The sequence below is a fragment of the Anaerohalosphaeraceae bacterium genome (assembly GCA_035378985.1).
In the GTDB taxonomy this organism is placed as follows: domain Bacteria; phylum Planctomycetota; class Phycisphaerae; order Sedimentisphaerales; family Anaerohalosphaeraceae; genus JAHDQI01.
On sequence record DAOSUR010000019.1, the window covers coordinates 1 to 46,965 of the forward strand.

39 protein-coding genes, 2 rRNA genes and 1 pseudogene are annotated in these 46,965 nt (G+C 55.2%); 16 read left to right on the forward strand and 26 right to left on the reverse strand.

Going from position 1 to position 46,965, the window contains the following annotated elements; all coding sequences use genetic code 11:
- Nucleotides 1–1,014, forward strand: a 23S ribosomal RNA gene (locus tag PKY88_11490); the annotation flags it as partial.
- 126 nt (nt 1,015–1,140) lie between these two features.
- Nucleotides 1,141–1,248, forward strand: a 5S ribosomal RNA gene (gene rrf / locus PKY88_11495).
- Between the two features lie 55 nt (nt 1,249–1,303).
- Here the strand turns inward: rrf and PKY88_11500 are convergent.
- Nucleotides 1,304–2,269 carry an arabinan endo-1,5-alpha-L-arabinosidase gene (locus PKY88_11500; protein ID HOQ05826.1) on the reverse strand — a complete coding sequence of 322 codons (966 nt, stop codon included), beginning with the start codon at nt 2,267–2,269 and terminating at the stop codon, nt 1,304–1,306.
- A 191-nt stretch (nt 2,270–2,460) separates the two neighbouring features.
- On the opposite strand from PKY88_11500, the gene PKY88_11505 reads away from it, so the two are divergent.
- A complete protein-coding gene (locus PKY88_11505; GenBank protein HOQ05827.1) occupies nt 2,461–3,294 on the forward strand; it encodes a glycoside hydrolase family 16 protein in 834 nt (277 codons plus the stop codon).
- A 180-nt stretch (nt 3,295–3,474) separates the two neighbouring features.
- Here the strand turns inward: PKY88_11505 and PKY88_11510 are convergent, their stop codons facing one another.
- Both PKY88_11510 and PKY88_11515 read right to left on the reverse strand, forming a co-directional pair.
- Entirely contained in the window at nt 3,475–4,350 is an 876-nt protein-coding gene (locus tag PKY88_11510; protein ID HOQ05828.1) for an SMP-30/gluconolactonase/LRE family protein, read from the reverse strand.
- Between the two features lie 205 nt (nt 4,351–4,555).
- Entirely contained in the window at nt 4,556–5,299 is a 744-nt protein-coding gene (locus PKY88_11515; protein HOQ05829.1) for a hypothetical protein, read from the reverse strand.
- A gap of 316 nt (nt 5,300–5,615) precedes the next feature.
- On the opposite strand from PKY88_11515, the gene folD reads away from it, so the two are divergent.
- Nucleotides 5,616–6,503 carry a bifunctional methylenetetrahydrofolate dehydrogenase/methenyltetrahydrofolate cyclohydrolase FolD gene (folD, locus tag PKY88_11520; GenBank protein ID HOQ05830.1) on the forward strand — a complete coding sequence of 296 codons (888 nt, stop codon included), beginning with the start codon at nt 5,616–5,618 and terminating at the stop codon, nt 6,501–6,503.
- Nucleotides 6,504–6,514: 11 nt separating this feature from the next.
- Here folD and PKY88_11525 read toward each other — a convergent pair whose 3' ends face one another.
- The 17 genes from PKY88_11525 to PKY88_11605 form a co-directional block, all read right to left on the reverse strand.
- Nucleotides 6,515–7,159, reverse strand: a complete 645-nt coding sequence (locus PKY88_11525; protein HOQ05831.1) for a CvpA family protein — start codon at nt 7,157–7,159, stop codon at nt 6,515–6,517.
- Nucleotide 7,160: 1 nt separating this feature from the next.
- A complete protein-coding gene (locus PKY88_11530; GenBank protein HOQ05832.1) occupies nt 7,161–8,750 on the reverse strand; it encodes a GspE/PulE family protein in 1,590 nt (529 codons plus the stop codon).
- A 136-nt stretch (nt 8,751–8,886) separates the two neighbouring features.
- A complete protein-coding gene (locus PKY88_11535) occupies nt 8,887–12,039 on the reverse strand; it encodes a secretin N-terminal domain-containing protein (protein ID HOQ05833.1) in 3,153 nt (1,050 codons plus the stop codon).
- Between the two features lie 69 nt (nt 12,040–12,108).
- Complete coding sequence (locus PKY88_11540; protein ID HOQ05834.1) at nt 12,109–12,831, reverse strand: hypothetical protein; 723 nt, start codon at nt 12,829–12,831, stop codon at nt 12,109–12,111.
- 12 nt (nt 12,832–12,843) lie between these two features.
- Nucleotides 12,844–13,395 (reverse strand): hypothetical protein, encoded by a 552-nt coding sequence (locus tag PKY88_11545; protein ID HOQ05835.1) that lies wholly within the window; start codon nt 13,393–13,395, stop codon nt 12,844–12,846.
- Between the two features lie 3 nt (nt 13,396–13,398).
- Nucleotides 13,399–14,805 carry a PilN domain-containing protein gene (locus tag PKY88_11550; GenBank protein HOQ05836.1) on the reverse strand — a complete coding sequence of 469 codons (1,407 nt, stop codon included), beginning with the start codon at nt 14,803–14,805 and terminating at the stop codon, nt 13,399–13,401.
- Nucleotides 14,806–14,825: 20 nt separating this feature from the next.
- Nucleotides 14,826–16,421, reverse strand: a complete 1,596-nt coding sequence (locus tag PKY88_11555) for a type II secretion system protein GspK (GenBank protein HOQ05837.1) — start codon at nt 16,419–16,421, stop codon at nt 14,826–14,828.
- Nucleotides 16,411–17,142 carry a prepilin-type N-terminal cleavage/methylation domain-containing protein gene (locus PKY88_11560; protein HOQ05838.1) on the reverse strand — a complete coding sequence of 244 codons (732 nt, stop codon included), beginning with the start codon at nt 17,140–17,142 and terminating at the stop codon, nt 16,411–16,413. Before PKY88_11560 ends, PKY88_11555 begins: the two co-directional genes overlap by 11 nt.
- A complete protein-coding gene (locus PKY88_11565; GenBank protein HOQ05839.1) occupies nt 17,139–17,585 on the reverse strand; it encodes a hypothetical protein in 447 nt (148 codons plus the stop codon). The genes PKY88_11560 and PKY88_11565 overlap by 4 nt, the downstream gene beginning before the upstream one ends.
- On the reverse strand, nt 17,582–18,124 hold the full coding sequence (locus PKY88_11570; GenBank protein HOQ05840.1) for a GspH/FimT family pseudopilin: 543 nt from the start codon (nt 18,122–18,124) through the stop codon (nt 17,582–17,584). The genes PKY88_11565 and PKY88_11570 overlap by 4 nt, the downstream gene beginning before the upstream one ends.
- A 3-nt stretch (nt 18,125–18,127) precedes the next feature.
- The gene (gene gspG / locus PKY88_11575) at nt 18,128–18,547 is read right to left on the reverse strand and encodes a type II secretion system major pseudopilin GspG (protein HOQ05841.1); all 420 of its coding nucleotides are present in this window, start codon (nt 18,545–18,547) and stop codon (nt 18,128–18,130) included.
- 29 nt (nt 18,548–18,576) lie between these two features.
- Nucleotides 18,577–19,815, reverse strand: coding sequence for a type II secretion system F family protein (locus tag PKY88_11580; GenBank protein HOQ05842.1), 1,239 nt, complete (start codon nt 19,813–19,815; stop codon nt 18,577–18,579).
- Nucleotides 19,816–19,833: 18 nt separating this feature from the next.
- Nucleotides 19,834–21,576: an ATPase, T2SS/T4P/T4SS family gene (locus tag PKY88_11585; GenBank protein ID HOQ05843.1), complete on the reverse strand. Its 1,743-nt coding sequence runs from the start codon at nt 21,574–21,576 to the stop codon at nt 19,834–19,836.
- Between the two features lie 345 nt (nt 21,577–21,921).
- Entirely contained in the window at nt 21,922–22,560 is a 639-nt protein-coding gene (locus tag PKY88_11590) for a hypothetical protein (protein ID HOQ05844.1), read from the reverse strand.
- Between the two features lie 54 nt (nt 22,561–22,614).
- Nucleotides 22,615–23,331 carry a PEP-CTERM sorting domain-containing protein gene (locus PKY88_11595; GenBank protein HOQ05845.1) on the reverse strand — a complete coding sequence of 239 codons (717 nt, stop codon included), beginning with the start codon at nt 23,329–23,331 and terminating at the stop codon, nt 22,615–22,617.
- Entirely contained in the window at nt 23,328–23,960 is a 633-nt protein-coding gene (locus PKY88_11600; protein ID HOQ05846.1) for a PEP-CTERM sorting domain-containing protein, read from the reverse strand. Before PKY88_11600 ends, PKY88_11595 begins: the two co-directional genes overlap by 4 nt.
- Before the next feature lie 541 nt (nt 23,961–24,501).
- Nucleotides 24,502–25,734 (reverse strand): aminotransferase class I/II-fold pyridoxal phosphate-dependent enzyme, encoded by a 1,233-nt coding sequence (locus tag PKY88_11605; GenBank protein ID HOQ05847.1) that lies wholly within the window; start codon nt 25,732–25,734, stop codon nt 24,502–24,504.
- Nucleotides 25,735–26,008: 274 nt separating this feature from the next.
- Here PKY88_11605 and gcvT point away from each other — a divergent pair.
- The 4 genes and pseudogenes from gcvT (at nt 26,009) to gcvPB (ending at nt 30,439) form a co-directional block, all read left to right on the forward strand.
- Nucleotides 26,009–27,144, forward strand: a pseudogene (gcvT, locus tag PKY88_11610) (glycine cleavage system aminomethyltransferase GcvT).
- A gap of 41 nt (nt 27,145–27,185) precedes the next feature.
- Nucleotides 27,186–27,575 carry a glycine cleavage system protein GcvH gene (gcvH, locus tag PKY88_11615; GenBank protein HOQ05848.1) on the forward strand — a complete coding sequence of 130 codons (390 nt, stop codon included), beginning with the start codon at nt 27,186–27,188 and terminating at the stop codon, nt 27,573–27,575.
- 48 nt (nt 27,576–27,623) lie between these two features.
- Complete coding sequence (gcvPA, locus tag PKY88_11620; protein HOQ05849.1) at nt 27,624–28,955, forward strand: aminomethyl-transferring glycine dehydrogenase subunit GcvPA; 1,332 nt, start codon at nt 27,624–27,626, stop codon at nt 28,953–28,955.
- Between the two features lie 5 nt (nt 28,956–28,960).
- On the forward strand, nt 28,961–30,439 hold the full coding sequence (gene gcvPB, locus PKY88_11625; GenBank protein ID HOQ05850.1) for an aminomethyl-transferring glycine dehydrogenase subunit GcvPB: 1,479 nt from the start codon (nt 28,961–28,963) through the stop codon (nt 30,437–30,439).
- Between the two features lie 35 nt (nt 30,440–30,474).
- On the opposite strand, the gene PKY88_11630 is transcribed toward gcvPB, so the two are convergent.
- Nucleotides 30,475–31,626 carry an AI-2E family transporter gene (locus tag PKY88_11630; GenBank protein HOQ05851.1) on the reverse strand — a complete coding sequence of 384 codons (1,152 nt, stop codon included), beginning with the start codon at nt 31,624–31,626 and terminating at the stop codon, nt 30,475–30,477.
- A 163-nt stretch (nt 31,627–31,789) separates the two neighbouring features.
- Between PKY88_11630 and PKY88_11635 the strand changes: the two genes are divergently transcribed.
- Both PKY88_11635 and hisS read left to right on the forward strand, forming a co-directional pair.
- Nucleotides 31,790–32,251, forward strand: coding sequence for a YkgJ family cysteine cluster protein (locus PKY88_11635; GenBank protein HOQ05852.1), 462 nt, complete (start codon nt 31,790–31,792; stop codon nt 32,249–32,251).
- Nucleotides 32,248–33,534: a histidine--tRNA ligase gene (gene hisS, locus PKY88_11640; protein ID HOQ05853.1), complete on the forward strand. Its 1,287-nt coding sequence runs from the start codon at nt 32,248–32,250 to the stop codon at nt 33,532–33,534. Before PKY88_11635 ends, hisS begins: the two co-directional genes overlap by 4 nt.
- A 12-nt stretch (nt 33,535–33,546) precedes the next feature.
- Here hisS and PKY88_11645 read toward each other — a convergent pair whose 3' ends face one another.
- The gene (locus PKY88_11645) at nt 33,547–33,876 is read right to left on the reverse strand and encodes a DMT family protein (GenBank protein HOQ05854.1); all 330 of its coding nucleotides are present in this window, start codon (nt 33,874–33,876) and stop codon (nt 33,547–33,549) included.
- A 112-nt stretch (nt 33,877–33,988) separates the two neighbouring features.
- Between PKY88_11645 and PKY88_11650 the strand changes: the two genes are divergently transcribed.
- Together PKY88_11650 and bioB are read left to right on the forward strand one after the other, a co-directional pair.
- Nucleotides 33,989–34,555 (forward strand): HYExAFE family protein, encoded by a 567-nt coding sequence (locus PKY88_11650; protein HOQ05855.1) that lies wholly within the window; start codon nt 33,989–33,991, stop codon nt 34,553–34,555.
- Nucleotides 34,548–35,534 (forward strand): biotin synthase BioB, encoded by a 987-nt coding sequence (gene bioB / locus PKY88_11655; GenBank protein ID HOQ05856.1) that lies wholly within the window; start codon nt 34,548–34,550, stop codon nt 35,532–35,534. Before PKY88_11650 ends, bioB begins: the two co-directional genes overlap by 8 nt.
- Before the next feature lie 12 nt (nt 35,535–35,546).
- On the opposite strand, the gene PKY88_11660 is transcribed toward bioB, so the two are convergent.
- A complete protein-coding gene (locus tag PKY88_11660; protein ID HOQ05857.1) occupies nt 35,547–36,122 on the reverse strand; it encodes a helix-turn-helix domain-containing protein in 576 nt (191 codons plus the stop codon).
- Between the two features lie 819 nt (nt 36,123–36,941).
- Here PKY88_11660 and rny point away from each other — a divergent pair.
- Both rny and PKY88_11670 read left to right on the forward strand, forming a co-directional pair.
- On the forward strand, nt 36,942–38,522 hold the full coding sequence (gene rny / locus PKY88_11665) for a ribonuclease Y (GenBank protein ID HOQ05858.1): 1,581 nt from the start codon (nt 36,942–36,944) through the stop codon (nt 38,520–38,522).
- A 29-nt stretch (nt 38,523–38,551) separates the two neighbouring features.
- Nucleotides 38,552–39,433 (forward strand): TIGR00282 family metallophosphoesterase, encoded by an 882-nt coding sequence (locus PKY88_11670; GenBank protein ID HOQ05859.1) that lies wholly within the window; start codon nt 38,552–38,554, stop codon nt 39,431–39,433.
- A 47-nt stretch (nt 39,434–39,480) separates the two neighbouring features.
- Here the strand turns inward: PKY88_11670 and PKY88_11675 are convergent, their stop codons facing one another.
- On the reverse strand, nt 39,481–42,972 hold the full coding sequence (locus PKY88_11675) for an acyl-[ACP]--phospholipid O-acyltransferase (protein ID HOQ05860.1): 3,492 nt from the start codon (nt 42,970–42,972) through the stop codon (nt 39,481–39,483).
- A gap of 6 nt (nt 42,973–42,978) precedes the next feature.
- Nucleotides 42,979–43,986: an alpha/beta hydrolase gene (locus PKY88_11680; GenBank protein ID HOQ05861.1), complete on the reverse strand. Its 1,008-nt coding sequence runs from the start codon at nt 43,984–43,986 to the stop codon at nt 42,979–42,981.
- A 167-nt stretch (nt 43,987–44,153) separates the two neighbouring features.
- On the opposite strand from PKY88_11680, the gene PKY88_11685 reads away from it, so the two are divergent.
- On the forward strand, nt 44,154–44,369 hold the full coding sequence (locus PKY88_11685; GenBank protein ID HOQ05862.1) for a hypothetical protein: 216 nt from the start codon (nt 44,154–44,156) through the stop codon (nt 44,367–44,369).
- Between the two features lie 50 nt (nt 44,370–44,419).
- On the opposite strand, the gene PKY88_11690 is transcribed toward PKY88_11685, so the two are convergent.
- Nucleotides 44,420–45,802 (reverse strand): radical SAM protein, encoded by a 1,383-nt coding sequence (locus tag PKY88_11690; protein ID HOQ05863.1) that lies wholly within the window; start codon nt 45,800–45,802, stop codon nt 44,420–44,422.
- A 252-nt stretch (nt 45,803–46,054) separates the two neighbouring features.
- Between PKY88_11690 and PKY88_11695 the strand changes: the two genes are divergently transcribed.
- The coding region (locus PKY88_11695; GenBank protein ID HOQ05864.1) for a sigma 54-interacting transcriptional regulator at nt 46,055–46,965 on the forward strand (911 nt) is incomplete at its 3' end.

A 46,965-nucleotide genomic window follows, 5' to 3' on the forward strand; every position in this document is an offset into this window, starting at 1 on the left:
GAAGCCCCGGTAAACGGCGGCCGTAACTATGACGGTCCTAAGGTAGCGAAGTTCCTTGTCGGGTAAGTTCCGACGTGCATGAACGGCGTAACGACTGGAGCAGTGTCTCAAGGACAGACTCGGTGAAATTGTACTTGTAGTGAAGATACTACAGACCCGCGGCAAGACGGAAAGACCCCGTGAACCTTTACTGTAGCCTGGTATTGACGCCTGGCATATCATGCGTAGGATAGGTGGGAGGCTGTGAAGCGGTGCTTCCGGGCATCGCAGAGCCGACGTTGAAATACCACCCTTGCTATGTTAGTCGCCTAACCGTGACCCGTGAACCCGGGCATGGAACAGTGCTAGGTGGGCAGTTTGACTGGGGCGGTCTCCTCCTAAAAGGTAACGGAGGAGTTCAAAGGTACCCTCAGCGTGGTTGGCAATCACGCGTTGAGCGCAAAGGTAGAAGGGTGCTTAACTGTGAGACTGATAGGTCGAGCAGATGCGAAAGCAGGACTTAGTGATCCGGTGGTTCTGAGTGGAAAGGCCATCGCTCAACGGATAAAAGGTACTCCGGGGATAACAGGCTGATCGCCTCCGAGCGTTCATAGCGGCGAGGCGGTTTGGCACCTCGATGTCGGCCCATCACATCCTGGGGCTGAAGGCGGTCCCAAGGGTTCGGCTGTTCGCCGATTAAAGTGGTACGCGAGCTGGGTTCAGACCGGCGTGAGCCAGGTCGGTCTCTATCTGCCGTGGGCGCAGGAATCTTGAGGGGATGTTTCTTTAGTACGAGAGGACTTGGAAGCACTGACCTCTGGTGTACCGGCTGTAGCGCTAGCTGCACCGCCGGGTAGCTAAGTCGGGAACGGATAACCGCTGAAAGCATCTAAGCGGGAAGCCAACCCCAAGATAAGGATTCCATGGACCTTCGGGTCCGAGAGACCCCTGGAAGACTACCAGGTTGATAGGCCGGGTGTGTAAGCGGAGAAATCCGCTCAGCTAACCGGTACTAACGGTCAATCACTTGACCATATCAATCGGTCGGTTGTATGGGATTTCGCCAAGGTTGGAAACGGCGCTGGATTGAACCAATCTGCTTTTTTTACAAGGTACGAGAATTTCGGCAGGTCCCGAACGGGATAGGCCGATTCACGAACTCCTGGTGACCATGCGGACGGGGAAACGCCTGATCCCATTCCGAACTCAGAAGCTAAGCCCGTCCGGCCGATGATAGTCCTTCGGGGCGAAAGTAGGTGATTGCCAGGTTTATGAGGCCCGTCGGAGAAATCCGGCGGGCCTTTCCTTTTGTGCGAAAGTGTGTTTACGGCAGGGGGGCGACGACAGGCCAGCCGTCTTTCCATTCCATCGTAGAGATTTTCAGATAGGGTCTTCCGGTCTGTCCGTGATAGGCGTGAAAGACGAGGTAATCCTGATCGCCTTCCCGGAACACGGCGCAGTGGCCGGGTCCTTTCCAGTTGTCTGTGGTGGCTTTGATGACCTGTGTGCCGCCGCCTTCGAGCATCGGCACGCCTGTGCGGTCGAAATACGGGCCGGTGACTTTTTCGGAACGGCCGACCACGATGTTGTAGGTGCTGTCAGCCCCGCGGCAGCATAAATCAAAGGAGACAAACAGATACCAGAAGCCGTCCCGCCGGATAACAAAGGGAGCTTCGATTGCTCCTTCGACGGGCGGAGTCTTGTGTTCCGCTTTTCGCGGTCGGCTCGCAAGGGTATAGTGAGCGGTATGTTCGGCGGACAGTTTGCCTGTGACAGGGTCGATTTTGCGCATCTGGATGCCGCTCCAGAAACTGCCCCAGCAAATCCAGATATTTTTGTCGTCTTCGATGACGATGTTGGCGTCAATCGCGTTCCAGTCGTCCTTGCCTTCGGTGGAGCGAAGGACCATTCCGTGATCCTCCCATTTGTACTCCAGGCTGTTTGGGTCGAGGGTTTTATTTGTGGCCAGACCGATAGCGGAATTGTTCTTGCCGAAGGTGGAGATGGAGTAATAGAGATGGTACTTGCCGTTAAAATAGGAGATATCGGGTGCCCAGACACCGCGGGTTCCAGGAATTTCGATAGGGGCCCATTCGGGCAGGGTTTCAAAGACATAGCCGCGCAGCTGCCAGTGCAGAAGGTCTTTGGAGCAGCGGATAGGGACATAGCCTGTTCGGCGGTTTCCGCCGGTACAAAACAGATAGTATGTGTCCTTTTCCTTGAGAAGGACCGGGTCGTGAACGTTTAGGTCTCCTTCCAATTCGAGCATGACGGGCTCTGGTTCCGGCATACTTGCGAAAGAAAAGCCGGTCCATAAGAACACCAGCAAAATGAAAGAAGCGGCTGAAGAAGTTTTGGGACAAGCAGGAATGTTCGGTTGTTTCATTTTTTGCACTCCGAAAAGGTTTTGCCGGGACTTATTGTAGTCGGTAAACTGGGTTTTACAAAAGTGTTTTCAGTAGAGAAAAAATGGAGGATGCAATGAAACATTTGCTGATTTGTATGGCGGGGTTGATGCTGGCGGCATCGATTGCAGCCGGAGCCGACACATCGGACGGCTATGTGCTGGTCTGGGCGGATGAGTTTGAAAAAGACGGCAGGCCGGACCCGAATAACTGGACCTATGAGATTGGGTTTGTGCGGAATGAGGAGCTGCAGTGGTATCAGCCGGAAAATGCCTTCTGTGAAGGGGGAATGCTGATTATTGAGGGCAGGCGGGAGCGAGTCAGGAACCCCAATTACAGTCCGGACAGCCGGTCGTGGCGGCGGAATCGGGAGTATGCGGAATATACCTCCGCCTGCGTAAAGACCTCGGGGAAGCATTCGTGGAAATTCGGGCGGTTTGTGATGCGGGGGCGGATTGACACACGTGCGGGGCTGTGGCCGGCATTCTGGACGCTCGGGTTTGCCCGCGGCTGGCCGGGCTGCGGCGAAATTGACATTATGGAATATTATCGGGGAATGCTGCTGGCGAATGCCTGCTGGGACGGCGGGGGCGGTCGGCCGGCGTGGGATGACCTGAAAAAACCGCTGGAAGAGTTCGAGGACCCGGACTGGTCGAAGAAATTTCACATTTGGCGGATGGATTGGGATGAACAGTTTATCCGGCTGTATGTGGATGATATGCAGCTGAATGAGATTGACCTGTCCAAAACCATCAATCAGGACGGGCAGGGGGCCAATCCGTTTCATGAGCCGCATTCTATTTTGCTCAATTTAGCCATCGGCGGCACGCAGGGGGGCGACCCTTCGGAGACGGGATTTCCGGCCCGCTTTGAGATTGATTATGTGCGGGTGTACCAGAAAAAATCTTAGGGCTTTAAGATGAGGCCGGAAAGACTGGATTACCGCCTTGCTCCTTCGCTGAAGCTACAGAGGATAAGGTGCGAAGACTATACGGCTGGATTCCCGCCTTCGCGGGAATGACAGGAATTTTCGGGAACGACAGGCGTTTGCGGGAATGGCGACGGTTTGTTTCGTACACTTCCGTGACTTTTAGTTGGTTCCGACGGCCTTTGTGATCAAATCCACGGTGTACACAGCGGACGGGGTGTTGATATAAAGGGTTTGCCGCTCGGGGCCGCCGATGCAGACATTGGTGGGGCTCTCGGGCAGGTCGATTGTATCGAGGAGCTGTCCGTCGGGGGCGTAGATTTTGACCTGCCGCCGCCAGGTCAGATAGACATTTCCGCAGCTGTCGAGAGTCATCCCATCGGAGCCGTCGGAGCAGAACAGCCGCTTATTCGTGAGTGTGCCGTCTTTTTGGATGTTGTAGAGCCAGGTTTTGCCGGCGGCATGATCGGCCACATAGAGGAGGGTCCCGTCGGGGTTACCGATGAGTCCATTTGGACGTATCATGTCTTCAATCACGCGGATGACCCGGCGGTCCGGGGTGATGTAATAGACATGCTCGCCGTCCTGCTGCATGTCATCACGACTGCCGTACCGGGGGTCGGTCATATAAACGCCGCCTTTGGGGTCGAGCCAGCAGTCGTTGGGGCTGTTGAATTTTTTCCCGTTGCAGCCGTCGGCCAATGTGATGATGTTTTTTTGGCGGTCAATTCGAAGGAGGCGCCGGGGGCCGGCGGATTCGCAGACAATCAGTGAGCCGTCCGGGGCGACCTGAAGGCCGTTGGAACGGTTGGTTTCGATGTATTTGGAGAGGGTGCCGTCGGGGGAGATTCGGTAAATCAGGCCCGCTGGGATGTCGGAGAAGTAAAGCGTGCCGTTGGGGTCGGCGGTGATGCCCTCGGTGAATTGAAAGCCGCCGGCGATTTTTTGGGGCACAGCAGAAGGACGGACGGGGGAGATTGCAGACTCCGGCTGAGCGGTGATGAAGATGCCCGATAAGAAGAAAAGAATTATTTGCATTCTATAGCTCCTTTCTTTTTGAGAACATTCTATTGCTGAAAAGATGAAACAAAAAGGGAAAAATTAGGTCAGGATAAATAGAAAAAACAATGTGGCTGGCTGCTTTGCATGGTGTCTTTTCCCGATTGAAATGTTTCTCTGCGAAAAAAACAAGCCGAATCGTTTATTGGAACGACTCGGCTTGCTGTGTGCAGTTAAGAGCAGATCAGCAGGTTGTTTCAAAAGGATTGTTTTGAAGCATTTTGAGAAGCTGGTCTTTTTCCTCTGAAGACAGCCCGAAAACATCCTGGAGGATTTTGCTGAGCAGGTCGTAGCCCGTTTGCTCCTTCTTTGTGGATTCATTCTCTTCTTCAGTTTCCCCTTTGTCACTGCTTTGGGCGGGCGGCGGAGGCGGCGGGGGAAGCGGAGACTGGGCAACAAGGGATTCTAATTCTTCACGGCTGACAACGCCGTCACCATCGGAATCGGCCTCGGCGATTTTTTGACCGAAGAGACCGGCTGCATTCAATTCTTCTATGCTCAATACCCCGTCGCCATTTGTATCCAAGTCACCGAGAATTTTGGTGCTGACTTCGGACGGAGCGGGTGGTTGGTTTTGCTGAGCCATCTCGGCATCTGCCCGCGTCAAAAGTTCTTTCAGAGCATTCAGATCCGGTTTCTCTTTGAAATTCGAGCTGGGTGTGATTCCCATTTCTTCCATTTTGGCTGTAATTTTGGCGAGAATTTCCTCCGCGGTAATGGTGCCGTCTTCATCTGTGTCGGCTTGGGCGATTTTTTGGCCGAGTTGTCCGGCATTCGTGAGTTCTTCAGAACTAATACTCCCGTCGCCGTCTGTGTCCAAGGCGTTGAGAATCTTGGAGCTCAGTTCGTTCGGTTCCGGCGGTTTCATTTTCCCCAAGTGCATCATTGAAAGCATCTGACCCGTTCGTTCCACCCCATTGATTTCCATACATTGTTTCCTTTCAAATGATTAACTGTTTCTTCTGGGTTGAAGCACAAGGATGTTGTGCAAAATTTGTTCCAAGGAATTGCAGAGCAATTTTTTTGATAAAAAAATAAGTTTTCAGACGATGCGGCGGATGGGTTTTATCATTTTTCTGTTTTGAACCGGGGAATTTTTTTCCGATGTCCTGGCAATTTTTTCTGAAATACGAACTGTCCGATTGTTTCCGGAAGAGGAAATATAAAGTTGATTGTTGACAAAGGGGTTTGTTTTTTTAGTTTGGTGGAAAAAGAATCAGGACGTTTGGAGAGGACCATTCAACGTGGCGGCAAAGATACTTGACGGCAGGCAGATAGCATCTCAGATGCGGGAAGAACTGAAAGGGCGGATTGCGAAACTTGCTCAGCAAGGGATCCGTCCTGGACTGGCGGTCATTTTGGTGGGAGATGACCCGGCGTCCAAGTCGTATGTGACGGCCAAAGAAAAGGCGTGCGAAGAAATCGGGATTTTTTCGAGCGATAATCGGCTGGCTGCCGCAACGACGGAGACAGACTTGCTGGGGCTGATTGAGCGGTTCAATCGGGACCCAAAGATACACGGGATTTTGGTTCAGCTGCCCCTGCCGAAGCATATCAATGAGGAGCGAATTCTGAATGCGATTTGTCCGGAAAAGGATGTGGATGGTTTTCATCCGGTGAATGTGGGGCGGATGGTGATTGGACAGCGGTGTTTCCTGCCGTGCACGCCGCATGGGGTTGTGCAGATGCTCGTGCGAAGCGGGGTTGTGCTGGAGGGAGCGGAAGTCGTGATTGTGGGGCGAAGCAATATTGTGGGCAAGCCGCTGGCCAATCTGCTGATTCAGAAGGGACGGATGGGAAATGCAACGATGACGATTTGTCATACAAAGACGCGGAATCTGGCCGAGCATGTCCGTCGGGCGGATATTGTAATTGCGGCGGCAGGACGTCCGAGAACGATTACGGCCGATATGGTTAAGGAAGGAGCGGTCGTGATAGACGTAGGGGTTAATCGAGTCGAGGATGCGTCGGCCAAGAACGGGTATCGGCTTGTAGGCGATGTGGATTTTGAGGCGGTCCGACAGAAGGCGTCGATGATTACGCCGGTACCGGGCGGGGTAGGGCCGATGACTATTACGATGCTTTTGTATAATACCGTGGAGTCGGCGGAGCGGGCGGCGGAAAACCGTTGAAGGGCCGATTATTAGAGATGGCTTTCATCCGGCCGGTTGGGTGAAGGAGAGGGGGGTGTGGAAGTTTGGTTCAGCGGGGCGGAAGGGGGCTGTGCCGACGGGGAAGCAGGAAGGGGTTTGGGGTCTCCGAGAGAAATCAGGTACTCGATGGTTTTTCGGGGTTTATCTGCCAGATACTGAAGGGACCATCCGGCCATAAAATGACATATCTTTACGGTTGTAGAGGAGGAAAAGGTCTTCATTTTGTCGAGGGAGATGAACCGCACAAAGAGTTCATGTCTTGAAAAGGGCATGATGCAGACAGCCAAAAAAAGAAAGGAGGCCAGGGTATAGCCGATCAGAAAGCCGAGCAGCCCGCCGGCAGCTTTTTCAAAAGCAACTGGAAAGACGCAGTCGGCCCCGCGGAGAAAGAGGCAATAGCAGATTCCCTGCAGGAGGATAAAACAGGCGGCGGTCAGGAAAAGCATGGCAAACGCGGCATAATAGGGGGATTCCTGAAGGGCCGGGTTGTTTTTCAGCAGGGCCGGAGCGGAGAGAACGGCGATGTAAACCGAAAGAAGAAAGTTGAAGGCGGCGGCGGCCATGATGTAAACGCCTTTTTTGAAGCCGAGCCAGGCGAAAAAGATTCCGAGCAGCAAGGCGGCGAACCAAACCATGTTATCCTCCTAAGTGGGAAGTGACTCGTTTGATTTCCTCGAGGGTGGTAATGCCTGCCAGAACCTTGGCAAGCCCGTCTCTCCGCAGGGTGGCAAAGAAGTCCCGATCACCTTTCTGTTTCATATCGGCCGGTGAGAGGGTGCCGCTGACGAGGGTATGGCGAAGTTTATCGTCCATGTAGGTAACGTCCATGATGGCGATACGCCCGTAGTAGCCGGTACCGCCGCAGCGGCCGCAGCCGCGTGCCTGGAGAATTTTGGTCTGGTCGAGGTTGTTCTGGAGGCAGTAGTTGATTTGGCTTTGGGTCAGTTCGGCGGGCCCTTTGCAGGCATCGCAGAGCCGGCGAACCAGCCGCTGGGAGATAATGACGCTCAGGGCGGAAGCCAGCAGGAGGGGACGCACGCCCAGGTCCATCATCCGAACGAGGGCGGCCATATTGCTGGAGGCGTGAAGCGTGGCCAGCACGAGATGGCCGGTCTGGGCGGCCTGGACGGCCATCGCAGCGGTTTCGGCATCGCGGATTTCACCCACACAGATGACATCGGGGTCCTGCCGCAGGATGCTTCGCAGGGAGGAGGCGAAGGTCACGCCCGCTTTGACATTGACTTCAATCTGGCTGGCATGGGGCAGAACGTGTTCAATGGGGTCTTCGATGGTGACAATATTACGCTCCTGAACATTCATGTTGGAGAGCATGGCATAGAGCGTCGTCGTTTTTCCGCTGCCGGTCGGACCGCAGACCAGAACCATTCCGGAGGGCTGACGGATGATGTTGCGAATGGCCTTTTGGGTTCTGTCGTCCATTCCGATTTCCTCCAGAGACATCAGGCCGCGGGTCTGGTCGAGGACGCGGATGGCCAGCTTCTCCCCGCCGAGGACACCGGAGGATGCAACGCGGAAGTAGATTTCGCCGTTGGGCGTACGGGCCATAAAAGCGCCGTCCTGCGGACGGCGTTTTTCGGCGATGTCCATTCCGGAGATGGCTTTGATGCTGTTGATGACGGCGTTGCAGACTTTGCTGTCGATTTCTTCGTGAACACGGAGCATGCCGTCGATGCGGTACCGGACGGTATAGACGGCGTCGGATTTGGGGTCAATAAGGATATCCGTGGCTCGTTCCTGAAGGCCCTCGAGAATGAGCCGTTCGGTCAGGTCGAGGATTTCGCGATTGGTGCGTCTGCCGGAGGACTGCTGGGCATAGACGTCGGCAAAATGCCGTCCGGCTGTGTCCATTAATTCAATCGAGGGACCGATGGAGGTGATAGGACGGGCCTTGCTGATTGGGTTGGTCCGGAAAACGGCGGCGAGGGTGTATTTAGGCAGCTCGGCCCAGAGGAGTTTGCCGGCCTGAATCTTCTGGACGACATCTACGACAAAGAGGACAAAGAGAACGGCCGGCCCGACAAAGAGGGCGGCCGTATTGGCCAAAGCCCGATATTGGTTGAGAATCAGAGGGCTTTCGTCGGAGCGGCGGACGGAATACAGGCACAAAAAGAACCAGCCGATCAGAAAAAGGACTTTGTAAGGACTGAAAGGAAGAGTCCCGTCCATCTGCCCCCAATCCGCCACAAGCCCGTTCAGATCGGCCATACGACCTTATACACTCCTCATGCCTTTTGTCGCACAATAACCTTCAGTATAAGGTTTATTTTATCCGGCTTGGGAGGCAATATCAATCCATTTATCTTTATCCGATTATTTTGGTCCTCAAAAAGGGTTTGCCGAATCAGGGTGTTTCATCCAGCATAAATCGCTGGCGGATATTCTCCTGCATTTGCTCGATTTGTGTTTTGACTTTCGAGTGCGGCTGATAAATCTGACTGTTTCGCTCTTCTTCTGATTCCGTCGGCATTTGAGCCAGCCCCCGCTCATCGATGACGTAAGGCGTAACAAAGACGAGCAGTTCGTCGTTCTGAAGGACGATGTTGTTGTGTTTAAACAAGCCGCCGACCAGCGGAAGGTCTCCGAGGAGAGGCACCTTCTGGACGATGCTGACATCGTTCTGGAAGAGCAGACCGCCGAGGATGACGGACTGGCCGTCGTTGACAATCATGTGGGTCATTGTATCCAGGTTCTTCCGGGTCGGCTGGGTGTTGACGATTTCTTCCTGCAGCTGCGAGATATTCAGATGAATAGCCATATCAACGGCCTTTTCCGGGGTGATGTTGGGCCGGATTCGCAGGGTGACGCCGACATCCTCAAAGTCAAAGGTGCGCTGAACGGAATTGGTGTTGGTGCGGTCGTAGGAGTCGCCGGTGATGAAAGCCACCTTCTGGGCCTTGACAAACCGGGCTTCTTCGTTGTCTTTGGTCCACAGCGTGGGCTGATTGAGAATCTTGGCGTTGGCGTTTTTGACCAGGAAATCGATCAGCAAATCCGCATTGCTTTCGGCGGAAAGGGCAAAAGACTGCCGGGAATAGGTGGCGGTCAGGTTGTTGAGGATATCGACGGCGTTGACGCCGATGGTGCCGAAGGCACTGGGGTCGGAGGAGAGGCGAACCCCCAGCGAAGTGACGTCGCTGTGGTCGATTTCCATGATGACGACCTTGATCATCACCTGCATGCCGGGCTGATCAAGCTGTTCAATCATCTTGAGGATGTCATCCATAAACTTCGGCGGGGCCAGAACCAGCAGCGCTTTGCTGCGGGCAACCGGGATAAAGCGGACCCGTCCGATGAGGTTGCTGGGCGGCATCTGGTCTTCGCTTTGACGCTGGGTGGTCCACCACGGCCGGATGGTTCCGGCGGATTCCTGCATTTGGGCCTCTGTGGTGGTTGTGGACGTAGATTCGGTGCTGTAGGCGCTGAGCCCCTGTACGCTTCGCTGGATGGTGGCGGTGGTGCCGGCTTCGTTGAGGATGGCGTTCAGCTGCTCGCTGAGCTGCTCGGCATCGGCGTATTTGAGCGTGATGACGCGGGGCACTTCGGCGCCTTCCTGGCCGTCCAAATCCTGCACAAGCCGTTCAATCACATCATAGGCCTCGGGGATTTTGCTGATGACGAGGATTTTTTTGGTGTCGGGAACGGCTTCAAAGGTGAGCATCCCATAGAGGGAGCCGACGATTTTGCTCTTGGTCTGTTCCTGTTCTCCGAACAGAATCCGCAGCAGCGACCGGGAGCCGGAGGATTCGGATTCCTCGCTGAACAGGCGGGTGAGCAGGTCGGCCATTTTGACGGCGTCGGAGTTTTGAAGGGTAATAATGCGGTACTGGTCTTTGCGCAAGTCCAGGGGGATGTCCCATTCCTCTTCAATTTGTTTGGCGATGCGCTGCATGTTCTTTTCGGAGGCAATGACGGTCACCTGCCGCAGCGTCGGATAGGAGATGACTTTGACGGTTTCCTCCGGATTGATGGTTCGAGAGCGGGAGGTGGTTCGGCTGGAGCCCCAGCTGTAGGAGCTGAGGGTTCCGGTCTCGGTCTCATAAAGTCCTTCGATATTCTGCTTAATCTGGTCGGGGTCGGCGTGTTTGAGTTTGAAGGTGCGCTCGATGTAAATGTCTTCTTTGGGCAGGTCAATCTGGGCGATGAGTTTTTCGACGATTTTTCGATTTTCATCGCTGCCGAAGACGACAATCTGATTGGTGCCCTGCAGGGGCTGGACGATGAGGTTGGCCGTCAGGTCTGTGCCGGGCATTTCGCGAAGGGCCTGCGTGACCATCGTGGCGACTTCGCGGACATCGGCGTAGCGAATCTGGAAGACCTGCTGTTTGGGTTCCGTGCTTTCGCCGATGTCGAGTTTCTGGATCCAGGATTCCACAGTCTGCATATCCTCTCGGCTGCACCGAGCCAGAATCCAGTGCTGTTTGGGCATAGCAATCAGCCGGATGGGGATTTCGCTGGTCGGAATGACGACTGCCGGGGCTGCGGAAGTTGCTGTTTGGGTGCCTTCCCGTCCTCGCCCGGGACCGCGGAACCCGCCTTGGGAAGAGGAGGTTCGCTGCGCTTGTGTGGTTTGGCCGAGGATGAGGTTAAGGACCTGGACGACCTCGATGGGGTCGGCGTATTTCAGTTCAAAGATGCGTTCAACCGTTTGGGAGGACTCCGGCACATCCAGCTGGAGGATGACCTGTTCGATGCGGCGTAGATTTTCGACGGTGTCGATGACGGAGATGCGTCCGGTGGATTCATCGGCGGTGACGTGGCCGTATTCTGCGGTCAGGGAACTGACAATCTGAGCCATTTGAGAGGCCTTGTAATTGGACAGCTGGTACCACTTTTCGACAACCTGGGCGGGGTCGGAGATGCGGGCCAGCGGTTCATCTACGCCGAGAGTCGGGACGGCCCCGAGCCGGGCACTGGCTAAGGGCTTTAGGAAGATGGTGCTGCCGGTTTGGTCCACGAGAACTCCGCGAGAATGGAGGGCGGACACGAGCAGGGCCAGGGCCTCCTCGCGGGTGACTCGTTTGGGAGAATAGACAGTAATGCGGGTCTGCATGATTTCATCGTTGACGGGGATGACGGGTTTGTTGGTCCAGTCGGCTAAAATTCGAAGGATGTTTTTCATCTCCATATCACTGAGCTGAACCGATTCCAGTCCGTCGCCTGACTGGTTCGGGTCGGAGCGGCCCATTTCGCCCGGTCGGGCTCCGCGGTCGCCGAAGCCGGGAAATCCGCTGAAGCCCTCGCCGCGTCTGCCGAACCGGGAACGGCGGGACTCCTCCGGCTGGGAGGGCTGATTTTCTGCGGCCGGCTGCGTTGGAGATTGCTCTGCAGCCGGCTGATTGGATTGGGCGGCTGCCTGGGTGGTTTGGGATTCGCCTTGTGCGGGTTCCGTTTTGGCTGATTCCTGTTCAGTCGGTTTGGAGCGTGCCGTCATCCAATATCCGATTAGGAAAAGACCGCAAATCAGAGCAATTACAATCCATCCTGTCTTTTTCATATTCGTAATCCTGTTTTTTAAGATTTTTCTTCTTTATTAAAATCTTTCTCTGCGTGAATGTTGAACAAGTTATTGTCCGCCGGGGTTCTGACCGCCGCCGCGTCGGCCTCGGCCGAAGCCGCCTTCCTCAAAACGGCGGCGCATTTCATTGCGGAGCGCCTCGCGCTCTTCCGGTGTCATTTGTTCAAATCGCTGCCGCATTTGTTCTCTTTCCTCGGGAGACATCATCCATGGAGGCCGTCCGGAGAAACCGCCGAAGCCCTCCGGCGCCAAGCGTGCGGAGGGGCGAGAGCCGCTTTCAGGACCCTGTCGGCTCTGACGCGAGCCGTTGGGACCGCGGGGGGGCTGCCCCTGCTGGCCTTCAGGTCTGTATTCGAACGGATATTGTTTGATTTCCTTGCCTTCCCACAGGAGGGTGACGGAGGTGCTGTCAATCGCGATGACTTTGGCGCCGTTAATTTCTTCTCCGACACGGACCCATCGGTCGCCGAAAAAGGCGGCGTTGCCTAAAAGCTGGGTGGCCTGCGGGGGCTGCGGGATGATTTTGGGTGCGAAGAGGTTTCGTTCCTGCAGGGGTTTGAGCCGTGCGGATGCGGCGGACGCTGCGGCGCGGGCTTCTTTCTGAAGGGTTTCAAACCGTTCGGCGGCGGTTTCCATTCGATGAGGGTTCAAAAGGATTTCACCGGCGGCTTTGACCCAGGTGCCGAGGAGAATCAGGCCGGCGCAAGCCCAGCCGGCTCGGCGGAGCATTTTCATTGAGGTGAGCAGTTTGGGTTCTTTCTGCTGTTTCATAAGAGTATCTCCTTAGCGGCTTGCATAAGTAAAGACGGTGATTTCCCATTCGAGTTTCTGCCGGTCTTTTTGGTCGGGCTTGATGGAGCATTTCTGGACACCGACACAGTAGGGGTTCTGGGGCAGGTCGGCCAGAAGATTGAGAAGCTGCTCATATCGGCCGGTGCCCTGAGCCGTCAGATTGAGCACGATGTATCCGGCGGGGTCGTTGCGGATGGAACGGCCGCGGACCAGCTGCATCCGTCGAGAGACCAGGCCGACTTTGCGGAGCTGGTTGGTAAAGGTCTCCTGAAGGAGCGGGCCCTGCTGGTCGGAGGGTTTAGGCAGTTCGAGGACGGGGACCAACTCCATCAGCCGCTTCTGCTGCTGGGTTTGAGGGCTTTTCGGGTCCAGTTTGAGCAGGGCGGCTTTTTGACGGGCGGACTGAAGCTGCGTTCGCACTTGGCCCCAGGTTCGGGTGAGCGGTTCGACGGCCAGAAAATAGATCAGAATCAGGCCGCAAACTGTCAGGCTGAACAGCACAATTCGTTTTTCTCTCGGTTGAAGTTTTTCGAGCATAGGCATCGGTTATCCGCTGAAGTTTCGATACAGAAAACGGATACGGAAGTTAACTTTTTTGGTTTTTTCGTCGAGTGTGGGCTCGATAAGCTGAACCTGCCGAAACTCATTTCGCTGCTGGAGATTTTTCTGAAATTGATACGCCTGTTCATAGCTGGCGGCCACTCCCCGCAGTTCGACGGGTTTGCCGCGTTCGAAAAGAAACTGATCGAGCAGAAGGCCTTCGGGCTGGGTCTGGCGGAGCAAATCCAGCAGTTCAAGCAGATCCGGCCGGGCGGCGGCGACCTGCTTACGGAACTCCATCATTTGGAGCATCTGCTGAGCAGTTTGGCCTTTTTCCGCCGTGCTGAGCTGTCGCTGAAGGATGCGCAGCTCCGTTTTGTCTTTCCAATAAAGACCGAGGACTACAACGAGGACGGCCAGCAGGATAGAGAGGGCGGTTCGGCGGACGGGGGCCGAGAAGAGCTGCTGTCGAAGCGAAGGAGCCGGTTCGGTCTTTTCGATGGTAAAGTCGAAATCGATAGTCTGTCCGTCCAGAGCCAAAAGAGCCAGGCCGAGGGCTTCCGGACAGTCGACGGCGGTTTCCGGTGTCAGACGGGCCAGACGTTTTATTTTTTCAGGAGAAGGACGGCAGGGCTGAACCTGAAAGTTCTCCTGCCGAAGGTCATCGATGAGCGACGGGAAAGGCTCGACCTGCGTATCGAGAACGAAAATCGGTCTGGAGCGGATTTGGGGTGTGAGAGACTCGAGCATCTGAATGAGATCGGTTTTGAGCAGTTCGAGGGGGGCCTGCGGGTCAATGTCGATGCGGGCTGCGCCGAGAAGACGGCCTTCTTCGGCAAGAACGGCGGAGACCTGATGGGGTGTGAGCTTGAGCAGGACGGCTTCCTGCGGTCCGGGGGCGGGATGGAAAAAGGTCCGCCAGGCGGTCAGCAGTCCGACCAGGTCTGGAGCGATGGACACGGAAGCGTCGGCAGGGAGCGGTTTGGAAACGTGTTCATACAGGTCATTTTTGACGGCTGCCAGGATACAGCGGTTTTCGGAGAGGTTTTTGTCAATCCGCCAGGCCAGCCGCATGGCTGAAACCGGAAGGGGCAGATACCCTTCCGCCTGCGTACGGACGACGGCGACCAGCTGCGGGGCCGGAAGAGACGGCACCTCCAGACGGTAGAATCCGACACAGGACGAGTCGATTCCGACCGCCAGAGCGAGGGCACCGTCGCCGGGATTTGCCGGAATCGCATGGCGGAGGGACTCGGAGACGGAAGAGTTGAGGGGAACAGTTCGGAAATCGTGAACCTCGATTCCCTGCGGGCTGCGGCGGAGCCGTACGACCTGAATCAGGTTATCAGCTGCGGACCATCGCAGGCCGATGGAGGTGTTCGGCATATCGATTTTTTCTTTTTCGGCTGTCAATCCTGAATCTCCTGCTTTTCCTATTGTTCTCTCCAATAAAGGACACGTCCGTTTTGTTCATCCCGATTGAGGATGACCTCGATGGTATATTTTTGTCCGGTGGCATCGGAAACAGCGGTGCTTTGAATGGAAAAGACGCTGGAGCGGACATCGACGAAGTCGATGATTTGCCGGAGGACGGATTCGGTCATTCCCTCGACCTGTGCCAGGTCCTGAAGGGTTTCAAAGCCCGCGGCCCGTCCTTCGCGATAGGTGATGATATTTTCAGCCAGGTCCCGCTGCCCCTCCAGCAGGGCGGTCAGCACAATCAGTCCGGCGGTATTGACGTTGACTTTGCCGGCGGTAACGGTCTGGCTGCTGAAGCCGATGCGGTCGGCATTGGCCAGAACGCTTTGCCAGGAGGGCGTTGTGGCGGAGGTTTGCTGGCCGGTGCGGGTTGACGTCGCGGAAGCGGCGGTTGTGCTGCTTTGGCCGGTGCGTGAAGAGGTTCCGGATGTGCCGGTGCCGGACTGTCGGGAGGATTGCTGGTTTTGGGAACCGGAGGAGCTGGTTCCTGGAGTTGAACCGGTTCCGCCGGAGCCGGACGTGGAGGAACCGGAACCGGTGCGTCCGGAGGAACCCTGGGTCTGGCCGGAGCCGGCGGAGCTGTTTTGCCGGGAAGAGCCGGATTGACCTGACTGACCTGATTGGCCGGACTGGCCGGATTGTCTGCCGGTTTGTCCCGAAGAAGAGCCGGCGGATGAGCCGCCCGCAGATGAACCGGACGAGGTACCGGAAGAGCCTCCTGTTCCGGCAGTCGTGGAAGCCGAAGACGCCGCGGCGGTGGAGGTGGAGGTGCTTTGCGTTAGAGAGACAAGGTTCTGGAAGGGGCGGTTGTTCAGAATCCACTGGGCCTCGTTGCGGCTGAAGGACAGCGAGCTGGTCAGTTCATCCCGCTGGGCCTGGTTGATGTCGATTTTCGGATTGCCTTGGCTGTCGATGTTGGGCTGGGCCGAATGGCAGGTCAGGTAATTCATCCATCCCTCGTTTTCACTCCAGGCCAGTTCGGGCGAGGAGGGACCGTAGAAAATATCCCGGGTGACTCCTTTGACGCGAAGGAGTTCCCGGACAGTCTGGAAAGAACCGTTCCGGCAATAGTAGCCGTTTGGGAGGGTCAGATAGTATCCGGATTCGGCGCCGTCCGTGCGGATTTCTTCATCGGTATCACGCCAGTCGAGGATGCTGCTGAGGATTTCCTGCGTCATATCCGGCAGATAGGCCAGGGCGGTTTCGGAGACGGTGTTGATGTTCAGTTTGGAAGATTCATCGATAACTTTGGCGGTGAATCGGCAGCCGTAGAGCGGGACGTCGACGAGGTCGGCCTCGTTTTGAGCCCAGATATCGAGTTGGGTATCGGAGGCCCGCTCGTCCGACAGAAGCAGGGCCCGGGCGGTTTCGATCCCGGCGCGGGCGGCCCAGCGGCAGCGGATGCGTTCAACCGCCAGCTGGCTGATGCGGCTTTCAAGCATTGTCATTCGGGCGGTGACGACGGCGACGGTAGTCATCAGCATCACCAGCCACAGAACGATGACCAGGGCAGAACCGTTTTTCCGAATTGTTCGGATTTTACTGAACACCGGTTTGTGTTTCTCCTGAAGCGGCGGTATCTGTTTGAGTTGTTGCTGTCGTCGTCGAGGTGTTTTGTCCGAGATGGGGCTGTCCCGGGAAGAACATCCAGATCGTTCTTTGTAAAACTTTGGGCGCCTTGCCGGAAGACGGCTGAGATGTGTTTTGCATTTGGGAGGTGTCGGCGGCCAGCAGGTTGATTAAAACCAGCTGAGGCAGTTCGGTTTCGGTCAGCCAGTAATCCAGCCATTGGCTGCCGTCAAAGTACTGGGCCTGAAAGTCGATAATGGATTCGCTCAAAACGGTCAGAATGCCGCCGGAGGTTTCCTCCCGGTCGACTTCGACACCAACCAGAGGGCAAATCCGACGGACAAAGAGGGTCTTGTCTTCGGACTGGAGCAGGGAATATTCGACCTCGTACAAATCGGATTCTGGGGAATTCGGACGGGCTGGGTCGGTTTGATAAATCCGCATCCGCAGCGAAGGAGGCATACCGATAGCGGGGTCGGCGGCAATGGCCTCAAAGATGACTGAGTCTCGAGCGACGGAGGCCAGATCGCGTTCGAGGATTTCCGCGGCATATCGCAGGGCATCCGCGGCTTCGGAGGCCTGGTCGATGGTGGTCCGCGTCATACTGACGGAACGGAGGCCCGCTACGGCCACCAGCGCCACAAACGCCGTCAAAACGGCGGCCAAAAGTACTTCCAATAATGTAAAGCCGCGTGTTTTCATAAAGAGGTTTCACTCTGGGTTGTTTGCGATTCGGTTGTTGGGGAGGTCTGCTGAGTATCGGGCGGTTCGCAGAAGCGGGTTTGGCAGCGAATCGAATGGACTTTCGAACCGGACTTCCAGGAAACGACAATTTCCACGGAATACAAATAAGGTATATCGAGTTCTTTGATTTCGGCCTGCCAGGAATAGGATTCATCCTGAGAGAACTGCCCGGCGAACTGCCCGAGTTTCTGGAAGGCGGAGACCCCGTAGGCATCAATGAGTTTAAGCTGCATGTCGGCCAGCTCCCAGGCACGTTCGGTTTCCTGATCGAGCCGGACGGTCTGAACACTTCGGCTGCTCAGGGCACCGAGGGTCATTACAGCGCCGGCCAGCAGTGAGGAGGCCAGAATGGTCTCAAGCAGATTAAATCCGGAACGAAATGGAACGGTTTTGGTGCTCATTGGACAGCGGATTGCTCCTCATCTAAATCCACACGATCCAGCAGAAGGGTCGTCAGCTCGCCGGAGGTTACTTTGACCCGTCCGGTGATCTGATGGATGGTGACAGCGGCCTGATTTTTTCCGTCTGACAATTGGATGACAGCGGTTTTGGCGGAACCATTCGGCTGAAATTCGATTTCAAGGGCATCGGTCGGCTCGTCGCTGAGAATTAGGATTTGTTCGAACGAAACGGAGCTGGGCAGCTGGACGGTTTTTATCGGGGCTGATGCGGAGGGATTTTCCTGCGATTCAGAGGGCAGCATGGAGACTTTTTTGTTTTCGCGGTCAAGAGTGAGCCGGCAGGGCTGTCCGGACTGGACGGCCTGGATGCGGGCGGCTTTGGCGGTTAAGGCAATCTCCTGGGCCGCCTGAAGAAGTCTGGTTTTGGACTGGTTGCGGAGCATCAGGGCGGTGCTTGCCAGGGCTGCAGCGGCGATGACCGCCGCGACGGCCAGCAGCTCAATCAGGGTAAAACCATTTTGTTGAAGCGTTTTTTTCATTATTTAGTCATTGACAATATCTGCATTCTCGCCTTCTCCGCCTTCCACACCGTCGGCACCGAGGGAGATAAGGTCGTAGCTGCCGACGTTAATGGTGCCCGGTTCGATGTAGAGATAAGGACGTCCCCATGGGTCGAGGATTTCGGACTGTTTGAGGTAAGGGCCGGCCCATTTGTCTTCCACATCCCGCGGGGCGGTCAGAAGGGCTTCGAGTCCTTCGCTGCCGGCAGGCAGGCGTCCGCAGTCATACTGAAACTGGGCGATGGCCTGTTCGATGATGGCCATTTTGCCCCGGGCAATGTCCTGTTTGGCTTTGCCCAGTCCCCGAAAGGCCCGCGGAACGACAAAAACCGCCAGCAGGGCGATAATCATCGCCACAGCCAGCAGTTCAATGATGGTAAATCCTTTTTGTTTTCGCTTCATTTTTTTGGGTTCCTTTCCTTGTTTCATCGCTAACGGCTGAAGACGCTTAAATCCATTCCAATGACGGGCAGGAGGGTGGCGGCGATCAGGAAAAAGATAACGGCAGCCAGCATCAGAATCAGCAGGGCCGGCACGAGCGACATATACCGCTGCAGGGTGGAATCGGCCTGTTCGTCGAAGGTATCGGCGGCCTGCAGGAGCATTTCATCGAGCTTGCCGGTTTGTTCACCGATGGAAACGATTTGAACCAGCAGAGGGTCAAACAGACCGGATTGCCCCAACGGTCGTGCCAGGTCGCTGCCCGCTTTGACCTCCTCACAGACATGGTCGATTTGCCGGGCAAGCACCTCGTTGCCGAGGGTATCGCGGACGACGCGAAGGGCTTCGAGGATGGGGATGCCGCATTTGGTCAGGGAGCCGAGGGTCCGGGCGAAACGGCCGACGGAAAGGGTTCGGAGAACCGGTCCCAGCAGCGGAACCCGCAGTTTGAAGGCATCCCATTGAAGCAGGCCTTCGTCTGTGCGTTTCCAGCGGAGGAAGGCATAAAGAGCCGCGGTCAGTCCGGCAGCCAGAAGCCAGCCGTAATAGAGCAGAAAATGGCTGGTGCCCATCAGGATTCGCGTCGGCAGGGGCAGCGCAGACGGTTCCGTGCCCAGGGCTTCAATCAGCTGGGGAAGAATCCAGACCAGGATCACAATGATGGAAATCAGTCCGACCGTCAGGACAAAAATCGGATAGGCCGAGGCGTTTTTGAAGCTGGACTGGATTTTGTGTTCACGGGACAGCAGCCGGACCAGCTGCTGCATGGTGTCTTCGAGGATGCCGCCGGTTTCGCCGACCTGGACCATCGAACGGTACAAGGCGGGAAAAACAGCAGGGTATTCGGCCATGGCTTCGGACAAGGAGCGTCCGGAACGGACGGCCTGAGCCAGCTGTTCGAGAATCCGCCGGATGGGCAGTTTGTTTTGCTGCTGGGCGACAATTTCGAGGGTCTGGAGAATCGGCAGTCCGGCCCGCAGCGCCGTGGTGATTTGTTCAGTGACCAGAAGAATATCTCGGCTGCTGATTCGGTTTGAGACAAAAAGGGGCTGTGTTTCCTGCAGGGGGGCCGCCTGAGGGGCTGCGCCCGGCACGGCTTCCTGGATTTCGAGGGCAAACTGTCCCTTCTGGGCCAGCAGGGAGATTGCACTCTTTCTATCCACGGCTTCAATGATGCCGGCGGCGGGTGTGCCTTCCTTTGAAACTGCCTTGTACGAAAACCGAATCATCCGAAGATTCCTGTTTTTTTATGAAGTTTCGACAGGGGCGGTACCGCTGCTTTCGGCGCGGTCTTCTTCTTCCATTCCCTGTGTGACGCGCAAAACCTCTTCCGGAGTTGTGATGCCCTTGAGGATTTTCTGGATTCCGTCGTGACGCATGGACGTATGGTCCTCGGGTGCGGCTTGGAGGATTTGGTCGGTTGTGGGCCGCTGGGCGATGAGTTTTCGCAGAGGTTCCGTGATGCGCAGCAGTTCAAAGATTCCGATTCGGCCCTTCATTCCGGTCTGGCTGCACTCTTCACAGCCGCGTCCGTGGTAAAGAACGGCATCAGGCCCGATGGAGATGGAGTTGGTGAGCGTTTCGAGCAGATGCGGGTCGGGGGTGTAGCGTTCTTTGCAGAAGGGGCAAATCTTCCGCACGAGCCGCTGTGCCAAAACACCTTCAAGGGAGCTGGCCAGCAGGAAGGGTTCCACGCCCATATCAATCAGCCGGGTGACGGCTCCGGCGGCATCGTTGGTGTGAAGCGTGGAGAAGACCAAATGGCCGGTAAGGGCGGCCCGAATGGCGATGTCGGCGGTTTCGCGGTCGCGGATTTCACCGACCATGATGATATTCGGGTCCTGGCGGAGGATATGGCGAAGCCCCCGGCTGAAAGTCAGTCCGCGGCGGGGGTTCACCGGCATCTGGATGATGCCTTCCAGCTGATATTCCACCGGGTCTTCAATCGTAATAATCTTCAGGCTCGGGTCGTAGATTTTGTTCAGGGCGGCATAGAGCGTCGTGGTTTTTCCGCTGCCGGTCGGGCCGGTCACCAGCACAATCCCGTGGGCCTTCGTCAGGCAGTGGGTGAATCCCTTGAGGGTCTCTTTGTCCATCCCGAGGTCTTCCAGCGGAATCAGGGCGGTGCTGCGGTCCAACAGACGCATGACCACGGATTCGCCGAAGATGCTGGGGACGGTGGAGACTCGGATATCGATTTTGCCGCGGGCGGTCGGAAACTCAATATGCCCATCCTGCGGGATAAACCGCTCAGCGATGTTCATATTGGCCATGATTTTGATGCGGGAAAGAATGGCCGCCTGAAGCCGTTTGGGAGAGGCGGATTTTTCAATGAGCATGCCGTCGATGCGGTATTTGATTTTGACGGAGTTTTCGAACGGCTCAATGTGAATATCGCTGGCGCGTGCCTCGATGGCTTCGAGAATAATCAGATTGACCAGGTTCACCAGGGAGGGTTCGCGGGCCAGTTCGTGGAGTTTGGCAGGTGTCAGTTCCCCGTTGGTTTCGATTTCGGCGGCAGAGCCCTTGTCGGCGGGGGCCAGGTCTTTGAGCATCCGTGCGACGTTGCTGCCGTAATATTTCAGGATGGCCTTCTCCAGTTCCATCGGGCTGCTGTAGCAGCGGCTGATGCTGCATCCGGTAACCAGCCGAAGGTTTTGAAGGGCTTCCGTGTTGAAGGGGTCGGCCATTGCCACGGTCAGTCGGCCGTTGCTTTGTTCGAGAGGAAGAACGTTGTACTGAGTGACTATTTCCGGAGGTATTTTCTGAAGAACATCCGGTTTTATTGAGATGTCATCCAGATTCCTTTTCGGAATGCCAACTTGTTCGACAAGGCATTCGATGAGCTGCCGGTTTGTGATGGTTCCAGATTCAAGGAGAATCTGGCCGATTTTTTTTCGAGAGCGTTTTTGAGACTCGAGAGCGGCAGCCAGTTGTGAATCGTTTATAAGTCCTTGTTGACAAAGAATTTGGCCTATTTTTGTTCGCACGTGTATTCCCTGCTTTTTCTCAATTTCTGAGGCATCTTCCTTATTTATATTTATAGACTTTGATGAATAGACAAGGTTTGCTGGAGGCCCTGTCCCGGGAAGATAGACGTATGAAAAGGGGGGTTTGTTTCGAAAACTGTTTTTTTTGAACGGTTTTCGGGATGAAATTTTTAAGTCTTTAATATAAAAGGGCTTATAGACAAACGAATATAGCCGAGTGTCCGGGGACACTCGGCCATATTCACAACACCTCCTCCAGTGCTAACGAACGTGTGTCTTTTCCTTGTTAACGCTCCAGTGTAGAACGTATCATAAGTTCGTTGTTTGCTTTCCTGGCCTGCAGGTCTATCCTGATACGCGTTTGAGTCGAAGCAGAACAGTCCCGGCAGCTAACAGACACACTGTTGTTGGTTCTGAAATCGGATTATCCCCCGGTACCGGAAAATCCTGATCCGGGTTGTCCCCGGGAACAGGGAAGGGGTCATTTTCTTCTTCCGGCAGGTTGGGCCACGTGTAAGAAGCGTACTCCATTTCCGGATAGTAGGTCATCATTTCCCCGCCGCCACCGACCGCCAGAGGAGTCTGAACGGCTCCCCCCTGCGGGGCGCCCGCCGGCAATGAACGGCTGACTTCGAGGGGGATTTCAAATTCGTCTCGCTCATAGACGGCGATGACGATTTTAGGGGCGTCCACACGCATTTGGGTTGCCATACTGGCCGGGTTGCTTACATCGCCGAGCCAGTAAAGGAAACGATAGCCCGGCTTGGGCATCGCCGTCAGCGTTACGGTGGCGCCGACCGCCAGTTTGTGGACGCCCAAGCCGGGGTTAACCGTTCCTGCGTGAATCGGACTTTGTTCAATCAGCACGGCATAACCGTTCTCATCCGTGTCGGCTGCGAACGCAGCGGCCGCTGCAGCCAGCAGAACCGCCAGCGCGAATCCCTTCATCCCTTGGTTGAATGCTGTTTTCCGTTTTTCGGACATTTGGGTCTCCCCAGCCGATTGTAAGTTTGGAACATTCGTTGGCATTTGTCGGGATTAATGGATTTTTCGGACGGCCGCCGAGGCCAATCCGATGCTAAGAATCAGCAGAGTTGCCGGTTCAGGAATCGGATTGCCGTTGTCTTCATTGCCGGGGACGGGAATACCCTCATCCTCCGGCGGGAACAAATTATAGGTTCCGACTTGAATCGGACTGTTGCTCCGGACCAGCAGGAAAACGGAATGTTCCCCCGCCTGGATGTTCTGGGTTTCGAACAGCCAGTTGCCCTCCGTTCGGCTGACATTGAAAAAAGCCGAGGAGGCATCCACGCCGGAGACGGTATTGTTCGTGCCGATGTAACTGTTTGGATTGTCGGCGGGAATAGCCCCGTCGCCAATCTGTTTAATCACAAACGCGGTCAGAGCGGCATTGGAACTGCCGGAGTTGTGGAAGATTTGGTACGCATAGATGTAGCGTCCGGTTCCGGGGGCCGTTCCTGTGAATTCGCTCGGATAAGCGGAGGTGTCGTACACGGCGAATTCAATGCGTCCGCTGAGGACCTGACCGTTTCCGAGATTGACGTTGTAGTACGTTTTCCCGGAGTAATAAGAACTGTCCGGCAGGTAGGTAAGGGCTGCCTGCGCCGCCGGGCTGGCGGCAAGCATCCCTGTAAGAAAGAGCCATAAACAAGTCGTTTTGATTCGGGTCATATCAATGACCTTCTCACTTTTAGAGTTTGGATTGTTTCGTCGAGGATGCTGTTCATCATTCATTCAGCGTTTCTCTTTCGAGAAAAACGGCTCAGCAGGCTCCCTGCAGCCAGAAGCAGTGCGGTCATCGGTTCCGGGACAATTGGCGTGAGTACCTTGCCGACCAGGAAATTGTATTGACCGGCTGTAATACCGGCTAATGAACCGTCTGCTTCAGTGGGCTTTTGGGGACTGATGAACCAAAGCGTTGCGGAGGTGTCACCCGGCTTGAGGGGGTTCTTGAAGAACGCCTCAATGCTTTTAATTGTGCTTTCGACAGGGTCATTTGTGCTTTCGACAGGGTCATTGACCGATTCCCAGACAAAAGGAGTTTTGCCGTCTACATCCCATCCATAAGCAAGAATCTCCACGTCTGGTAATATCTCCACGGAGAAAAAGCTGAGATTGACGCATGCATCGGAGATTAGATAGGTGTAGAGATAGGTGTAGATGTAATTGCCTTGGTAGTTGTGTTCTTCGCCGGCCAGATAAACCCGGCTGAGTACCTCGGCGGCTCCTGTGCCTGAACCCGGCACAAAGGTGTCACTTAGAGAGGCATAGAGGGTGCTTCCGTCAGTGATCCCTGCGAAAGCGATGGGTGAAACCAGCAACGCCAGAAGAACGATCCAGCATTGCCTTAGAATCGGTTTCATAGTGTCTCCCCTTAAAGAAAGAATTTAACACGTTCGACTGCACAGACTGCAAACTGCACACACACTTCCTGAAACACACACAAAACGCACACTGCACCACACACACACGCTATTTTTACTCGAACCCGCCGCACGCCGGCGAATTCGAGCACCACACCGTTTTGTGCGGAAAGGGTTGCACTGTTCAAAACAGGCGCAGACTCTCTCCGGCTCGTGTTTCCTCTTCCTCTAAGAAAGCGTCCTATCCTCCCCACTTCGAACGGTAAGATGTGTCCTTACATCCGCAGACAAAACCTTGTCAAAAAAAGGTGCAGGGTCAAAACACGTTCACTCGGCACTTTCAATGATCCTGCTTCTCTTTCCTCGACCTCCCCAAATTGGATGATACTGGTATTTAACCAGATTGACGGTTTGGAGTCAAGAGAAAAATTTTCAAAAATCAAAAAAGTTTTTTCTCTTTCATATCGGCGTTTTTTTCGGACGTGCCGAGGGCGGCCCTTCGAAAAAAATGCTGATGCGGAAATGGAGCCGACAGGGCCGTCTAAGGAATCTGCATCTGTTTCCGTCGTTTTCCGGGGACGGGTTTGCCCTGAAGGTAGCGTCCGATATTCCGAACGGCTTGACGAAGCCGGTGTTCGTTCTCCACCAGGGCGATGCGCATGTGGTATTCGCCGTTTTCTCCGAAGGCGCGGCCGGGGGCCATGGCGACATATGCATTTTCGAGCAGCTCCATCGCAAAATCGATGCTGCCTTTCCCTTTGGAATGTTCGACGGGAAATTTCGTCCAAACAAACATCGAAGCGCGGGGGACATCCACTTCCCACCCGATTCGTTTGAGGCCTTCGCAAATGATATCGCGTCGGGCCTGATATTTTTCGTTTTGAATTCGGATGTGGTCGTCGCAATGACGCATCGCGATAATGCTGGCGATTTGGATGGGCTGGAAGATGCCGTAGTCGTAATAGCCCTTAATCGTAGCCAGGGCCTCAATCATTTTTCGGTTGCCGGCGGCAAACCCGATTCGAAAGCCCGCCATTCCATAGGGCTTGCTGAGCGTGGTGAACTCGACGCCGACGTCTTTGGCGCCCTTGGCGGACAGGAAGCTGGGGGCTTTGTAGCCGTCAAAGCAGGTCTCTCCGTAGGCGAAATCGTGAATGACGGCGATTTGGAAACGCTTGGCCAAATCCACAACGGTTTCAAAGAATCCTTCCTCGACGGTCATTCCGGTTGGGTTATGCGGATAATTGAGAATCAGCAGTTTGGGCCGCGGGAACAGGTGCTCGCAGACCATCGCAATGGTATCCAGAAACTTCTGGTCATTGCCCAGCGGGACGGTGATGACATTCGCGCCGGCCAGAGCGACGCCGTAAATGTGGATGGGGAAGGCCGGGTCGGCCACGACAGCCGTATCACCCGGGCCGAGCATTGCCAGACACATATGGCTGAAGCCCTCTTTGGAGCCGATGCAGGCGAGGACTTCGGTTTCCGGGTCGAGGGAGACATTCCATTTTCGCTCGTATTTAAGGGCCATCTCGCGGCGGAGATTGAAGATGCCCTTGGAGGCGCTGTAGCGGTGGTTGCGCGGGTCGCGCGCAGCCTCGCAGAGTTTGTCGATGACCAGGTCCGGTGCCCCGTCCATCGGGTTGCCCATGCCGAGGTCGATGATGTCGATGTCCTGCCGGCGTTTTTCGAGTTTAAGGGCGTTTAAGCGTCCGAACAAATACGGCGGCAGCCGTTTGATTCTCGAAGAAGGTTCAATTACAAACTCGTCCATTTTTTGTGGTCCGTTTTTTAGGTTTTGATTTTTGATTTTCCAATTTAACCGATAAGGCGGCTTTTGTAAACCATCGGCATACAAGAAGAGAAAGGTTTGATTTTTCGATTTGCCGATGCGGAAAATCTGTATAGAATGTCCGAAACTTGCAGGTCTTGTCCGATTGGAAAGATTTCGGATTGCGGAAAGGCAGGGCTGAGTTGTGAAGCGGACGGTTTTGTATGATTGCCATCTGGAATGCGGAGGACGTCTGGTGGATTTTGCCGGCTGGCATATGCCGGTACAGTACCAGAAGGGGATTCTGCAGGAACATTTGGAGACGCGGCGTTCAGCCGGTTTGTTTGATGTATCTCATATGGGGCGTTTTGAAATCACGGGCCGGCGGGCACTGGAGTTTTTGCGATGGGTTCTAACCAATGATGCGGGAGCTTTGCCGGTCGGGCGGGCTCATTATACCCTGCTGGCGGATGAGACAGGGGGGCGATTGACGATGCCTATCTGTATCGTTTTTCGCCGGAACAGTGGATCCTGGTTGTCAATGCGGCCAATACCTATAAGGACTGGGAATATTTGCGGCGAAAGGCCGGAGAAATGGGTGGGGGGATTCAGCTCAAAAATGTCAGCGAGGAGCTGGCCATGATTGCCCTTCAGGGCCCCCAATCTGAAAACATTCTTTCGGGGGTGCTGGAAGGGGGGCAGCTGCCGGAACCGAAGCGAAATGCGCTCGGGGCGGTTCGCATTGCCGGCTGTGAGGTGCTTGTCGGGCGGACGGGCTATACGGGGGAACCGGTCTGTTTTGAATTGTTTGTTCCTGCTAAGGCAGCGGAGGGGCTCTGGTGTCTGCTTTTAGAGAGGGGGGCTTGTCCGGTTGGATTGGGGGCTCGGGATACGCTTCGTCTGGAGGCGTCGTTGCCGCTGTATGGGCATGAATACGGCCGGGATGTGATGGGACAGGAGATTCCAATTTTGGCCTGTCCGGCGGCAAAGGTTGGGGTGAACTTAAAAGACCCGGAACGTCGTTTTATCGGCCGGGAGGCCCTCGAGGAGCAAAGCCGAACTTTAAAAAAAGGGCTCTGCGCGTTTCGTGTTCTCGGCAAGGGGGTCGTACGGGCCGGGGCAGCGGTTTTCCAGGGTCTGCGGGAAATCGGACGTGTCACCAGCGGCACGGTCGTGCCGTACTGGGTGCCGCGAGAAGTGTCCTGCCCGCATCACTGCGGTCATGGGGCGGGATGGGAGGCCCATTTTTCCGGTCAAACGGCCCAGCGTGCCATCGGTCTGGCGATGCTGGAAGGGCCTTTGGGGGCGGGGGCTTTGATTGAGATTGACCTGCGGGGGCGGCGGGTCGAGGCCGAGGTTGTAAAAAGAAATCTTGACAATTCCTGCGGCCCCGTTACGTTTGCGGTGGTGTAAAAAACGACGATATTTTTGATTTGATATCGGAGGTTTGCAGAATGATTGACCCGGAAGCCAGATACTTAAGGACCCATGAATGGGCCAAAGACGAAGGCAGGGGAGTTTTTGCCGTCGGTTTGAGCAGTTACGCCCTCGAGCAGCTGGGGGATATCGTTTATTTGGAGCTGCCGGAGGTGGGAGATACGGTCGAACAGGGAGGCACGTTCGGGGTGGTGGAGTCTGTGAAGGCGGCTTCCGATTTGTATGCCCCGCTGGGCGGTGAGATTGTGGAGGTCAATCGGGCGGCGGCGGATAATCCGGACATGCTCAAGGAGGACCCCTATGAGGAGGGCTGGCTGATTAAAATCAAGGCCTCCAATCCGTCGGAATTTGAGGATCTGATGGATGCCAGGGAATACAAGCAGTTTTTGGAGACGGAAGCAGAGTAGCCGCACGTTTGGACCGATTCTTTTTGCCCCTTTTTTCTTGAGGACAGGATGCCTTATATTTCCCATACGGACCAGCAGCGGGCTCAAATGCTCGCGGAGATTGGGCTCAAGCCGGAGGATTTGTTTTCCGATATCCCGCCGTCACTGCGGTGCAGACCGCTGAATCTGCCGGAGGGCTTAAGCGAGCAGGAGGTGCGCAGCCGTCTGGCGTCGATTGCCTCCAAGAATTTTATCCATCTGACCTGTTTTCTGGGCGGCGGGTTTTATGACCATTTCATTCCGGCGGCAGTGTATGCCCTGACAAGCCGAAGCGAATTTTATACGGCCTACACGCCGTATCAGCCGGAGGTGTCGCAGGGCACGCTTCAGGCGATTTATGAGTTTCAGTCCGTCATCTGCCGGCTGACGGAGATGGAGGCCTCCAATGCCTCGCTGTATGACGGGGGAACGGCGCTGTATGAGGCGATGATGATGGCGCTTCGGCTGACGCGCCGCAACAAGGTGATTGTGGATGATTCGGTCAATCCCATTTATCGGGTGATGCTGCATTCCTATACGCGGAATCTGAAGATTGAGCTGACGGAAACGGAAAACGCCGGCGGGCTGGCCAATCGGGAGGCGATCCGCAGGGCCCTCGATGAGCAGACCGCCGCGGTGATTGTGCAGAATCCGAACTTTTTCGGGTGCATCGATGATTTTACGGATTTGGCCGAGGCGGCGCATTCGAAAGGGGCGCTGCTGATTGTCTCCTGCTATCCGATTTCGCTGGGGATTTTGAAGGCCCCGGGGGCGATGGGAGCGGATATTGTAACGGGGGAAGGGCAGAGTCTGGGGCTGCCGATGTGCTTCGGGGGGCCGTATCTGGGCTTTATGGCGACGCGGAAGGAGTATGTGCGTCAGATGCCCGGACGAATTGTCGGGCAGACGACCGATGCCCGGGGGCGGCGCGGATTTGTGCTGACGCTTCAGGCGCGGGAGCAGCATATTCGCCGCGACAAGGCGACCTCGAATATTTGTTCCAATGAGGCGCTCTGTGCCCTCACGGCGCTGGTGTATTTGTGTCTGCTGGGCAAAGAGGGACTTCGGGAGACGGCGCAGCTGTGTGCAGACAAGGCCAGTTATGCCTATCAGCGGCTGACGGCGATTCCCGGGGTGCGGCCGCATTTTCCGGCCCAGTGGTTTTTTAATGAGATGGTGCTGGATTTGCCGTGCGAGGCGGCGGAGGCGGCGGCCAAACTGATTGAGCGGGGGTATGCGGCGGGATTCCCCCTGAGCCGCTATTACAGGGGGATGAACAATTCGCTGCTGATTGCGGTGACGGAAAAGCGCACCAAACAGGAAATCGGAATGCTGGCCGAAGAGCTGGAGGCGATTTTATAAAACCGCTGCGGCATAAACAAAGGAAAGAAAAGGCGATGAAATTGGTGTTTGAAAAAAGTGCGGCGGGACGGCGGGGCCTGCGGATTCCGAAATCGGATGTGCCGACGAGCATTCATCTGAAGAAAGAATACCTGCGGGCGCAGCCGGCGGCCCTGCCGGAGCTGTCGGAACTGGATGTGGTGCGGCATTTTACAGAGCTGTCGCGGCGCAATTACGGTGTGGATACGAATTTTTATCCGCTGGGCTCGTGCACGATGAAATACAACCCGAAGGTCTGCGAGCGGATTGCGTCGTATCCGGGTTTTGCGCATCTGCATCCGCTTCTGCCGCAGCTGCGGGGCGGCGGAATGCTCACGCAGGGGGCGCTGGAGGTGCTGTATGAGACGGACCTGATGCTGCGGGAAATCTGCGGGATGGCGGCGTTTACGATGCAGCCGATGGCCGGCGCTCACGGGGAGCTGACGGGGATTATGATGATGGCGGCCTATCACCGCGACCGGGGCAATCACAAAACGACGGTGCTGGTGCCGGACAGTGCCCACGGGACGAACCCGGCCAGTGCGGCGATTGCGGGCTATACGGTTAAGACGGTGCCCAGCGATGAGCACGGGTGTATGTCGCTGTCGGCGCTGAAAGCGATGCTGGACGAAGAGACGGCGGGCATTATGCTCACCTGCCCGAATACGCTGGGGCTGTTTAATCCGCATGTCAAGGAGATTTGCGAGCTGGTGCATTCCGTCGATGGACTGGCCTATTATGACGGGGCGAATCTGAATGCGATTGTCGGCAAGGTGCGGCCGGGGGACTTGGGCTTCGATATTGTCCATGTGAATCTGCACAAGACCTTTGCAACGCCGCACGGCGGGGGCGGGCCCGGCGCCGGTCCGGTCGGGGTGGTGGAAAAACTTGTGGATTATCTGCCGGTGTCGGTTGTGGTCAAACGCGAGGACGGGACGTATGCGCTGGAGTACAATCGCCCCAAGTCGATCGGATATATCGCGCCGTTTTACGGTAATTTCGGGGTCATTCTGCGGGCGTATGTGTATCTGCTGATGCTGGGCCGGGAGGGGCTGGAGCGGGTGGCGGAAAACGCCGTGCTCAATGCCAATTATATTAAGGAAAAACTGAAACCGTATTACGACCTGCCGCATCCGGGCATCTGCAAGCATGAGTGTGTGTTAAGTGCGGCCCGCCAGGTCAAAGAAAGCGGCATTCACGCCCTCGATATCGCCAAGGCGCTGATTGATGCGGGCTTTCATCCGCCGACGATGTATTTCCCGACGATTGTGAAAGAATCGCTGATGATTGAGCCGACGGAGTGCGAAAGCAAAGAGACGCTGGATGCGTTTATCGAGGCGATGATTGCGATTGCACAAAAAGCCCGAACAGAGCCGGAAACCCTCAAGGCTGCTCCGATGACAACGCCGGTCGGACGGCTGGATGAGACCAAAGCGGCCCGGGAACTGAATATCGCCTGCCTGTAGGAAAAGACCAAAGAAACAAAGGGCACGGCGGCGGTTTATTTTTTGCCGGTCGGCAGTGACGGTTTTTCAGAACCGAGCAGGGTGGCCAGCCATTGGGTGTCCGGACGGCTCTGGAGGATGATTTTGACCAGCATTGTCAGGGGAACGGCCAGCAGCATCCCGAAGGGCCCCAGAATCCAGCCCCAGAAAACCAAAGACAGGAAAACCACCAGCACGGACAGTCCCAGGTGTCTGCCGAGCATTCGCGGTTCAATAAAATTTCCGAGCACTACATTGACGACTAAATAGCCCAAAGCCGTCAGAAGGGCGGTACCGGGGCCGCCCTGGAGGAGGGCCATCAGGACGGCGGGCACAGCGGCCACCAGCGAGCCGATAGTCGGGACAAAATTCAGCAAAAAGGCAATCAGCCCCCACAGGACAGCATAATTGACCTTCAAAACAATCAGCCAGATGGTAATCAGCAGGCCGGTCAGCAGACTGATGGCGGTTTTGATGGCCAGGTAGCGTTTGACATCGTCGGCCATTCGGGCAAGATTTTCAAAGGTCTGGGGCGACTGCTGCATAGCGGCTCGGATTTTGGCCGGCAGAATGGAGGCCTCCAGCAGAATAAAAACCGTTGTCAGGAAGATGAGAAAGCCGTTGGTCAGAATGCCGCCCAGCTGAGAAAGCAGGTCTTTGAGGATGTTTACGATTTCGTTCGGATGGATATACCGCTGGATGGAATTTTGAATCAGACGGAGGATTGCATGGACTTTTTCCTCGGCTCGGCGGCCAATGGATTCTTCGCCGGACGGGCTGCTGTCGGAAACGGGCGAAGGCGAAAACCATTCCGTCCATTCCACGATGGTTTTCTGGAGATTTTTTTCAAATTCCGGCAGAGCGCGGGTAAAATCGGCAATGGTGGCGGCCAGCAGGGCTCCCAGGAGCAGGCCGGCAATCAGAATGACGGCGGAGAGGATAAAGACGGCAAGACCGGTGGGAATCCGCTTCTTCTGGAGCCAGAAAAGAGCCGGTGTGGCGATAATGGCCAGAAAGACGGCCATCAGGAACGGCACAATGATGGAGACAGCCGCCCGCAGACCCGCAATGATAATCACAAGGGCCGCCAGAGGAATGAGAATCTGCGAGATAGTGGAAGTTCCGGACGAACCGGTGTGGGTCGAATGCGAAGACGGCTGTGCTGTCATACCCGGATTTCCTCAATCGAAAGTAAATGCCCGTTTGGAGAAGACAATAGTCCCCGACTGCAATTCTGTCAAGGCCGTTCCGAAAAGCGGTATTCTTGACGGGGCGGGCGGGGGTGGTATAATCCGCGTTTCTGAGTGAGTCTTCAGCAAAACGGAGCGGATTGTGCCGGTTCAGAAAAAAAGCAAAAAGAAGAAGAAAACAGAAGGGGCGGATTGCTGCGACTGCAACGGCTTGTGCTGCCGGTATTTTGCCCTGCCGATTGATACGCCCAAAACCTGGAAGGATTATGATGATATCCGCTGGTATCTGAGCCATCGGGGCGTTTCCGTTTTTGTGGAAAAAGGCGATTGGTACCTTCAGGTGGACAATCGCTGCAGATATCTGACCCGAAACAATCGGTGCCGCCAGTATCCGCTGCGTCCGCGCATCTGCCGAACGTACCATACGCGGAACTGTGAAAAAACCAGCAGCGAGTATGGGTACAAACTGCATTTCCTCCATGATGAACAGATGGTTGAGTATATGCAGAAGCGTTTCGGGTCCGATGTGCTAAAACGGCTCGAAAAGATAGAAACGGACAGGAAGAAAGCCAGAAAAACCGTTCGGCGAAAGGGTCGCTCGTGAAGATACCGCCGGTCAAAGGAACACGGGATTTTTATCCGCCGCAGATGGCGGTGCGCAATTTTATTGTCGAAGGATGGAAGGCGGCCTCCTGCCGAAGCGGCTTTGAGGAATATGACGGCCCGATTTTTGAATATCTTTCGATGTATCAAATCAAAAGCGGCGAAGAAATCGTTGAGCAGCTGTTTTCACTGACGGACCGGGGCGGCCGGCAGCTGGCGATTCGTCCGGAGATGACGCCGACGCTGGCCCGAATGGTCAATCAGCAGATTCATACGCTGCCGCGTCCGATCAAATGGTTTTCCGTGCCGCGGCTTTGCCGGGCGGAGCGGCCCCAGAAGGGGCGTCTGCGGGAGTTTTTCCAGTGGAATCTGGATATCGTCGGGGCGGAGGATGTGCTGGCGGATGCAGAGGTCATCTTTTGTGCGGTGGATTATCTTCGTTCGACCGGGCTGACGGCGCAGGATATTGTGGTGCGGCTCTCGAGCCGGCGGCTGCTGGCGGCCCTGCTGGAGGAAGCTGGGGCGTCTTCGGAGCAGCTTACAGCCATTTACGGGGTGTTGGACAAGAAGGCCAAAGTGCCGACGGAGGTGTTTGAAGCGATGCTTCAGGAGGCGGTGCCGTCGGACCAGACGCGCGGGCGGATTCTGCAGATAATGAACAGCCGAAGTCTGGATGAACTGGAGCCGAAAACCTCGGAAGGGAAGGATGCAATGGAGGAGCTGCGTCGGCTGTTTTCGCTGCTGAACCTGATGGGAATCGGCGATTATGTCCAGTTTGATATCGGGGTGGTTCGGGGACTGGCGTATTATACCGGCGTGGTGTACGAGATTTATGACCGAGGGGCGTCGCTGCGGGCGATTTGCGGAGGCGGCCGCTATGACAATCTGCTCAAGGATTTCGGGGGGCCGGCCGTATCGGCGACGGGGATGGGGATGGGTGATTGTGTTCTCGAGATTCTCTTGCGGGAAAAGGGGCTTTTGAAGGATGAGAATCTGCCGACCCGCCGGCTGGATTATTATGTGGTGTTTGCCGCAGAGCAGTGGGCCTCGGAGGCGGTGCGGCTGGCGGCGCAGATTCGTCTGGCGGGCTGGGCCTGTGATTTCAGCTATAAGGGCGGGAATCTGGGCAAGCAGTTAAAACAGGCCGACCAGTCGGGGGCCGAGCGGGCGGTTATTTTGGGCCAGGAGTACACCGCCGGGAAATTGGTAGTTAAAGAAATGAAGAGCGGCCGACAGGAAGAAGTCGCCACAGACGAGTTTCTCGCTTCCCTGAAGCGGGTGTAATCCGCTCTCTTTTTACCATTTTTTGAAGATAAAAAACACAGCGGCGATAATCAGAGCAAATCCGACAAGATAATTCCACTTCAGCGGCTCCTTCAGATATAGAATGGAAAACCCGCAGAATATCAGCAGAGTGATGACTTCCTGAATGGTTTTTAACTGGGCGGCGGTGAAGATGCCGTGCCCGATACGGTTGGCCGGCACCTGAAAGCAGTATTCGAGAAAGGCAATCAGCCAGCTGCACAGAATCACAATCACAATCGGTTTGTCCTTGAATTTCAGGTGGCCGTACCAGGCGAACGTCATAAAGATATTCGAAATCGTCAGAAGGAGTATCGTTTTCATCTTGTTTTCCTTTGTTAAACCGTTTCTTTGATTGAGGCGGTGAATTATACAGAAAAAGGAGGTCCGGTTGTCAATTGTATTTTGAGGAAGGACAGGGTATCTTTTTCTTCTGATGGCGGGAAAGAATCGAAGAGCGGTTCCGACACCGGTGGGGTCACCGAATCTTTATGAAGCGGCTTTTGAGACCTGGCTGGCGGAGCGGAGAATCTCGTATCGGGCCGTGCCGCAGGGGCATCGGTCGGTGCCGGAAGGACCCCAGAAGCGGTTTGACTATCTGCTTTGTCCCGAGGGGGCTGTGCCGATTTTGGCGGAAGTGAAGGGGCGGACATTTGAGGGGGAGTCCCTGGTCGGACGGCGCGGGCTGGACGGATGGACGACACAGCAGGATTTACAGGCTTTGCAGCAATGGGAGGATGTGTTTGTCCGGCATTATCCGGGCTCCCGGGCGGTTTTTGTGTTTGTTTTTTGTCTGAAACAGCCGGATGTGGACACGGATGGTCTGGAGGTGTTTGCGAAGGACGGCAGACGATTTGTTTTTTTGGCTGTTGAGGCGGGTGTATATCGGACATTTGCGGTGCAGCGCAGTCCGAGATGGAAGACGGTAACCTTGAAAGCAGAGGATTTTCGGAGATGTGCGCTTCCGCTTGAAGTGTATTTGGAGAAGATTTGGAATGAATGAGCTGATTCAGTCGTATGCGGAATATGTTCTGTCCGGCGGGATGCTGAACCGTCAGCAGGCCGTTGAACTGGTTCAGGCGGGCCGGACGGACTTCGAGGACCTGTTATATTGGGCGGACCGGATTCGGCGGCATGTTTTCGGGGAAACGGTGCATCTGTGTTCGATCGTGCCGGGGCGGCTGGGCGGGTGCAGTCAGGATTGTGCGTTTTGCGCCCAATCAGTTCATTATGATACGGCCGTGGATAAAAAGCCGCGTCTTCTGACGGAGGAAGAGATTCTCTCGGCGGCGGCGCAGGCCAAGGCCTGCCGGGTCAGTCATTTTGGAATTGTTACCAGCGGCCGTTCAATTCCTGAGGTTGAGCTCCATCGGCTGGAGAGGATTATCCGCCGGCTTCGTCAGGAGTTTGGCATTCGGGTCTGTGCGGCGCTGGGGATACTGGATGAAAAGGCAATGCAGCGGCTGGCTGCCGCGGGTGTGGAACGCTACAACCATAATTTGGAGACATCCGAGCGGCATTTCCCGAATATTGTAAAGACCCATCGGTACGAGGAGCGGGTTGCAACGATTCGGGCTGCTCTGAAGGCGGGACTGAAGGTCTGTGCGGGCGGCATTTTCGGAATCGGAGAGACCCTCGAGGACCGAATTGATATGGCGATGGAACTGCGGGGGCTGGGGGTGGATATGGTGCCGCTGAACTTTCTGCATCCGATTCCCGGGACACCGCTGGGGACGATGACGCCCTTGGCTCCCCGGGAGATCCTTCAAATTGTGGCGTTGTATCGATTTCTTCTCCCGCATACGCATTTAAAGGTGGCGGGGGGACGTGTGAAAAACTTGCGGGATTTGCAAAGCTGGATATTCCGAGCGGGCTGTACGAGCATCATCAGCGGCAACTACCTGACCACGGCGGGCCGGGCGGTCGAAGAAGACAGACAAATGATAATCGATTTAGGGCTGCAGACGTCTGATTGCCGCTGAAAAAACTGTTTTTCAGTGCAGGACAGAGCAGCAGTCCTGAATCAGTTTGACGGCCTGGTCCACATCCGTCGGGTTGGTGAGAACGGCATCGAATCCTTTTTTCTTGAGAGCGGCAGTTTCGTTTTCGTTCAGCCCGGAAGCGACGGCGATGATTTTGGTGTACTGCAGGTCCTGATGCTGGCGGACATACGTGCAGAGCTGCTGGGGGTTGACGGCGTTGGACATCAGATTGACGAGGATGACCTGAGGCTTGAACTTCTCGGCTAAAAGGCCTGCATCGAAACTGTTGTGCGCACAAATCGCCTCAAAACTGCCTTTCATTTGGAGCGTCTCGGCAAATTGACGGCTTTTTTCTGGGCAGGAGTCGATAATCAGGACCTTCATTTGCCCCTTTTCGAGGGCGTCCGTCGGCATATTGTGGGCTTTCATAAAGCGGATAAGCTCACTGGTTGGGATACGACGGTCACGGGAGCCGGGGATCCGATATCCTTTTAATTGTCCGGAATCAAACCATTTTGTGACGGTGCGAGGGGCCACGTTGCACAGTTTGGCTACCTCTCCGGTGGTCAGAACATCTTTTTTCTTCATCGTTCAAATCCTGCAAGAGTCGGCTGTACGCCGTAAATAGTCTGCCATAAAGGGCTGGACAGCGGTTTTCCAGCCGTGATTTACATCGGACTAAGGTTTTCCCTGTTTAACATCCTTCTTCAAAAAATGAAGATTTTTTCTTTTTTTCGACCGTTTGAAGGGGGCTTGCAAAAGACAGGTCCGATAATAAACAAGATAAATTCGAGTTATTTTGTTTTATTGATTTTTGAAGGAAAGTTTTTTGAGTATTGTCAAGGAATTGTTCGTATAGGGGAATAAGAAGCAGGGACGTTTTAGATTTCCCTATTAAACGGAAGGTTTCGGCTTGACCGATAAGAGAAGTGTGGATATGATTCGGTAAGATTAGGTTTATTAAAAAGTGAAGCGCATGACAGAAAAGCCCTAATCAAGATGGGCGAGGTCGAAAACGGCAACTTGGCAGATGGTTGGCAGAGCTTCATGAACATCGTTTTCTGTCGGCAGGGCGAAAGGCGTCGAATGATTTCTATGGCGCCAAGTCCAAAAACCGTCAGAAACGGTGAATGGGACGAATTTGGAATTTGTGGATAAACAAAACACCAGTGAGAGGGCAGGCAGGAGGCCGGCCGACAATGACAGACAAGACAAAAAGATTCTTCGCTATCCAATCAGCCGCCGGAGATTCCCCGGGCGGAGAAAGCGAGATGGTCTGACGGTCTTTTTGGGCATTTAAATCCACAAGTTTCCTTTTTTGTGCCTTTCTGAGGTTCCCCCCTTCAAGGTGCCGGTTATGTTGTGCGCCCAGTGAACGATAAACGGTAACCTTGAAAGGTGCAAACTATGGAAGTGTTGATGGCCATTAACACAGCGTCATGGATTGTTGGCATTCTGCTGGGGGGGATAATTGGTCTTGCAGTTTCCATTCTTGTTGGTTTTTCCATATCAAAAATCCGCCTTAAAGAGGCAGAAAAAGACATTCAAGGTCGTCTTGAAACAGCCCGGCGTGAAGCCGAGACGATTCTGAAAGAAGCCCGTCTGGATGCTGCCAGTGAGTTTATCCGAAAGCGCGAAGAGTTTACCAATGAAGTGGCGGCCAAAGAGGCTCAAATCCAGAAGCAGGAACTTCAGCTGGAAAAGATGAAGGATGCTCTGGAGCGGCAGCAGGAACAGATTGAGCAGCGCGACAGGCAGTTAAAGAACCTCGAAAAAGACCTGCAGCGGAAGATTGAGAGTGTGGACAATAAAAACCGGGAATTGTCTTCTTTGCTTGTTCAGCAGAAAAATCAGCTGCTGAAAATTTCCGGAATGACGGTGGAAGAGGCCAAAAATCTGCTGCTTCAGGAGCTCGAGGAGGAATGTGAAAAGGAGATGAGCGAGCTGATCAGCCGGAAAGTGGCTCAGGCGGAGGAGCAGGCCGAAGAAAAGGCCAAAGAGATTATCAATCTGGCGATTCAGCGGTATGCCGCCGAGCAGACCTGTGAGGTGAGCGTTTCGATGGTGGATATCCCGAATGATGAGATGAAGGGCCGGATTATCGGACGGGAAGGACGGAATATCCGGGCGTTCGAGAAGGCCACCGGCGTAGATGTGATTGTGGATGATACGCCGGGCGTGATTGTGGTCAGCGGGTTTAATCCGATTCGCCGCGAGGTCGCCCGGCTGAGTATGGAGCGGCTGATTCAGGACGGGCGGATTCATCCGACGCGGATTGAAGAGATTGTAGCACAGACGAAAAAGGATGTGCACCAGAGGGTCATTCAGCTGGGGAAAGAAGCAGCCGAAGAGGTGGATGTCCGCGGGCTGAACAACAAGATTATCGGGATGCTCGGGGCGCTGCACTACCGCACCAGTTACGGGCAGAATGTGCTGCGGCACAGCGTCGAGGTGGCTTTCCTGGCGCAGGTGATGGCGGATGAACTGGGGCTGGACGGTTCACTGGCCAAGCGGACGGGTCTGCTGCACGATATCGGCAAGGCGATGGACCGGGAGATTGAAGGCGGGCATCCGTCGATTGGAGCCAACTATCTGCGTCGGTTCAAGGAGTCTCCGATTGTGCTGAATGCCGTCGAGGCGCACCACGGGGATATACCGGCCGACAATCCCTATACGCCGCTGATTGCGGCGGCGGATGCCATCAGTGCCTCCCGGCCCGGTGCCCGTCGGGAAATCCTCGAGCGGTATATCAAACGGCTGGAGAAGCTGGAGGAAATCGCCCGCAGCTTTGAGGGGGTGGAAGGATGTTATGCGATTCAGGCGGGCCGTGAAGTGCGTGTGATTGTCAATGCGGAGAAGGTTAGCGATGATGCGGCAATGAAGACAGCACGGGACATCGCCAAGAAGATTGAGGAAGAGATGACCTATCCGGGGGAGATTAAAGTGACGCTGCTGCGGGAGGTTCGGTGCATTGAGTACGCTCGATAGCGGAACTTTCGCCGAACAGGTCCGCAGCGGTGCGGCTTGCGGAAAGTGAGCGGACTGTGAAGATTAAAGTGCTTTGTATCGGGGATATTGTAGGCCGTCCGGGCCGGCGGATTCTATCTTCTCAGCTTCCGCTGCTGGTGCGGCAGCATCAGGTTGATGCGGTAATAGCCAATGCGGAGAATGCGGCGGGCGGTTCAGGGCTGACTCCGCAGATTTATGAGAAGCTGGGCCGCTATAGGGTGCACCTGATTACGCTGGGCGACCACTGCTATCGGAAGAAAGAGATTTTGCCGATTCTCGAAAGCGGAGGCAATATTGTCCGTCCGGCCAATCTTTCGCCGGCCGCGGCGGGAAAAGACTTTGCCGTCTATCAGACCTCCAAGGGGGTCTGCGTCGGTGTGGTGACGCTGATGGGGCGGATTTTTATGAAACCCGCGGACTGCCCCTATGCCAAAATCGATTCGATTCTGCCCCGGCTGTCGCAGCAGGCGGAGGTGATTTTTGTGGAAATGCATGCGGAGGCCACCAGCGAAAAGGCGGCGATGGCGTATTATCTGGACGGCAAGGTCAGCTGCGTGTTCGGGACGCATACGCATGTGGTGACGGCGGATGAGCGGATTTTGCCGGGCGGAACGGCGTTTATTACCGATATCGGGATGACGGGGGCGCACGATTCGGTTTTGGGCCGCAAGAGCGAGTGTGTCATTCGGGCGTTTCGCACGCAGATGCCGTATCCGTTTGAACTGGCCGCCGGCGATGTGCGGATGAGCGCCATTCTGGTGACGGTGGACAGCCATACCCGCCGGGCGGAGTCGATCGAGCGGATTCAGGTTCGGGAAGAGACGACTGACGAGATGATTTACGACAGCGATGACGGTAAACCGGATTCGGCAAACGGTTTTATGAGTTAAGGGCAAGGGACGCCGCTGTTCCGATATGCATGGCCGGCAAGTTTCGTTCAGCCGAAGGAGGGGTCTGGCCCTGCGGACTGTTTTTCTTTGAATTCTCTGGCGAGTTGACGGAGTCTGAGGATATCCGTCTTGCCGGAGCCCAGACGGGGAATTTCGTCCAGTCCAATCAGATTTTCCCGTTTGGGCAGGTAAAGTTTGGGCAGGTCGCTTTCCGCCAGTTTTTCGTAAAGGTCTTCGGGATTCACTTTGTCTTTCACATACAGCAGGACGATTTGCTCGCCTTTTTTCTCATCGGGCAGACTGGTGACGGCCACCAGCGGTTCATTCAGATGGAGAAGTTTTATACAGGTTTCTTCAATTGTCAAATGGGACACCATCTCTCCGCCGATTTTGCTGAAGCGGCTTAGCCGGTCGGTGATGGTGATGAAACCGTCCCGGTCAAGCGTGACGATGTCTCCGGTATTGTACCAGCCGTCCTGAAGGACTTGGGCGGTTTTCTCGGGAAGATTCAGATATCCTTTCATCACATTGGGGCCTTTGACCCAGAGCAGCCCGGGCTGTCCGACGGGGACGGGACGGCCGGTTTCCGGATGGAGGATTTTGACGGCGATGCCGGGCAGGGGATGACCGGCGGTGCCGTCTTTGGTTCCGATTTGGCGGGCGCCGGCAACTTCGACATCGGGGACGTTGATGGCAATCAGCGGGGAGCATTCGGTGGTCCCGTAGCCCTCACGCGGACGGATGCCGAATTTCTTTTCAAATTCGTCGATGAGTTCGATTTTGAGTTTTTCGGCGCCTGCGATAATAAACCGCAGGGTTTTGAAGTCGTCCGGTTCACATCGTTTCAGATAATTCAGAAGGAAGGTAGGAGTGGCGAACAAAAGGGTGGCGTTTTCGGAGCGGACGGTCTGGCCGACGGCTTTGGCGTCGAGAGGATTGGGAACAAAACAGACCGGCACACCGGCCAGAATCGGCAGCCAGAGCGTGCAGGTCAGGCCGAAGGAATGAAACAGCGGCAGAACGGCACAGAGCTTGTCGCCGGGATAAACGCGGAAAATCATCAGGGCCCCTTCGAGGTTGGACAGGATATTATGGTGGCTCAAAAGGATGCCTTTGGGTTTGCCGGAGCTGCCGGAGGAAAAGAGGATGACGGCCGTCTGGTCAGCGTCGAAGGTTTCGGCACAGGCCAGGCGGCGGCGCGGGCAAAACAGGGCCTTGAGGGCGGCCAGCCGTTTTTGTGCCGGCGTGAATTGGGTCAGAAGGTCTTCGAGGAATAACGCGCCGGGCAGGGCGGTCGGAGAAACGTTTATCTTCTCCAGAAACAGACGGCTGGTGAGGATGGTCTTCAGACCAGTCTGCTCGATCATAAATTGCCGGTCGGACGGAGAAACAGCATAGGAGAGGTTGACGGCGGTTTTGTTGAGCAGGGCGACCGCCAGGTTGGCACAGACGGCTCCCACAGAGGGCGGCAGGAAGATGCCGATGTTGGGCTGGTCGGCTGTGCGGTCTTTCAGATAATCCCGCAGAAGGACGGCGGCGATGAGGGTTTTGCCCCACGTGAGCCGTTTGCCGCTGATGTCGCTGATAAAGGGCCGGCGGAAGTGTTTGCGCGCGGAGCGGACAAACGTTTCTCCCAGACTGATTCGGTGGGGTTTTCGGCTTTCAAAATAATTGCAGGACAGTTCCGCAATGGCCTGGCGGGCTTCTTCCGCAGAGGTGTCGGGGGGCAGGGGTTCCCCAAAATGAACCTGGACGGGGTAAGGCAGTCTTTTGGGCCAGGCAGACAGCAGCCGTCCGTGATAATGACTCAGAACGCTGCCCCAGATTCCGCCCAGGTAGGCGGGAATGACGGGAATATCCAGACCTTCGGCGATTTTTTCAAACCCGGGCCGAAAGCGGTTCATCTGGCCGGTGCGGGTAATGCCGCCTTCCGGGAAGACACAGACCAGCTCGCCGCTTTGCAGAGCCCGACGGGCTTGTTCGATGGATTCAAAGATGGATTTGGGTGAGTCGGAGGGGCTGACAGGGATGGCCTTTACAAGCCGAAAGAGCCAGTGAAGCCCTTTGTTTTGATAGAGAGACTTGTCCATCAGGAAACGGACAGGACGCGGCAGGGAGGCCATCAGGATAACGGCATCAGCCCAGGAGACATGGTTCGAAACAAGAAGTGCCGGGCCGGAGGCGGGAATGTGTTCGGCACCGAACACACGGAGGCGGTAGAGCAGTCGGGTCAGAACAGCGGCCAGAAATCGAAGGAGCGGATAGGGCAGACGAATAACAGCTCCGACAGCCAGCACCGCGGTCAGGAGTCCGAACAGAAGAAACATCCAGCTGGGACTGATTTTCAGAAAAGTCGTGCAGAGATTGACCAGAACGGAGGCCAGCAGGACCCCGACCCAGCTGAGAAAATTGGAAGCGGCCAGCACCTGTCCGCGGATGGCGGCGGGGGCTTTCATCTGGATGAAAGCGTGGATGGGGATAATAAAGAGACCGGCGCCGACTCCAAACAGGAAGGTCAGGGAGAAAATGCCGGGATTTAGGGCAAACATTTCTTTGGCGTCCTGCGGGGAGTGGGAATTGGGATTGACCAGACCGAGTGCAATGGCGGCGGCGGCCATCATCAGGCCCCCGATAGGAACAATCCCCAGTTCAATTGAGCGGCCGGACAGTTTGCCGGACAAATAGGAGCCCAGCCCGATAGCCAGGGAAGCCACCACAAACAGCAGGGCGCTGAGTTCTTCGCTGGCCTTGCAGATTTCCAGACCATAGGGGATTAGATTGATTTGGGCAAAAGCCCCCAGAAAGAGAAAATAAGCCGCTGCGGCCATGGCGACCAGCAGGGCGGTTTCGGAGCGGATGGCTTTCAGGGTTCGCCAAATATCTTTGAAGAACAGGATAGAGGCCTGAACGGATTGTCCGCCGGCAGGGGTTTTTTCGATTTGAAGACTGGTGAAGACTCCGACAGCGGCTGCGAGGATGCACGCTGCATCGGCCAGCGGGTAATTGCGGTTTGTAGTCAGGATGAGGATTGGAGCGGCGGCGCTGCCGAGCACGATAGCCAGGTAGGTCATACCTTCGAGAAACCCGTTCGCCTTGGACAGCTGGTCAGGGCGAACCAACTCGGGAATGATGCCGTATTTGGAGGGACCGAAGAAGGCGCTTTGGGTGCACATCAGGAACAGGACAAAGTAGAGTCCTGGAGCACTTTTGAACAGGAACATCAGCAGCCCGAGTGCCATAATGACCAGCTCGGCGATTTTGGCCAGGACGATGATGTCCCGTTTGCTGAAGCGGTCGGCCAGAATGCCGGCATAGGGCGTAAACAAAAGAAACGGAATGACAAAAATTCCGGCGGCCCAGGCGCCGATTTGAGCGGCTTTCTCCTGACCGAACAGTCCAATCAGAAACAGGACCATCAGCCAGCGGTAAAGGTTGTCATTCAGGGCTCCCAGAAACTGGGTGGCGTTGTGCCACAGAAACGACCGGCTGAGATGATTGCCGCTGACTTGGACTGAGATGTTTATTTCCTTCGGTTTCATGGGCTTTCAGATTTTTGATTGTTCTGGATTCCTATTTTTACCGGTTTTTGGGGAAAAAAGAAACGGTTCATTTCCTGAAAAATAATCGAGAACGGCCCGGATGGACGCCTGACGATAAGGGCTTGCCTCATTGAACAGTTCGTGGCGGGCTCCGGGGAGCATTTGGAGATGGGCGGCGGGAAATTTCTTTTGGAGAATTTTCAGGTTGTACGGCCAGTCCACCGTTTTATCCTCTTGCGGCTGAAGGATAAGGATTTCCCGATCGGAAGGCGGAAGGCTTTGAAGCTTGTCATTCCACTTGTAAAGGGCTTTGACCCATTGCAGGGAGACGACTCGGGCGTGGAGGAAATCCCGGCTTCGATTGAAAGACAGGTATTCGGGGTCGGAGGAGTTCTTCCGCTGGATACGGGGGATGCGGTCTGTAAAGCAGCAGGCAGCTTTCCAGAGGGGTTTGGAGAGGTTGTAGGCGGCCCAGCGGAGAAGGGGAGCGGCCAGGATGACTCGCTGAAGGGATGGAACCGCACCGGTCAGGAGGGCATCGGTGAGAACGGCAGCCCCCATGCTGAAGCCGACGGCAAAGTAGGGGCCGTGCAGGCAGGCGAGGACCTTTTGGAGGAAGTCGGCCAGGGCGATCGTGTACTCCTCGAAATGGTTGATAGAAGCGGGCGGGCCGGAGGAAAGGCCGTGTCCCGGCCAGTCAAAGAGGGCGACGGCAAAGTGATTCTTGAGCAGAGCGGAGAGCAGATGCCGCTTCTGGCCGCTGTGATTGAGATAGCCGTGGAGTAGAACCACAGCGGCTTCATAACGGGCGGGCCGGTAGATGTGGGCGGCCAGCTCATAGGGGCCTGACACAAAGGAACCAAAGAAATGCTCAATTTCTGGGCCGCAGTCGAGGCCGTAATAGGCAAAATAAGCTTTGGCCGATTCCGAATAACAGTCGGGATTAACCTGTTCGAGCGGTTCGAGGACAGGCAGCGGGCTGCCGTTCGTTCTTTTTTGAATTCGATGCAGCATAGGCCTATCAGGTCCATCTTATCACAGACGGGATGATTTGACACGATTTAAGGATTCTTATTCGTTTTGACGGACAAAAGGTGGCTGGAACAGACAAGGAACAAAAAGACGGCAAGGCAGTTTTGGTAAAGCGGCACAAGGAGTGTCATCTTCGCTGAAGCATCCGGATGAAGGTTGAATTGCCGGACCAAAAAGGCGGAACAGACAAGCAGAAAGACGGATGCGGAAACGGCGATCCTGCCGAAGCGGGTTTTTGTGAAGAAAAGATTGAGCAGGCCGAATGCCGCATACGGACTCAGGACCCAAAACAAATCGAAAGAACGGTTCAGGGCTTCACGGAAAGTCCCGGGGGCTGTGCCAAGAATGCTTGCGGCGGCTGTTAAAAAGCCGAAGAGAAGAATGAATGTGTTAAAAAGAGGCATTTTACGGGCTCCTACGACAGGAAAGTGGGTTGGAGATTTTTTGCAGGTATAGGATTTGGAACAAACGAAAGGGGCTGTTGGGCCGGGTTGTAACCTTTGATTTTGAAAGAGATTACACGGCCGAAGTAGGCCCAGTTCAGAACAAAGGGATAGATGAAATTGGACAGGCCGCCGGTGGCGGTAAGCCAGCGAAGGGTGCGGCGGAGGATGCGCCGGGGAGAATAAAACCTGCGGATAACCCAGTCGGTACCGGCCTGCAGCTGGGCGGCGGACATAAGTCTCGGCTGGAAAACGACATGGCGATAGTCGTAATGCTCCCAGTCGGAGTCGGTGATGCGGGGGTTGAGTTCCTCATAAAGCGGGGTGCCGGGCAGCGGAGTGAGGATGGAAACCTGGATGGCATCGATGCCGATCTTTTCGAGTAAGTCCAGTGTTGACTGGAAGATATGAACATCGTCATTGTCGAATCCGAAGATGATGCCTGCTTCGAGAAAGATGCCGTATCGATGGATGGTTTCGACGGCTTTTTTGTAATGGGATGGGACGTTAAATCCTTTTTCCGTAAGGGTTAAGGCGGACCGGCTGAAGGATTCCAGACCGATGAAAAGGCCGACGCAGCCGGCTTTCTGAAGCCAGGACAGCAGTTCTGGGTCGTCGGCGATTTCAATGGAGGCCTGGGTAATCCATTTTTTCTTCAGGGGTTCTAACTCCTTTAAGAGACAGAGGATATAATCACGGTTCTGGGTGAGGTTGTCGTCCACGAACATAAAGAAGCGGGAGGGAAAAGAGCGGATTTCGGCGATGACTTCGGGGATAGGTCGGCAATAATGCTGAGATTTATATAAGATTCCAATAGAGCAGAACTTACAGCGGTTTCGACAACCCATTGTCGCGTAGGTCGCATAGGTTGTGGAGTATTTGCTTTTGTCGAGGAGATGGCGGGGTAGGGAAGCGGGAACCTGGCCGGCTGGATTTCCGTAATATCTTTTCTGCAAACGATTTGCGCGAAGGTCTTCGAGGAGTTTTGGCCAGGCATCCATGGCGGGACCGATGACGACGGCGTCGCAATGCTGCAGGGCCAGATCAGGGTTGAGGGTGGGGAAGAAGCCGCCGAGGACGACAGGGATGTTATCCTTTCTGTAGTGGTCAGCCAACTCGAAAGCACGAGGGGTAGTAGATGTCATGCAGGTGATGCCGACCAGGTCAAAATCAGTGCCGGGGGGTACATCGTCGATTTGCTCATCCACGAGCGTAATCTGAGCGTCATAAGGGCTTAATTTAACAAGAGTTAGGAGAGAGAGCATGGAGAAGCGGAATGTCCTGCCGTTGAAAAGCTTCCTTCTGCCGACCTTGCGCCAGTAGCCCGATGCCGGAGAAATCAGGAGTATCTTCATAAGATTTTGTTCCTTTCTAAGCTTTTGTATTTCAATGAGTTATGAATTTCGACGCATTCTGTAGAGTATAATAAGCAAGGAGTGTGCCAAAAATTGTGTTTTGGTTTAAGTGGTTATGAACAAAAAGGATACAGAATTTTCTTCGCGAAGACGGATTTTGGTTTTGGTTTTGTGATTGACAAAAAATGTATACACGATATACATAAAATGTATATGAGAAAATTAATAAATAAAGATAGACAATTCTTTAATTTGGTAACAGAAGCCACCTTTTCGAATCCATTTAGTCCGGACCGTGAGGCCATCGACCAGCGGATTACGGGTCTGGATTCTTCGAAACCGAGGTCGCAGGTTCTGGATGAAGAAATCCGTTTAACCCGTCAGCGGTTGGCGGATTTGGACCGAGGGAAACGGTGTCGGCTGGAGGATTTCGAAGGGCCGGACCGCGACCTGATGAAGTATGTGTTTTTGTTTGTGATTTATCATCAGTGGGCGGAGGCGTTTGACAAACTGATTGCACAGCAGGCAACAGCGGGCGAGCACAATATAAAGGTCTGGTTTGCGACGGAGGTTCTCAGGCAGCTGCAGGAGCGGGGGTTCAGCGAGGAGGATTCGGTACGGTGCCTGTCGATGTTTTACCAGATACGGCGGGCGTATTATCTGATCGGCCGGATGCTGATCGGGCCCAGTGCGTCGATGCGCCGACTGCGGATGCATCTGTGGAATCATATTTTCACGCAGGATATTCGGCTGTATGAGCGGTATCTGTGGGACAAGATGGAGGATTTTTCGACGCTGCTGGAGGGGCCGACGGGCAGTGGAAAGGGGGCGGCGGCGGCGGCCATCGGCCGGTCGGGATATATTCCGTATGATGCGGCGAAGAACTGCTTTGTGATTCCGTTCACGAAGCTGCTGGTGGAGGTGAATCTGGCACAGTTTACGCCGACGCTGCTGGAGTCGGAACTGTTCGGGCATGCCAAGGGAGCGTTTACGGGGGCGGTGGCGGATTACGGGGGTGTGCTTTCGCTGTGCAGCCGGCACGGGACGATTTTTCTGGATGAAATTGGGGAGGTTCGGCCGAATGTGCAGGTGAAGCTTCTGCGCGTTCTGCAGGAGCGTCGGTACTGGCCGGTGGGCAGTCATCAGGAGCGGATGTTTCTGGG

What these genes read in the sequence shown, in the direction of transcription:
- PKY88_11500 (HOQ05826.1), bottom strand. Translation starts at nt 2,269, where the DNA reads ATGCCGGAACCAGAGCCCGTCATGCTCGAATTGGAAGGAGACCTAAAC.
- PKY88_11505 (HOQ05827.1), top strand. Translation starts at nt 2,461, where the DNA reads ATGAAACATTTGCTGATTTGTATGGCGGGGTTGATGCTGGCGGCATCG.
- PKY88_11510 (HOQ05828.1), bottom strand. Translation starts at nt 4,350, where the DNA reads ATGCAAATAATTCTTTTCTTCTTATCGGGCATCTTCATCACCGCTCAG.
- PKY88_11515 (HOQ05829.1), bottom strand. Translation starts at nt 5,299, where the DNA reads ATGGAAATCAATGGGGTGGAACGAACGGGTCAGATGCTTTCAATGATG.
- PKY88_11525 (HOQ05831.1), bottom strand. Translation starts at nt 7,159, where the DNA reads ATGGTTTGGTTCGCCGCCTTGCTGCTCGGAATCTTTTTCGCCTGGCTC.
- PKY88_11530 (HOQ05832.1), bottom strand. Translation starts at nt 8,750, where the DNA reads ATGGCCGATCTGAACGGGCTTGTGGCGGATTGGGGGCAGATGGACGGG.
- PKY88_11535 (HOQ05833.1), bottom strand. Translation starts at nt 12,039, where the DNA reads ATGAAAAAGACAGGATGGATTGTAATTGCTCTGATTTGCGGTCTTTTC.
- PKY88_11540 (HOQ05834.1), bottom strand. Translation starts at nt 12,831, where the DNA reads ATGAAACAGCAGAAAGAACCCAAACTGCTCACCTCAATGAAAATGCTC.
- PKY88_11545 (HOQ05835.1), bottom strand. Translation starts at nt 13,395, where the DNA reads ATGCCTATGCTCGAAAAACTTCAACCGAGAGAAAAACGAATTGTGCTG.
- PKY88_11560 (HOQ05838.1), bottom strand. Translation starts at nt 17,142, where the DNA reads ATGAAAACACGCGGCTTTACATTATTGGAAGTACTTTTGGCCGCCGTT.
- PKY88_11565 (HOQ05839.1), bottom strand. Translation starts at nt 17,585, where the DNA reads ATGAGCACCAAAACCGTTCCATTTCGTTCCGGATTTAATCTGCTTGAG.
- PKY88_11570 (HOQ05840.1), bottom strand. Translation starts at nt 18,124, where the DNA reads ATGAAAAAAACGCTTCAACAAAATGGTTTTACCCTGATTGAGCTGCTG.
- gspG (HOQ05841.1), bottom strand. Translation starts at nt 18,547, where the DNA reads ATGAAGCGAAAACAAAAAGGATTTACCATCATTGAACTGCTGGCTGTG.
- PKY88_11580 (HOQ05842.1), bottom strand. Translation starts at nt 19,815, where the DNA reads ATGATTCGGTTTTCGTACAAGGCAGTTTCAAAGGAAGGCACACCCGCC.
- PKY88_11590 (HOQ05844.1), bottom strand. Translation starts at nt 22,560, where the DNA reads ATGTCCGAAAAACGGAAAACAGCATTCAACCAAGGGATGAAGGGATTC.
- PKY88_11595 (HOQ05845.1), bottom strand. Translation starts at nt 23,331, where the DNA reads ATGAATGATGAACAGCATCCTCGACGAAACAATCCAAACTCTAAAAGT.
- PKY88_11600 (HOQ05846.1), bottom strand. Translation starts at nt 23,960, where the DNA reads ATGAAACCGATTCTAAGGCAATGCTGGATCGTTCTTCTGGCGTTGCTG.
- PKY88_11605 (HOQ05847.1), bottom strand. Translation starts at nt 25,734, where the DNA reads ATGGACGAGTTTGTAATTGAACCTTCTTCGAGAATCAAACGGCTGCCG.
- gcvH (HOQ05848.1), top strand. Translation starts at nt 27,186, where the DNA reads ATGATTGACCCGGAAGCCAGATACTTAAGGACCCATGAATGGGCCAAA.
- gcvPA (HOQ05849.1), top strand. Translation starts at nt 27,624, where the DNA reads ATGCCTTATATTTCCCATACGGACCAGCAGCGGGCTCAAATGCTCGCG.
- PKY88_11630 (HOQ05851.1), bottom strand. Translation starts at nt 31,626, where the DNA reads ATGACAGCACAGCCGTCTTCGCATTCGACCCACACCGGTTCGTCCGGA.
- PKY88_11645 (HOQ05854.1), bottom strand. Translation starts at nt 33,876, where the DNA reads ATGAAAACGATACTCCTTCTGACGATTTCGAATATCTTTATGACGTTC.
- PKY88_11650 (HOQ05855.1), top strand. Translation starts at nt 33,989, where the DNA reads ATGGCGGGAAAGAATCGAAGAGCGGTTCCGACACCGGTGGGGTCACCG.
- bioB (HOQ05856.1), top strand. Translation starts at nt 34,548, where the DNA reads ATGAATGAGCTGATTCAGTCGTATGCGGAATATGTTCTGTCCGGCGGG.
- PKY88_11660 (HOQ05857.1), bottom strand. Translation starts at nt 36,122, where the DNA reads ATGAAGAAAAAAGATGTTCTGACCACCGGAGAGGTAGCCAAACTGTGC.
- rny (HOQ05858.1), top strand. Translation starts at nt 36,942, where the DNA reads ATGGAAGTGTTGATGGCCATTAACACAGCGTCATGGATTGTTGGCATT.
- PKY88_11675 (HOQ05860.1), bottom strand. Translation starts at nt 42,972, where the DNA reads ATGAAACCGAAGGAAATAAACATCTCAGTCCAAGTCAGCGGCAATCAT.
- PKY88_11680 (HOQ05861.1), bottom strand. Translation starts at nt 43,986, where the DNA reads ATGCTGCATCGAATTCAAAAAAGAACGAACGGCAGCCCGCTGCCTGTC.
- PKY88_11685 (HOQ05862.1), top strand. Translation starts at nt 44,154, where the DNA reads ATGAAGGTTGAATTGCCGGACCAAAAAGGCGGAACAGACAAGCAGAAA.
- PKY88_11690 (HOQ05863.1), bottom strand. Translation starts at nt 45,802, where the DNA reads ATGAAGATACTCCTGATTTCTCCGGCATCGGGCTACTGGCGCAAGGTC.